Origin of the sequence: Mesorhizobium sp. B2-3-10 (assembly GCF_006442275.1) — a bacterium.
Classification (GTDB): domain Bacteria; phylum Pseudomonadota; class Alphaproteobacteria; order Rhizobiales; family Rhizobiaceae; genus Mesorhizobium; species Mesorhizobium australicum.
Window position 1 is genome coordinate 514,586 of sequence record NZ_VFVT01000005.1, and the last position, 45,859, is coordinate 560,444.

Annotated in this window: 39 protein-coding genes and 3 pseudogenes (1 of these 42 only partly in view); 29 read left to right on the plus strand and 13 right to left on the minus strand. The window is 63.4% G+C overall.

The window, feature by feature from the left end:
- Positions 1-890 carry the 3' portion of a WD40 repeat domain-containing protein gene (locus tag FJ943_RS17900; RefSeq protein ID WP_140723408.1) on the plus strand. 85 nt of this gene lie to the left of the window's left edge, so 890 of the gene's 975 nt are visible here — the last part of the coding sequence; its start codon lies off the left edge, out of view; its stop codon occupies positions 888-890.
- A gap of 13 nt (positions 891-903) precedes the next feature.
- Here FJ943_RS17900 and FJ943_RS17905 read toward each other — a convergent pair whose 3' ends face one another.
- Positions 904-1,356 (minus strand): hypothetical protein, encoded by a 453-nt coding sequence (locus FJ943_RS17905; RefSeq protein ID WP_140714361.1) that lies wholly within the window; start codon positions 1,354-1,356, stop codon positions 904-906.
- 158 nt (positions 1,357-1,514) lie between these two features.
- Here FJ943_RS17905 and FJ943_RS17910 point away from each other — a divergent pair, with 158 nt between their 5' ends.
- From FJ943_RS17910 to FJ943_RS17925, 4 genes and pseudogenes are all read left to right on the plus strand, one after another.
- Positions 1,515-2,894: an aspartate aminotransferase family protein gene (locus tag FJ943_RS17910; protein ID WP_140723411.1), complete on the plus strand. Its 1,380-nt coding sequence runs from the start codon at positions 1,515-1,517 to the stop codon at positions 2,892-2,894.
- A gap of 32 nt (positions 2,895-2,926) precedes the next feature.
- Positions 2,927-4,312 carry a glutamine synthetase family protein gene (locus FJ943_RS17915; RefSeq protein WP_140660072.1) on the plus strand — a complete coding sequence of 462 codons (1,386 nt, stop codon included), beginning with the start codon at positions 2,927-2,929 and terminating at the stop codon, positions 4,310-4,312.
- 84 nt (positions 4,313-4,396) lie between these two features.
- On the plus strand, positions 4,397-5,632 hold the full coding sequence (locus FJ943_RS17920) for a putative DNA modification/repair radical SAM protein (RefSeq protein WP_140660073.1): 1,236 nt from the start codon (positions 4,397-4,399) through the stop codon (positions 5,630-5,632).
- 2 nt (positions 5,633-5,634) lie between these two features.
- Positions 5,635-7,103, plus strand: a pseudogene (locus FJ943_RS17925) (UdgX family uracil-DNA binding protein).
- A gap of 9 nt (positions 7,104-7,112) precedes the next feature.
- Here the strand turns inward: FJ943_RS17925 and FJ943_RS17930 are convergent.
- From FJ943_RS17930 to FJ943_RS17945, 4 genes are all read right to left on the minus strand, one after another.
- A complete protein-coding gene (locus FJ943_RS17930) occupies positions 7,113-8,378 on the minus strand; it encodes a glycerate kinase (RefSeq protein ID WP_140723414.1) in 1,266 nt (421 codons plus the stop codon).
- Between the two features lie 175 nt (positions 8,379-8,553).
- Positions 8,554-9,060, minus strand: a complete 507-nt coding sequence (locus FJ943_RS17935) for a heme-degrading domain-containing protein (protein ID WP_015314309.1) — start codon at positions 9,058-9,060, stop codon at positions 8,554-8,556.
- Positions 9,061-9,136: 76 nt separating this feature from the next.
- On the minus strand, positions 9,137-10,450 hold the full coding sequence (gene guaD / locus FJ943_RS17940) for a guanine deaminase (protein ID WP_015314310.1): 1,314 nt from the start codon (positions 10,448-10,450) through the stop codon (positions 9,137-9,139).
- Positions 10,451-10,452: 2 nt separating this feature from the next.
- Positions 10,453-11,670 (minus strand): urate hydroxylase PuuD, encoded by a 1,218-nt coding sequence (locus tag FJ943_RS17945; RefSeq protein ID WP_015314311.1) that lies wholly within the window; start codon positions 11,668-11,670, stop codon positions 10,453-10,455.
- 132 nt (positions 11,671-11,802) lie between these two features.
- On the opposite strand from FJ943_RS17945, the gene FJ943_RS17950 reads away from it, so the two are divergent.
- Together FJ943_RS17950 and FJ943_RS30020 are read left to right on the plus strand one after the other, a co-directional pair.
- Entirely contained in the window at positions 11,803-12,723 is a 921-nt protein-coding gene (locus FJ943_RS17950) for a LysR family transcriptional regulator (protein ID WP_140615052.1), read from the plus strand.
- Positions 12,724-12,900: 177 nt separating this feature from the next.
- Positions 12,901-13,117: pseudogene (locus tag FJ943_RS30020) on the plus strand (nitrilotriacetate monooxygenase); the annotation flags it as partial.
- Between the two features lie 36 nt (positions 13,118-13,153).
- Here the strand turns inward: FJ943_RS30020 and xdhC are convergent.
- The 4 genes from xdhC to uraH form a co-directional block, all read right to left on the minus strand.
- A complete protein-coding gene (gene xdhC, locus FJ943_RS17960; protein ID WP_140723417.1) occupies positions 13,154-14,176 on the minus strand; it encodes a xanthine dehydrogenase accessory protein XdhC in 1,023 nt (340 codons plus the stop codon).
- 63 nt (positions 14,177-14,239) lie between these two features.
- Positions 14,240-16,603 (minus strand): xanthine dehydrogenase molybdopterin binding subunit, encoded by a 2,364-nt coding sequence (gene xdhB / locus FJ943_RS17965; RefSeq protein ID WP_140723420.1) that lies wholly within the window; start codon positions 16,601-16,603, stop codon positions 14,240-14,242.
- Positions 16,603-18,084, minus strand: a complete 1,482-nt coding sequence (xdhA, locus tag FJ943_RS17970; protein WP_140723423.1) for a xanthine dehydrogenase small subunit — start codon at positions 18,082-18,084, stop codon at positions 16,603-16,605. The genes xdhB and xdhA overlap by 1 nt, the downstream gene beginning before the upstream one ends.
- Before the next feature lie 3 nt (positions 18,085-18,087).
- Positions 18,088-18,462: a hydroxyisourate hydrolase gene (gene uraH, locus FJ943_RS17975; RefSeq protein WP_015314318.1), complete on the minus strand. Its 375-nt coding sequence runs from the start codon at positions 18,460-18,462 to the stop codon at positions 18,088-18,090.
- A gap of 204 nt (positions 18,463-18,666) precedes the next feature.
- Between uraH and puuE the strand changes: the two genes are divergently transcribed.
- The 16 genes and pseudogenes from puuE to FJ943_RS18055 all read left to right on the plus strand — a co-directional run bounded on the left by puuE (position 18,667) and on the right by FJ943_RS18055 (position 35,682).
- Positions 18,667-20,085, plus strand: coding sequence for an allantoinase PuuE (gene puuE / locus FJ943_RS17980; RefSeq protein WP_140723426.1), 1,419 nt, complete (start codon positions 18,667-18,669; stop codon positions 20,083-20,085).
- Between the two features lie 10 nt (positions 20,086-20,095).
- Entirely contained in the window at positions 20,096-20,959 is an 864-nt protein-coding gene (locus tag FJ943_RS17985) for a bifunctional allantoicase/(S)-ureidoglycine aminohydrolase (protein ID WP_140723429.1), read from the plus strand.
- Positions 20,956-21,459 carry an ureidoglycolate lyase gene (locus tag FJ943_RS17990; protein ID WP_140723432.1) on the plus strand — a complete coding sequence of 168 codons (504 nt, stop codon included), beginning with the start codon at positions 20,956-20,958 and terminating at the stop codon, positions 21,457-21,459. The genes FJ943_RS17985 and FJ943_RS17990 overlap by 4 nt, the downstream gene beginning before the upstream one ends.
- Complete coding sequence (locus tag FJ943_RS17995) at positions 21,459-22,052, plus strand: nucleoside deaminase (protein ID WP_140714386.1); 594 nt, start codon at positions 21,459-21,461, stop codon at positions 22,050-22,052. The genes FJ943_RS17990 and FJ943_RS17995 overlap by 1 nt, the downstream gene beginning before the upstream one ends.
- An 84-nt stretch (positions 22,053-22,136) precedes the next feature.
- Positions 22,137-22,415, plus strand: a pseudogene (locus tag FJ943_RS18000) (type II toxin-antitoxin system MqsR family toxin); the annotation flags it as partial.
- 65 nt (positions 22,416-22,480) lie between these two features.
- The gene (locus tag FJ943_RS18005; protein ID WP_246671898.1) at positions 22,481-22,837 is read left to right on the plus strand and encodes a type II toxin-antitoxin system MqsA family antitoxin; all 357 of its coding nucleotides are present in this window, start codon (positions 22,481-22,483) and stop codon (positions 22,835-22,837) included.
- 79 nt (positions 22,838-22,916) lie between these two features.
- Entirely contained in the window at positions 22,917-24,902 is a 1,986-nt protein-coding gene (locus FJ943_RS18010; RefSeq protein WP_140723438.1) for a CocE/NonD family hydrolase, read from the plus strand.
- 154 nt (positions 24,903-25,056) lie between these two features.
- The gene (locus tag FJ943_RS18015; protein WP_015314325.1) at positions 25,057-26,643 is read left to right on the plus strand and encodes an ABC transporter substrate-binding protein; all 1,587 of its coding nucleotides are present in this window, start codon (positions 25,057-25,059) and stop codon (positions 26,641-26,643) included.
- Positions 26,644-26,659: 16 nt separating this feature from the next.
- Positions 26,660-27,619: an ABC transporter permease gene (locus FJ943_RS18020; protein WP_015314326.1), complete on the plus strand. Its 960-nt coding sequence runs from the start codon at positions 26,660-26,662 to the stop codon at positions 27,617-27,619.
- A 10-nt stretch (positions 27,620-27,629) separates the two neighbouring features.
- Positions 27,630-28,454: an ABC transporter permease gene (locus FJ943_RS18025; protein WP_015314327.1), complete on the plus strand. Its 825-nt coding sequence runs from the start codon at positions 27,630-27,632 to the stop codon at positions 28,452-28,454.
- Positions 28,451-30,109 (plus strand): ABC transporter ATP-binding protein, encoded by a 1,659-nt coding sequence (locus tag FJ943_RS18030; RefSeq protein WP_140615074.1) that lies wholly within the window; start codon positions 28,451-28,453, stop codon positions 30,107-30,109. Before FJ943_RS18025 ends, FJ943_RS18030 begins: the two co-directional genes overlap by 4 nt.
- Before the next feature lie 223 nt (positions 30,110-30,332).
- The gene (locus FJ943_RS18035) at positions 30,333-31,919 is read left to right on the plus strand and encodes an ABC transporter substrate-binding protein (RefSeq protein WP_140660084.1); all 1,587 of its coding nucleotides are present in this window, start codon (positions 30,333-30,335) and stop codon (positions 31,917-31,919) included.
- A gap of 83 nt (positions 31,920-32,002) precedes the next feature.
- Entirely contained in the window at positions 32,003-32,842 is an 840-nt protein-coding gene (locus FJ943_RS18040) for an alkaline phosphatase family protein (RefSeq protein WP_140723440.1), read from the plus strand.
- Positions 32,843-33,021: 179 nt separating this feature from the next.
- Complete coding sequence (locus FJ943_RS18045) at positions 33,022-33,588, plus strand: sigma-70 family RNA polymerase sigma factor (protein ID WP_140723443.1); 567 nt, start codon at positions 33,022-33,024, stop codon at positions 33,586-33,588.
- Positions 33,585-34,253: an anti-sigma factor gene (locus FJ943_RS18050; RefSeq protein WP_140723446.1), complete on the plus strand. Its 669-nt coding sequence runs from the start codon at positions 33,585-33,587 to the stop codon at positions 34,251-34,253. The genes FJ943_RS18045 and FJ943_RS18050 overlap by 4 nt, the downstream gene beginning before the upstream one ends.
- Complete coding sequence (locus FJ943_RS18055) at positions 34,243-35,682, plus strand: S8 family serine peptidase (protein ID WP_140723449.1); 1,440 nt, start codon at positions 34,243-34,245, stop codon at positions 35,680-35,682. The genes FJ943_RS18050 and FJ943_RS18055 overlap by 11 nt, the downstream gene beginning before the upstream one ends.
- On the opposite strand, the gene FJ943_RS18060 is transcribed toward FJ943_RS18055, so the two are convergent.
- Complete coding sequence (locus FJ943_RS18060) at positions 35,654-36,187, minus strand: hypothetical protein (protein ID WP_140723452.1); 534 nt, start codon at positions 36,185-36,187, stop codon at positions 35,654-35,656. The genes FJ943_RS18055 and FJ943_RS18060 overlap by 29 nt on opposite strands.
- Positions 36,188-36,286: 99 nt before the next feature.
- Here FJ943_RS18060 and FJ943_RS18065 point away from each other — a divergent pair, with 99 nt between their 5' ends.
- Positions 36,287-37,195, plus strand: a complete 909-nt coding sequence (locus tag FJ943_RS18065) for a LysR family transcriptional regulator (protein ID WP_140723455.1) — start codon at positions 36,287-36,289, stop codon at positions 37,193-37,195.
- A 58-nt stretch (positions 37,196-37,253) separates the two neighbouring features.
- Here the strand turns inward: FJ943_RS18065 and FJ943_RS18070 are convergent, their stop codons facing one another.
- A complete protein-coding gene (locus tag FJ943_RS18070) occupies positions 37,254-38,276 on the minus strand; it encodes a substrate-binding domain-containing protein (RefSeq protein WP_140660091.1) in 1,023 nt (340 codons plus the stop codon).
- Positions 38,277-38,640: 364 nt separating this feature from the next.
- Between FJ943_RS18070 and FJ943_RS18075 the strand changes: the two genes are divergently transcribed.
- From FJ943_RS18075 to ugpC, 5 genes are all read left to right on the plus strand, one after another.
- Positions 38,641-39,996 (plus strand): ABC transporter substrate-binding protein, encoded by a 1,356-nt coding sequence (locus tag FJ943_RS18075; RefSeq protein ID WP_015314336.1) that lies wholly within the window; start codon positions 38,641-38,643, stop codon positions 39,994-39,996.
- 173 nt (positions 39,997-40,169) lie between these two features.
- On the plus strand, positions 40,170-41,183 hold the full coding sequence (locus FJ943_RS18080) for a sugar ABC transporter permease (RefSeq protein WP_015314337.1): 1,014 nt from the start codon (positions 40,170-40,172) through the stop codon (positions 41,181-41,183).
- A 1-nt stretch (position 41,184) separates the two neighbouring features.
- Complete coding sequence (locus tag FJ943_RS18085; protein ID WP_015314338.1) at positions 41,185-42,339, plus strand: carbohydrate ABC transporter permease; 1,155 nt, start codon at positions 41,185-41,187, stop codon at positions 42,337-42,339.
- Positions 42,340-42,343: 4 nt separating this feature from the next.
- On the plus strand, positions 42,344-44,008 hold the full coding sequence (locus FJ943_RS18090; protein ID WP_140723458.1) for an alpha-glucosidase: 1,665 nt from the start codon (positions 42,344-42,346) through the stop codon (positions 44,006-44,008).
- A 29-nt stretch (positions 44,009-44,037) separates the two neighbouring features.
- Positions 44,038-45,150: a sn-glycerol-3-phosphate ABC transporter ATP-binding protein UgpC gene (gene ugpC / locus FJ943_RS18095; protein ID WP_015314340.1), complete on the plus strand. Its 1,113-nt coding sequence runs from the start codon at positions 44,038-44,040 to the stop codon at positions 45,148-45,150.
- A gap of 73 nt (positions 45,151-45,223) precedes the next feature.
- On the opposite strand, the gene FJ943_RS18100 is transcribed toward ugpC, so the two are convergent.
- A complete protein-coding gene (locus FJ943_RS18100) occupies positions 45,224-45,472 on the minus strand; it encodes a DUF680 domain-containing protein (RefSeq protein ID WP_015314341.1) in 249 nt (82 codons plus the stop codon).
- A gap of 70 nt (positions 45,473-45,542) precedes the next feature.
- Positions 45,543-45,749: a DUF680 domain-containing protein gene (locus tag FJ943_RS18105; RefSeq protein ID WP_015314342.1), complete on the minus strand. Its 207-nt coding sequence runs from the start codon at positions 45,747-45,749 to the stop codon at positions 45,543-45,545.
- Positions 45,750-45,859 lie beyond the last annotated feature (110 nt).

The following is a 45,859-nucleotide window of genomic DNA, read 5'->3' on the forward strand; positions in this document are numbered from 1 at the left end:
ATGGTGCTGTCCATCGGCTCGACAATGGCCACAAGACGGTGCAGGCCAATGACGGGCTGCTTGCCGCCTTCCATGACGCGGCCAACGACCGGCTGATCACCGGCGGCGAGGACGGCAAGGTTTTTGCCGTGAAAGCCGGCGGCGAGACCCAGGAGGTGGCGAACGCGGGAAAAAAATGGATCACCAGCGTTGCCGCCGGGCCGCAAGGCGCCATCGCGTATGCCACGGGCAAGACCGCCTTCGTGCGCTTCGCCGATGGCAAGACCCGGGAATTTGCCCATCCGCGCTCGGTCGAGGGGCTGGCGTTCTCGCCCAAGGGCATGCGCTTCGGCGTCGCCCGTTACAATGGCGCGACGCTGCATTTCCCCGCCGCCGAGGGCAAGCCGGTGGAGCTGGAATGGGCGGGCGCGCACACCGGCATCACCTTCTCGCCGGACGGCGCCTTTCTGGTCACCACCATGCAGGAAAACGCCCTGCATGGCTGGAAGCTGGCCGACGGCAAGCACATGCGCATGAGCGGCTATCCCGGCAAGGTCAAAAGCCTGTCATGGAGCGTGAAAGGCAAGTGGCTGGCCAGTTCCGGCGCGCCGGCGGCGATCGTCTGGCCGTTTTCGGGCAAGGACGGCCCGATGGGCAAGGCGCCGCTGGAGCTCGGCACGCGCGGCAATGCCATGGTGACGGCGGTCGCCTGCCATCCGAGCCAGGACGTCGTCGCAGTCGGTTACGACGACGGCATGGTGATGGCCGTGCGCTTTTCCGACGCCAAGGAAGTGCTTTTGCGGCGACCAGGCAAGGGCGCCATCACCGCGATGATGTGGGACAGGGAAGAACGCCGCGTCGCCTTCGGCAGCGCCGCCGGCGACTGTGGCGTCATCGACATCACGGCCTAGCCGGGATGGCCGATCACTCGGCCCCGCAGGAGACCTTGCCGGTCAGATCGACGGGCTTGCCGTCGCTTTCCTTGTCGGCCGTGCTGTCATAGACAGCGAGCTTGTAATGCCCGTCATAGACGCCCTCGTCGCTGGCCCTGGTCAGGATCGTCAATTCGACCGAACTGTAGATCTTGGCGACCTGCTGCTCGTGGTAGATGTTTAGCCGCAGTTCCTTGTCGTCGAGCCAATACTGGGTGAGGTTCGCATCCTCTAACACCGTCTTGCGCAATGGATCACCCGTGGGCCTTGCCTTGATTTCGAGGTCGCCGCGGAAATTGAAAGTCGGGCCGCCCATGCCCGTGGTGACGCCGGCATCAACCTGGAATTTGACCTGTGAATCATCGACGGTGCACCAGATACCGCCGGTCGCGAACGCCGTACCGGCCGACAGGAAGAGCATGGTCACGCAGATGATCGTCCGCATTCTTTCCCCCGCTTGTCGTTGCCGACAGCATTGGCGCCGACTTCGCAAGCGGGGTCAAGCGCCCGCCGCAGGCGACTGAGCCAATGCAGAACGGACGCACGGCCAATTGCCGTTGCGGAGGTGGATTGGGTAAGTAGGAATGAGCCAGAGGGATTTTCATGCACGGCAGCGATAGTTCAAAGACCATCGGCGGGATCAGCCGCGACCGCATCGCGCAATTGCGCGAGACGGAAGGGGCAGCCTTTCGCGAGGCGCGGCCGAGATCACAAACCAAGGTCGGCAACGGCCTGCCCGGCTTCTTCGGCGGCGTGCCTATGCACTGGATGAACGATTGGCCGACACCGTTTCCGATCTTGGTCGACAGCGCCCGAGGCGCCACGATCACCGACATGGACGGCAACAAGCTCGACGATTTCTGCCTCGGCGACACCGGTTCGATGTTTGGCCACTCGCCTCCACCGGTGGCGCGCGCCATTCGCCGCCAGGCCGGGCGCGGCCTGACCTATATGCTGCCTTCCGAGGATGCGCTGGCCATCGGGCCGCTGCTGCAGCAGCGCTTCGGCCTCCCGTTCTGGCAGATCGCGACCACGGCGACCGACGCCAATCGCTTTGCGCTGCGCGTCGCCCGCGCCGTCACCTCCAGGGAGAAGATCCTGGTCTTCAACGGCTGCTATCACGGCTCGGTGGACGAGACGATGGTGCGGCTGATCGACGGCAAGCCCGTCAACCGGCCGGGACTGGCGGGCGAATTCCGCGACCTGACCCGCACGGCCAAGGTCATCGAATTCAACGATGTCGCCGCTCTCGAGGCCGCATTGAAGGACAGGGACGTTGCCTGCGTCATCGCCGAGCCGGTGCTGACCAATTCCTGCATGGTACTTGCCGACCCTGGCTACCATGATGCGCTGCGAAAATTGACGCGTGAAGCCGGCACCCTGCTCTTGATCGACGAGACGCATACGATCTCGACCGGTCCCGGTGGTTACACCAGTAAACATGGGCTGGAGCCCGACTTGTTCGTGCTGGGCAAGCCGATTGCCGGCGGCGTTCCGGCGAGCGTCTGGGGCATGAGCGAGGAGGTCGCCTCGCGCTATGCCGACTATAACAGGACGAAAGAGCCGGGATATTCCGGCATGGGCACGACGCTGTCGGCCAACCCGCTGCAGTTCGCCGCCATGCGCGCCACGCTCGAGGAGGTGATGACGCAGGAGAATTATGACCGCATGGATCATCTGGCGCGGCGGCTCGATGCCGGGCTGACCGGCGTGATCGATCGTTACAATCTGCCCTGGCATGTCTCCCGCGTCGGGGCACGCGTCGAGTTCATCTGCGCGCCCGGCCCGCTGCGCAATGGTGCCGAGGCGGAAATTGCGCATGCGCCGGAACTGGAGGCTGCGATCCATGTCGCGCTGGTCAATCGCGGCGTGCTGATCGCACCGTTCCACAACATGATGCTGATCTCGCCGGCAACGTCAGGCACCCAGGTCAACCGGCTGATCGCCGCGTTCGGCGCGGTTGCGGCAAAGCTTGCGGCGTGAGACAAGCGCCCAAGCCAAATTTGAGTGCGATCATGACCTCACCTTCGGGCTCGACGCCCACCGAGGCGCAAGCCTTCCTCGACGCCCATCCCGAGATCGAGGCCTTCGATATCGTGCTGACCGACGCCAATGGTGTGGGGCGCGGCAAGATCGTGCGCCGGCATGAGCTGAAAAGCATTTTCGAGGGCGGCCGGCACATGCCGATCTCCATTCTCGGCCTCGACATCACCGGCGAGGATGTGCACGAAACCGGGCTGATCTGGGACAGCGGCGACGGCGATCTGAGGGCCTGGCCGATTCCGGGCACGCTGGTGCCGCTTTACGGCACGAAGCCGCCGCGCGGCCAACTGCTGATGGCGATGTATTATCTCGACGGCCAGCCAATGTCGTCGGATCCGCGGCTGGCGCTTGCCCGGCAGGTCGGCATATTGGCGGCCAAGGGACTCTATCCCGCCGGTGCCTTCGAGCTCGAGTTTTTTCTGCTGGCCAATGAGCGCGACGCCGACGGCAAGGTGCAGCCGGCGCGCGCGGTGCTCGATGGCCGCGTCTCGGGCAAGACCGAAGTTTATTCAGTCGACCATCTGCACGGCATGGAGCCGTTGTTCTCCGACATCTACGCCGCCGCCAAGGCGCAAGGCATTCCGGCCGAGACGGTGATTTCCGAATATGCGCCCGGCCAGTACGAACTGACGCTGAATTACCGCAAGGACGTGATGCGGGCGGCCGACGATCTGGTCATGCTGAAGCGGCTGGTGCGGGCGCAGGCGCGCCGCCATGGTGTCACCGCCTGCTTCATGGCCAAGCCGATCGAGAAATATGCCGGCTCCGGTATGCATTTCCATGTCTCGCTGCAGGACAAGGACGGCCGAAACGTCTTTGCGGAAGCCGCCGGCGAGAGCTGGTCGCTGCCGCTGCTGCGTGGCCTCGGCGGGCTGATCCAGACCATGGCGGAATCAATGCTGGTGTTTGCGCCGCATGCCAATTCCTGGCGGCGCTTCGTCTCGCAATCCTATGCGCCGGTGGCGCCGAGCTGGGGCGTCAACAACCGCTCGGTGGCGTTGCGCGTGCCGGCCGGCGATGCAAAGAACCGGCGCATCGAGCATCGTCCATCAGGCGTCGACGCCAATCCGTATCTGATTGCCGCGACGGTGCTTGCCGGCATCGTCAAGGGCCTCGACGAAGGGCTCGATCCCGGCCCCGAAACGACCGGCAATGGCTATGAAGCGGCCGTCACCCGCACGACGATGCCGGCCGATTGGCGGGCCGCCATCGAAGCGGCCAAGGCGTCCAGCTTCCTGAAGGGCGCGCTCGGCGAGGACCTGCACCGCACCTTTGTGGCGATCAAGCAGTCCGAGTACCTGCGCGTGGCGCGCACGGTGAGCGAGCTGGACTATCATCTCTATCTGCACGAAGTCTGATGCGGGGGACCGGCGGCGATCACTTTTTCGCCGTCACCATCAAATGAGCTGGCGCATTGGCCTTCCGGAACATATCATGAACAAATGAGCGCACTCCCTGTTCGTGAGAAACTGGCAATCCTGTCCGACGCCGCCAAATACGACGCCTCCTGCGCCTCATCGGGCGCGGCGAAGAAGGATTCTTTGAAATCCGGCGGCATCGGCTCCACCGAAGGCATAGGCATCTGCCATTCCTACGCGCCGGACGGCCGCTGCATCTCGCTGCTGAAAATCCTGCTGACCAATTTCTGCATCTACGACTGCAGCTATTGCATCAACCGCTCGTCCTCGAATGTGCGGCGCGCCCGCTTCGGCATCGACGAGGTGGTGAAGCTGACCATGGATTTCTACCGGCGCAATTATGTCGAAGGGCTTTTCCTGTCCTCGGGCGTCATCCGTTCGCCTGACGAGACCATGGGCGAGATGGTCGAGGTGGCGCGGCGGCTGCGGCTGGAGGAAAAATTCTCCGGCTATATCCATCTCAAAACCATCCCCGAGAGTTCGGCGGACCTGATCGAGAAGGCCGGGCTCTATGCCGACCGCCTGTCGATCAATGTCGAATTGCCCACCGACGAGGGCGTGAAGAAGCTGGCGCCGGAAAAGAGGCCGGAGACAATCCGGCTTTCCATGGCCAATTTGCGCCGGAAGATGGAGGAAAAAGCCGAGCCGACGTTGCGGACCAAAAAACGCGAACGCTTCGCCCCGGGTGGCCAGTCGACGCAGATGATCATTGGCGCGGACAACACCTCCGACGACGGCATCCTGCACGCCAGCGCCCGGCTGTATGGCAGCTACCATTTGCGGCGCGTCTATTACTCGGCCTTCAGTCCGATCCCCGATTCCTCGTCATCGCTCCCGCTCCGGAAGCCGCCGCTGATGCGCGAACACCGGCTCTACCAGGCCGACTGGCTGATGCGCTTCTACGGATTTTCGCAGCCTGAAATCCTGGCCGGCAGCAGCGATGGCATGCTCGATCTCGCCATCGATCCGAAACTTGCCTGGGCGCTGCGCAACCGGGGACGTTTCCCCATCGACGTCAACCGCGCCGACCGCGAAGCGCTGTTGCGCGTGCCTGGCCTGGGAACCAAGGTTGTCGCCAAAATCCTCGAAACCCGCCGCTACCGGCGACTGCGGCTCGAGGATGTCGGCCGGCTCTGCCATTCGATCGCCAAGCTCAGGCCCTTCATCATCGCCGAAGGCTGGTCGCCAGGCGCGCTCACAGACAAGGCCGGACTCCGCGGCAAGATCGTGCAATCCTGCGAACAACTGGCGCTGTTTTGACGATGCCGCCAGCCGAGCTCGACCTCACCCGCCACACCGTTTGGCTTGAAAGCCAGACCGATTTCGCCGGCTGGCGCGACGCGGCTCGGCGGCTGGCGTTGAATGAGGTCAGCCCCGGGGACATCAGCTGGCATGTCGTAGCCGGTCTCGACCGGCCGCCAAGCGAATTGCCTGACGTGCCGCAGGGCGCTGAGCTCATTGTGCCACGCGATTTCATCGGTCACGCCGAGACCGCCTTCTGCCATTCCGATCCCGGACGTTTCGCCTTTCTCTACAGGCTGCTGTGGCGGCTGCGCACCGAGCCCAAATTGCTGGCGATCGCATCGGATCCCGACACCAAACGGCTTGAAACCATGGAAAGGCGGTGCGGCGCGGCAGCCACAAGATGCACGCCTTCGTCCGCTTCCGGAAGATCGGTGACGGCGAGGATGAACACTATGTCGCCTGGTTCGAACCCGACCATTTCATCGTCGAGCGCAATGCGGATTTCTTCATCAGGCGTTTTACCGGCATGCGCTGGACGATCCTGACGCCTTACGCGTCCGCCGATTGGGATGGCGAGAGGCTGGCGATCGGGCCGGGCGCGGCCAAGGGCGATGCGCCAGACAAGGACGACACCGAGACGCTGTGGAGGACTTATTTCGAGCACATCTTCAATCCGGCACGCCTCAAGGTGAAGGCCATGCAAAAGGAGATGCCGAAGAAATATTGGCGGAACCTTCCCGAGGCCTCGCTCATTCCTGACTTGATCGCAGGAGCGGACGAGGCCGCCAGGGATATGATTGCGAAGATGCCGACAACGCCCGCGCCGCACCACGCCAAGGTGCAGGCGAGGCACTGGCCTAAGCATGAGCCTACCGAAGCGCCTGATGACCCCGACGCGCACACGGTTTCCGAATTGCGCGAGGCCGCCAAGGGATGCCGCCGCTGTCCGCTTTGGCGCGATGCGACGCAGACCGTATTCGGCGAGGGGCCTGACAACGCCAAGGTGATTTTCGTCGGCGAACAGCCGGGCGACCAGGAAGACCTCGCCGGCCAGCCGTTCGTCGGCCCGGCGGGCAAGGTTTTCGATGCCATATTGGACGATGCCGGGGTCGACCGGCTGAAGGTCTACGTCACCAACGCGGTCAAGCACTTCAAATTCGAACCGCGCGGAAAACGCCGCATCCACTCCAAGCCGAATGTCGGCGAGGTTCAAGCCTGCCGCTGGTGGCTAGACCACGAGTTTGACCTGATCAAGCCGAATCTCGCCGTGGCGCTCGGCGCCACGGCGGCGCTATCCCTGCTTGGCAAGGCGGTCCCGGTGACCAAGATGCGGGGCCAGGTGATCGAACGCGAGGATGGCTTGCGTGTCTTCCTCACCATCCATCCGTCTTTCATCCTGCGCATTCGGGATCACGCCGACAAAGAAGCCGAACGCGAGCGGTTTTTGCAGGATATGAGGCAGGTGAAGAAGCTGATGGCAGCTTGATCTGCCGGTTTAGCGAACGAGAATTGCCCTGAGATCATTCACGTTCGTGCCGGTCGGGCCGGGCACGAAGAGATCGCCAACGGCATTGAAGGCCGTCCAGGCATTGTTTCCGGCCAGCATCGCCTTGGCATCCACACCCGCCGCGCGCATCCGCGAAACGGTCGAGCCGTCGGCGAAGGCGCCGGCATTGTCTTCCGAGCCGTCGATGCCGTCGGTATCTGCGGCAAGAGCGTGAATGCCTTCGATGCCATTGATGCCGATGGCGAAGGCAAGCAGGAATTCCGAGTTGCGGCCACCCTTGCCTTTGGCCCGCAACGTGACGGTGGTCTCCCCGCCCGACAGGATCAGAACCGGCTTTTGGAAGGGCCGGTTGCGCGTTGCCACTTCGCGGGCGATTGCCGCGTGGACGCCGCCGACCTCGCGTGCTTCGCCTTCGATGGCATCGGAGAGGATGACGGCTTCGATGCCTTGCCGCCTCGCTTCCACCGCTGCCGCTTCCAGCGACACGCCGGCCGATGCGATCAGATGCACCTCGTTGCGCGCAAAGCGCTGATCGCCGGGATCTGGTGCGTCGGCCGCCGGCGACTGGAGATGCGCCATCACCGCGTCCGGTAGTTTCATGCCATAGGCTGATATCGAAGCCAGGGCATTCTCACGGCTGCCGACATCGGGAACGGTTGGGCCGGACGCGACAAGGGCCGGATTGTCGCCGGGGATGTCGGAAACCACCAGCGACACCACCTTGGCCGGCCAGGCCGCGGCAGCCAGCCGGCCGCCTTTGATGGTGGAGAGGTGTTTGCGGATGGTATTCATCGCCGCGATCGGCGCGCCGGAGGCAAGCAGCGCCTCGTTGACGGCGATCTCGTCGGCCAGCGTCAGGCCGGCGGCCGGAGACGGCAGCAGCGCCGAACCGCCGCCGGAAATCAGCGCCACGACCAGATCGTCCGCTGTCAGCCCTTGCACCTTCTCCAGCAGGCGCCGCGAGGCCTCGAGCCCGGCGGCGTCCGGCACCGGGTGTGCGGCCTCGATAATCTTGATGCGCTCGCATTTGGCGCCATAGCCGTAGCGGGTAACGACCAGGCCCTCGATCGTCCCATCCCAAACCTTCTCGAAGGCCGCCGCCATCTGCGCCGAGCCCTTGCCGGCACCGATGACGATGGTGCGGCCCTTCGGCTTTGCCGGCAAATGATCGCGAATGGTCTTTTCCGGATCGGCGGCCGCGACGGCGGCGTCGAAGATGGAGATGAGGAAGGATTCGGGATCGAGCACGGTCATCCTTGGCTGCCATTGGCGATTTGCGAATAGCCGCAAGGCTGGCCCCGCCCCTCATCCGCCTCCCCGCACCTTCTCCCCGTATAGTGACGGGGAGAAGGGAAGCGCTCCAGCGTTGGTGCCCCCTTCTCCCCGTCTCTATACGGGGAGAGGGTGAGGGGGAGGGTCAGCGCTGACGTCACGATTTTTCTTCCGGCGGCAGAGCAAGCTGGCCTGCATCGATGGCCAGGTAATCGCACAGCGCATCGACCACCACGCCATGATCCTGGCGCTCAGGCAGGCCAGAGACCGCGATCACGCCGATGACACCGACGCCCTTGACCGCAACCGGAAAGCCGCCGCCGGCCAACACATAGTCAGCAATATCGAGCCCCTCGCCGATCTTGAAGGTGCGGTCGGGGCGCTGCTGCTCCAGCACCAGCCGGTAAGTGCTTCTGAGATAGCGCTTCACGACATTGATTTTGCGCCGCGCCCAGTCGGGATTGGAAGCGTTCGAGCCCGGCATCGCGGCATAGAACAGCGGCCGGTCGAAGGTCCTGATGTCGACGATGATGGGCAAGTCTTCCCGGAGCGCCCGGTCGCGGATGGCCGAACCGATCTCGAAGGCGACAGCCTCGTCGAAGGCCGTGAAGACAAGCGTCTCTTCCTGTCTCTTGATCAGAGCGATGTCGTCAGCAACGGCCATGTCGTTCCCCTGTCAACTTCGCCGCACGCTTTGACCGATGGCTGCCGCCGGGTCAAGCGGGGAACACGCCGCAGTGCTAAATTGCGATGTCGCTCTTGGCAGGCCGCCCCGCGACATAGACCTCGCGCACCGCGCGGTCGTCTCCCAGCGTCTGCAGCAGGAACAGTTCCTGCGCCAGCGTCTCGACCGTTTCCATCCTGAGCCGCATCGCCGGCGTCGCCCTGGCATCGAGCACGACGATATCGGCGTCGGTGCCATCCTCCAGCGTGCCGATCCTGTCCGCCACCGACAGCGCCTCGGCGTTGCCACGCGTGATCTGCCAGAATGACTGGAACGGGTTGAGCTTCTCACCATTGAGCGCGATTACCTTGTAGCCCTCTTCCATGGTACGCAGCATCGAATAGTTGGTGCCGCCGCCGACATCGGTGGCGGTCGCGATGCGCAATGGCTTGTCGCGGCAGCGAAAGCGCTGATAGTCGAACAGGCCGGAGCCGAGGAACAGGTTGGAGGTCGGGCAGAATACCGCCACCGAACCGCTGTCCGACAGCGCGTCCGCCTCACGCTCCGACAAATGAATGCAATGACCGAACAGGCTCTTTTTGCCAAGCAGCCCGTAATGTTCGTACACATCGGTGTAGTCGCGCGACCAGGGGTAGAGCTGTTGCGTGAAGGCGATCTCGGCGTGGTTTTCCGACAGATGCGTCTGCATGTGCAGGTCGGGATGTTCGCGGCACAGCGCGCCGGCCATCTCCATCTGCTCCGGTGAGGAGGTGATGGCGAAGCGTGGCGTGATGGCATAAAGCTGGCGGCCCTTGCCGTGCCACTCGGCGATCAGCGCCTTGGTGTCGTCATAGCCGGATTGCGGTGTGTCGAGCACGCCTTCGGGCGCGTTGCGGTCCATCATCACCTTGCCGGCGATGTTGAGCATGTCGCGCGCGTGCGACTCGGCGAAGAAGGCTTCCGCCGACGCCTTGTGCACCGAACAGTAAGCGGCGACCGTCGTCGTGCCATGGCGCACCGTCTCATCAAGGAACAGGCGCGCGATGCGGCGGCCATGCTGCGCGTTGGCGAATTTTGTTTCCTCTGGAAAGGTGTAGGTGTTCAGCCAGTCGAGCAGTTCGGCCCCATAGGAAGCGATGATCTGCATCTGCGGGAAATGCACATGGGCATCGATGAAGCCCGGCAGCAACAGATGCGGCCGGTGATCGATTTTTTTTGTCCCCTCGCCCGCCTGTTTCTCGACATCGGCGTAGGCGCCCGATGCAACGATCCTGCCGCCGCTTATCAGCAGGCCACCATCTTCCTCGTAGCGCCAGGCGGAGTGGTCGTCGATGGCTAGCGGCCAGCGCACGAAGGACAGCGTGCGGCCGCGCAGAAGTGTCGAGGTCATGCTTATTTCCCCGCGCCTTCGAACCAGGCGACCAGCAGCGCCCGCTCCTTGTCGGTGATCTCTGTGACATTGGCGGGCGGCATGGCGTGGCTGCGGCCTGCCTGCAGGTAAATCTCGCGGGCATGATCAGCAATGCCCGCGTCCGTATCCAGCATCACCCCCTTGGGCGCGTGGTAGATGCCCTCGTAGACCGGCTCCGCGGCATGGCACATCGAGCAGCGGCCAAGCACGGTGTCGCGCACCGCCGGGAAATGCGCCGAAGCGATATAGACTTGCGCCGAGGCGGAAACCTTGGGTTCACCGGTCAGCACCTTCGGCACGGTCGACAGCCAGATGATGATGAGGAACAGGACAAGGGCGCCCAGCCAGGTCCAGTGCGGGTTGCCGGCACGTTTGTGCACGCTGTTGAAATAGTGGCGGATCAAGACACCGATGATGAACACCAGCGAGGCGATGACCCAGTTGAACTGCGTCCCGAACGCCAGCGGATAGTGGTTCGACAGCATCAGGAACAGCACGGGGAGCGTCAGATAGTTGTTGTGGAGCGAACGCTGCTTGGCGATCTTGCCGTACTTCGGATCCGGCTTGCGTCCTGCGATGAGGTCGGCGACGACGATCTTCTGGTTCGGAATGATGACCATGAAGACATTGGCCGACATGATCGTCGCGGTGATGGCGCCAAGATGCAGGAAGGCGGCGCGGCCGGTGAACAGATGCGTCAGTCCCCAGGCGATGAACACCAGCACGCAATAGAGAACCAGCATCAGGCCGGTGTCGCTTTTGCCGAGCGGCGAGCGGCACAGGAGATCATAGACCACCCAGCCGACGCCGATCGTCGCCATCGACAGCAGGATGCCTATTGGCACCGACATCGGCAGCACATTGGGATCGATCAGGAACAGGTCCGCTCCGGCGTAATAAACCACGCACAGCATGGCGAAACCGGACAGCCAGGTGGCGTAGGATTCCCACTTGAACCAGGTCAGATGCTCGGGCATCTCGGCCGGCGCCACCAGATATTTCTGGATGTGGTAGAAGCCACCGCCATGCACCTGCCATTCCTCGCCGAAGGCGCCGACGGGCATGCCTGGTCGCTGGCGCAGGCCCAGATCGAGCGCGACGAAATAGAAAGACGAGCCGATCCAGGCGATGCCGGTGACGACGTGCAGCCAGCGCACGGCGAAGCTCAGCCAGTCCCAGAAAATCGCGAAATCCATCATTGAAGTCGTCCCTGCCGATGACGCGACTTTACGGTGTGGCGCGTAAACGGAAAGAGGCGAGGTGTGCGATGACTTTCAAAAAAAATTGGAAAATACTAGGTTGATCCCTGCAAACCGGCGAAGGTGCTCCGCATGGCCTATCTCGACAACATCGCCGTCTTCGTCCGCGTCGTCGAGCTCGGCAATCTGTCGGCGGCCGGGCGCGACATGCGCATTTCGCCGGCGGTCGCCTCGAACCGTATCAAGGAACTGGAGAAGCATCTCGGCGTCCGGCTGTTCAACCGCACGACACGGCAGTTGATGCCGACCGAACACGGCACCGTGTTCTACTCGGGCGCGAAGCAGGTTCTGGAGGCGATCACTGAAGCGGAGGCGGCCGTCTCGGCGCTGTCGGGCCAGCCGCGCGGCACCATCAAGGTGACGGCGCCGCTTGGGCTCGGCCGACGGCTGGTGGCCTCGGGCATTCCCGATTTTCACGACAAATACCCTGATATCGAGGTGCGGCTCAGGCTCTCGGACCACAATGTCGACATCATGAAAGAGGGCATCGACGTCGCCTTCCGGCTCGGCATCATCGAGGACTCCAGCCTTCGGATGCGCGGTATCATGGAATGCGAACGTGTGCTGGTCGCCGCACCCAAATATCTTGAGGCACGCGGCGAGCCCATGGATCCGCAGGAATTGATCGGCAGGAGACATGACTGCCTGATGCTGCGCTATTCCGGCGCACGCGAATATGTCTGGACCTTGCAAACGCCGGCCGGCCAGCAAAAATTCGAAGTGCACGGGCCCTACGACACCGATGACGGCGACGTGCTGACCGGTTGGGCTCTGTCGGGACGCGGTATCATCAACAAGCCGCGCTTCGAGGTCGAGCCGTTCATCCGCGACCGGCGGCTGAAGGTCATTCTCGCCAGCACCCCGCCTACGCCGGTGCAGTTCGCTGCCGTATATCCGCACAAGAAGCTGCAGGATCCCAAGGTGCGCCTGCTGCTCGACTTCATGGCGGAGCGCTGCCAGCGGCTGATCAAGGACATCCTGGCTGGGCGGTAGAACAGGCCGGCAAGTGACCGCCGGCTGGTCCATTCGCCGGGCTTGTCTTGCTGCAGGACGAGCTTAGTTTCGTCCTGCGCGGTTTTGACCGGGCAATCCGCACCTTGGTCGAGGTACGAGCAAAGCCGATGGGTCATCGTTGCCGATCCGAGGCGCCTCGACCCTCGCGCATCAGCCTATAATCTGGCGCGTCGCTTCGCGGCCCTCGACATCACCAGCCACGGCACTGCCGGCTGGAACGCATCGCTGACCCAACCCGCGCGAGGCCACCAACTTCAGCAGGCCCGAAGGATTTTCGGACACGGTTTTTCGACGCCGCGCGGAGGAATTCACAGGCATCGTGCAGGGCCTGTGGCAGGACGCGGATGCTCTACTGTTCGACAAGAGCGGCGGTCACGCTGCCTGAACATCTCGGCTTGAAACGGCCGGCTTAGCCGCGGCGCAAGTCTAAACTCGCCATCACCCTGTCATGGGGACGGTCGGAACTTGAGGCCGCCCCGTGCACGACTAGAGCCGTCATGATCTCGGCGGCCGCCAGTGCGGCGATCACCTGCGGGCGCTTGTCCTTGACGGCGTCGCCACCGATCGGCGAGACGAGCCGGCCAAATTCAGCCTCCGTGCCGTCCGCCGATTTCAGGAACCAGTTTCTGAATGTCGCCTTCTTGGTCTTCGAACCGATCATGCCGACATAGGCAGCGTCGCCGCGTCTCAGCGCCTCTGCGACGATCAGGAAATCGAGCGCGTGGTCATGGGTTAGGATGGCGAAGGCGGTGCCGGCCGGGGCGGCGCGAACCTCGGCTTCCGGCATCGGCGTCAGCCGCGTCTCGACGGTTTCCGGCATGCCTTCCAGCGCCTCGGCCCGCGTCTCGATGACGACACCGTGCACGGGAAGAAGCGCTACCGTAGACGCGAGCGCCTGGCCGACATGGCCGCCGCCGAAGATGTAGACGTGCGGCAGATGGGCTTCCTCGGCTTCCGCCGCCGCAACCAGTTCGGCGGCCAGCGCTGCATCGACCAGCCGGATCAGCACCTCGACCCGTCCACCACAGCACTGGCCAATTTCGGGGCCGAGCGGGACGTCAAGCGAGGCGCAGATTTCGTCGGCCTCGATGCGGGTTCCCCTCCCCCTCGAGGGGAGGGTGGCGGCGAAGCCGCCGGGTGGGGTCGTTGCGGCAGTGCTCGACCCCCTTGCGGTGCCTCCTGCGAGGCCCCCCTCTGGCCGCTTCGCGGCCATCTCCCCCTCGAGGGGGGAGATGAGCATCTGCCGCGCCTTGTCGATGGCCATGTATTCGAGCTGACCACCGCCGATCGTGCCAAAGATCGCCGCCGACGAAACAAGCATGAAGGCGCCCTTCTCGCGCGGCGTCGAGCCCTTGGTACCGGCCACTTCGACCAGGGCAAGTCGCGCGGCGCTGCCGAGAAAGGTTTTCAGGCTTTGCACGTTCGAGTTCATGGTTCACGGTTCCCGAATGCAAAATATAGGCTTTTTCGGCTGGAATTGCACGTTTGCCGGCCTTCAGGCGCCAGCCTTGACCTCTTTCTTCAACCGCTCGATCGCCATCAGCACGCGTTCGGGGGTCGCCGGCGCGTCGAGACGCGGGCAGATCTTGTGGTCGGCGACGCTGGCCACGGCATCCGACAGCGCGTGCAGCACTGCCATGCCGTGCGGCAGCGGTGGCTCGCCGACCGCCTTGGAGCGATGGATGGTCGGCTCATAGGCCTGCGACCAGTCGGTCAGCGCGACGTTGAAGATCTTTGGCCGATCCGAGGCCAGCGGGATCTTGTAAGTCGAGGGCGCATGGGTGCGCAGCCGGCCCTTGTCGTCCCACCACAGTTCCTCGGTGGTCAGCCAGCCCATGCCCTGAATGAAGCCGCCCTCGACCTGGCCGAGGTCGATGGCCCGGTTCAGCGAACGGCCGCAGTCGTGCAGGATATCGGCGCGCTCGACGACATACTCGCCGGTCAGCGTGTCGACCGACACTTCGGCGCAGGCCGCGCCATAGGCATAGTAGTAGAAGGCGTGGCCCTGGCCCTTGCCGCGGTCCCAGTGAATCTTCGGCGTCTTGTAGAAGCCGGCGGCCGAGAGCTGCACACGCGCGATGTAGGCCTGCTTGACCAAATCGTTGAAGCTGACTTCCTGGTTGCCGACGCGCACCCGGTTGGGCAGGAACACCACCTGGTCGACAGGTATCTGATATCTCTCGGCGGCGAAGTCGGTCAGCCGCTGGCGGATCTGGCGCGCCGCGTTCTGCGCCGCCATGCCGTTCAGGTCGGCGCCCGAGGACGCCGCCGTCGGCGCGGTGTTGGGCACCTTGGCGGTTGTGGTGGCGGTGATCTTCACGCGGTCGAGGTCGATCTGGAACTCCTCGGCCACGACCTGCGCCACCTTGAGGTGCAGGCCCTGCCCCATTTCGGTGCCGCCATGGTTCATGTGCACCGAACCATCGGCATAGACATGGACCAGCGCCCCGGCCTGATTGGACTCGGTCTTGGTGAAGGAGATGCCAAACTTGACCGGCGTCAGCGCCAGGCCGCGCTTGACGAAGCGGCTGTTGGCGTTGAACGCGGAAATCTCGCGGCGGCGGCGTGCATAGCTGGCGCTCTCTTCCAGTTCCGCCACGATGCGCTGGATGATGCAGTCCTCGACCTTCTGGTGATAGGGCGTGACGCAGCGCGCGCCGATCGCCTCCATCGGGTCATAGAAATTCAGCTTGCGGATTTCGAGCGAATCCTTGCCGACCGCGAAGGCGACCTCGTCGATGACCCGCTCGGCGCCGATCATGCCTTGCGGGCCGCCGAAGCCGCGGAAGGCGGTGTTGGAGACGGTGTTGGTGTAGAGCGGCGCCGACTTGGCCAACACCGCGGGATAGAAATACGCGTTGTCGCAGTGGAACAGCGCGCGGTCGCCGACCGGGCCGGACAGGTCGGCGGAAAAGCCGCAGCGCAAGGCATAGGTGAAGTCGACGCCGAGGATGTTGCCCTCGTCGTCGAAGCCGACTTCATAGTCGATGGCGAAATCGTGCCGCTTGCCGGTGGCGGTCATGTCCTCGTCGCGGTCGAGCCGGACCTTGACCGCCCGCTTCAGCTTCTTGGCGGCGATGGCGGCGATCGCGGCGCACTGGTTGGCCTGCGTTTCCTTGCCGCCGAAGCCGCCGCCCATGCGGCGCACCTCCACCGTCACCGCGTTGCTCGGCACGCCGAGCGTGTGGGCGACCAGATGCTGCGTCTCGCTTGGCCCTTGCGTCGAACAGTAGACGGTCACCTCGTCGTCCTCGCCGGGGATGGCGAGCGACACCTGGCCTTCGAGGTAGAAATGGTCCTGGCCGCCAAGCCACATGCGGTTCTTGACGCGGCGGGGAGCGGCCTGGATTGCGGCGGCCGCGTCGCCACGCTTCAGGATCAGCGGCGTGGTGACCTGCTTGTCCTTGGTCGGATCGAGGTCCCATATGTCGACGACGGCGGGAAGCTCGTCATACTCGATCCCAGCCAGGCGCACGGCGCGACGCGCCGCCTCGCGGGTCTCGGCAATGACCGCGAAGATCGGCTGGCCGAAGAACTGCACCTTGCCTTCCGCCAGCACCGGATCGTCATGCATGTTGCTGGGCGAGACATCGTTCTCGCCCGGCACGTCGGCATAGGTCAGCACGTCGACGACGCCAGGGGCCGCGCGCACCGCCGAGAGATCGACGCTCTTCAGGACGCCATGCGCCACCTTGGACAGGCCAAGACCGACATGCAGCGTGCCGGCCGGCTCCGGCATGTCGTCGATGTAGACCGCGCCGCCGCTGACATGCTTGTGGGCGGAATCGTGCCGCTGGTCGGTGGCGACGCCGCCGACGATCTTCTCGGCCTTGAGGTTTGATGGTGCGTGCTTGTTCATCAGGCCGCCTCGCTGCGTGATACCTGGAACGGCGCCTTGGTGCCGGTGGTTTCCACGTAAAAGCGCAACAGAAGGTTCTTCGCCGCCAAAGCTCGGTATTCGGCGGTTGCGCGCATATCGGTCAGCGGGGTGAAATCGCTGGCATAGCAGGCCATAGCCGCTTCCACCGTCACTTCGGTCCAGGCCTTGCCGAGCAGCGCCTTTTCGACAGAGGACGCCCGCTTCGGCGTTGCCGCCATGCCGCCATAGGCGATGCGGATATCGGCTACCGTGCCGTCCTTGGCCAAGGCCAGATAAAAGGCGCCAAGGGTCGCGGTGATGTCCTCGTCGCGGCGTTTGGTGACCTTGTAGACGGCGAACTTTGTCCCCTTTACCGGCACCGGCACATGCACGGCCTCGACGAACTCGCCTGGCTGGCGGTCCTGCTTGCCATAGGCGATGAAGAAATCCTGCAACGGGATCGTGCGCCGTGTCTTGCCCCTGCGCAATGTCAGCCGTGCACCGAGCGCGATCAACGGTGGCGGCGTGTCGCCGATCGGCGAGCCGTTGGCGACGTTGCCGCCGATCGTGCCCATGTTGCGGACCTGTTCCCCGCCGATGCGGTCGAACAACGGCCCCAATGCCGGGATGCGTTTCGACAGTGTCGAAAAGGCTTCGGTGTAGGTGACGCCCGCGCCAATCGATATGACACCATTGTCTTCCGTGATGGTGCAAAGCCCCGGCAGATTGCCGATGAAGATCGCCGGCGAGATGTCGCGCATCTGCTTGGTCACCCACAGGCCAACGTCGGTCGAACCGGCTACGACGGTGGCGGTCGGCTCTTTTTCGAAGACAGCCGCGAAATCGTCGGCATCGGCCGGCACTACCAGCCGCGTCCCGCCGGCGCCGATCTCGACCCTGGCGCCATCCTGCAACGCCTGCAGCCGTGTGGTGACGTCCCGGCGCTCCACCGCCAGCACGTCTTTTGCCGCCTTGCCGTAACTCGATATGGCGTGCGCGGCGCGCATGATCGCCTCATAGCCGGTGCAGCGGCAGAGATTGCCTTGCAAGGCTTTTTCGATGGCCGCGTCCGAAGGGTCCGGTGACTTCATCCACAAGCCGTAGAGCGACATGACGAAACCCGGCGTGCAGAAGCCGCATTGCGAGCCATGGAAATCAACCATAGCCTGCTGGACCGGATGCAACTGGCCAGCTTCGCCGCGCAGGTGCTCGACCGTCACGACATGGGTGCCGTCGAGCGAGCCCAGAAAGCGAATGCAGGCATTGACGCTTTCATAGACCAGTCCGGTGGCCGAAAGTCTGCCGATCAGCACCGTGCAGGCGCCGCAATCGCCCTCGGCGCAGCCTTCCTTGGTGCCGCGCAGCGAACGGTCGAGCCGCAGCCAGTCGAGCAGGGTCGCGTCAGGCGCCACGGATGACAGCGCGACATCCCTGCCATTCAGAATGAAGCGGATTTCGTTGCGGATATTGACTTTGGCCATGCCTCAGCTCCCCCTGTAGGTGGAATAGCCGTATGGCGAGATCAGCAATGGTACATGATAGTGCAGCGCCTGCGCCATGCCGAAGCGGATCGGCACGCTGTCGAGGAAGGCCGGCTCGGGCAGCTTCGTTCCTTGGCCACGCAGATAGTCGCCGGCCGCGAACACCAGTTCGTATTCGCCGATGCGGAAGTCGGCACCGGCCAGCAGCGGCGCATCGCAGCGGCCGTCAGCATTGGTGACGACCGTCTTCAGAAGCGTGCGGGCCAAACCCTCGAGACGGTAGAGCGCGATGGACAATCCCGCCGCCGGCCTGCCGGTCGCGGTATCCAGGACATGGGTCGTCAGACGCCCGCCATCGGCTTTCGATGTCTCTGCCATTGGCCGCCTCCCATTTTCCAACACGAACAAATTGGCCGGTACAATCGAGCACTACTGATGAATTGTGCGCCAATTAAAGGCGATGCATAAGTCCCGGTCGAGCGGAGTGCGACAAAAACACTTTCAAAAATTTTGAGGGGAATGCGAGAAGCACCCTTTCGATATCCTGATCATACTTCCGGTGATGCCGGGCGCGGAGGGACGATGCGTTACACCAGGGACATGCGTGGCTACGGAGCCAATCCGCCGGATCCGAAATGGCCTGGCGGCGCGCATGTCGCCGTGCAGTTCGTCGTCAACTATGAAGAGGGCGGCGAGAACTGCGTGCTCCACGGCGACAAGGCTTCTGAAGCCTTCCTGTCCGAGATCGTCGGCGCGGCGCCCTGGGTGGGCCAGCGCCACTGGAACATGGAATCGATCTACGAGTATGGGGCGCGGGCCGGCTTCTGGCGGCTGCTGCGCCTGTTCAGCGAAGAGCAAGTGCCCGTCACCTGCTATGGCGTCGCCACGGCGCTCGCGCGCTCGCCCGACCAGGTCACGGCGATGCAGGAAGCCGGCTGGGAAATCGCCTCGCACGGGTTGAGATGGATCGACTACCGCGACCACGACGCCGAGGACGAGCGCCGCGACATCGAAGCGGCGATCAAGCTGCACTACGAGGTGACCGGCCAGCGCCCGACCGGCTGGTATACGGGCCGCACATCGATCAACACGGTGCGGCTGGTGGCAGAGGAAGGCGGCTTCGACTACGTCTCGGACACCTATGACGACGAACTGCCCTACTGGTTCGAGCATGAGGACGGCACGCAGCTCATCATCCCCTATACGCTCGACGCCAACGACATGCGCTTTGCCACACCGCAAGGCTTCAACTCGGGCGACCAGTTCTTTGCGTATTTGAAGGACAGTTTCGATACGCTCTATGCCGAGGGCAAGGCCGGCCGGCCGCGCATGATGAACATCGGCCTGCATTGCCGCCTGGTCGGGCGGCCGGGCCGGGTGGCGGCGCTGAAACGCTTCGTCGATTATGTCAAATCGCACGACAAGGTCTGGCTGGCGCGGCGTATCGACATCGCCAAGCACTGGCAGGAAAACCACCCCTATCAGCCGGCCGCGCTACGCCCCTCGAAGATGGAATTCGAGACGTTCGTTCACAGCTTCGGCGGCGTTTTCGAACATTCGCCCTGGATCGCCGAGCGGGCCTACGAGCTGGAGCTCGGCCCGGCGCACGACACGGCGGGCGGCCTCCACAATGCGCTTTGCCGCATCTTCCGTTCCGCCAGTGAGACCGAACGGCTCGGCGTGCTCAACGCCCATCCCGACCTCGCCGGCAAGCTGGCCAAGGCCAGGCGACTGACGGCGGAATCGACCAGGGAACAGGCTTCCGCCGGTCTCGACGCGCTGACAGACAAGGAACGCGAACTGTTCTCCAAGCTCAACGCCGCCTACGTCACCACCTTCGGCTTTCCCTTCATCATCGCGGTGAAAGGCAAGACAAAGGAGGAAATCCTCGCCGAATTCGAAGCCCGCATCGGCAACGGCCGCGGCGTCGAATTCGAAACCGCCTGCAAACAGGTCGAGCGCATCGCGCTGCTGCGCCTCAAGGACATGCTTCCACAATAGGTTTGAACCCATGGATACGATCAGGATGCCCGAGCGAACCTATTATGCCCCAAAGGGCGGCCATTCCGGCCAGAGCGAACTTCTGACCGGCCGCGCCGTCTTTACCGAGGCCTATGCGGTCATCCCCAAGGGCGTGATGCAGGACATCGTCACCAGCGCCCTGCCGTTCTGGGACAAGACCCGTGTCTGGATCCTGTCGCGGCCGCTGTCCGGCTTCGCCGAGACGTTTTCGCAATACATCGTCGAGGTCGCGCCAGGCGGCGGCAGCGAGCGGCCGGAGCCCGATGCCGGCGCCGAAGGCGCCCTGTTCGTGGTCGAGGGCGAACTGACGGTTCTGCTCGACGGCATGAAACATGTGTTGCGCCCCGGCGGTTTTGCCTTCCTGCCGCCGGCCAGCGGCTGGACAGTCCGCAACGAAGGCAAGGCGGCTGTCCGCTTCCACTGGATACGCAAGGCTTATGAAGTCGTCGATGGCCTCGAGATTCCCGAGGCCTTCTTCACCAACGAACAGGAGATCGCGCCGACGCCGATGCCCGGCACCGAGGGCCGCTGGGCAACGACGCGGTTCGTCGATCCCGCCGATCTGCGCCATGACATGCACATGACCATCGTCACGCTCGAGCCCGGCGCGGTCATTCCCTTCGCCGAGACGCATGTCATGGAACACGGGCTCTATGTGCTCGAAGGCAAGGCTGTCTATCGGCTCAACCAGGACTGGGTCGAGGTCGAGGCCGGCGACTATATGTGGCTGCGCGCCTTCTGCCCGCAGGCCTGCTATGCCGGCGGCCCCGGCAAATTCCGCTATCTGCTCTACAAGGACGTCAACCGGCACGCCAAGCTCGGCGGGGCCGGCATCGCGAAGCGGACGTCATGAGCCGCATTGTCGCGCGGCCGCTGACCCGTGAGGCCTTTGCCGAATTCGGCGATGTCATCGACATGGGCGGCGACAACCACTATCCGATCAATGGCGGCAAGGCCGAGCGCTACCATGACCTCGCCACCGCGCAAGCCACGGGGCCGAATGCGCGCGTGCTGATCTCGATGGTGCGCGGCACGCCCTATGACATGCCGCTGAAGCTGACCATGGTGGAGCGCCACCCCTTGGGCAGCCAGGCCTTCATACCGCTGTCGCCGCGTCCGTTCCTGGTCGTCGTCTGCCCTGACGGCAAGGACGGGCCTGGCGAGCCTCATGCCTTCGTCACCGCACCGGGGCAAGGCATCAACTACTTCCGCAATCTCTGGCACGGCGTGCTGACGCCGCTCGGAGAGCCTCAGGACTTTTTGATCGTCGACCGTGGCGGCGACGGCTCCAACCTCGAGGAATTCCACTTCTCGCACGCCTACGAAATCCACCTCCCCGACGAGAGCTTGTGATGACCGACATCTCGCTGATCGACCGCCTGCTCGACGTCATCGAGCACGATATCGTGCCGAAGACGGCAGAAGGCGTCGCCCACGGCAACAAGCTGTTCGGCGCGGCGATCCTGCGCAAGGACAACTATTCGCTGGTACTGGCCGAGACCAACAACGAGATGGAAAACCCGCTCTGGCATGGCGAGGTGCATTGCCTGAAGCGCTTTTACGAGATGCCCAGGGCCGAGCGCGTCGACACCAAGGACGCCATCTTTCTCGCCACACACGAGCCCTGCTCGCTCTGCCTGTCGGCGATCACCTGGGCCGGCTTTGACAACTTCTACTATTTGTTCAGCCACGAGGATTCGCGTGACAGTTTTGCCATCCCGCATGATCTCAAAATTCTGAAAGAGGTCTTCACCCTCGACCCCGGCGGCTACAATGCCGAGAACGCCTATTGGAAAAGTTTTTCGATCCGCAGGTTGGTGAGGGCGCTGGCCGGGGCCGAACGCCAGCGGCTGGAGGAGCGGATCGGGAAAATCTCGGCGCGCTACGACGAATTGTCGGGCGACTACCAGGCGAGCAAGGCTGAGAACGACATTCCGCTGAACTGAGCTTCCGTCTCAACAATCGCCGCTTGTGTTACCCCCTTTATGGGGGCATACTGGATTATGGATAAACGCTGACCCACTTACGATCTTGATGCAATCAAGACGACATTTGGGTCTGTCGACACGCTGGCGATCACAACGTCCGCACTGCGGGATGCTGTTGGGCTGGGCTTCGATCGCGCCGGTTTGATCGAGGTGATCGACAGCACGACGCGGAAGATGTTTGTAAAGTCGATGACGACTTTCGCGGATCATCGAGTGTGGCAGGATGTCTATCACGTGCCAGCGCGTGACATGCTTCTCTATGTGAAATTCCAGGCGGATGTCGTGACCGAATTCACGATCATGTCATTCAAGGAGACATGACCATGGCGATAAGGGAGAGCAGTGAAACGAATAGGATGGTCTCCCCCGAAACCGGAGAAACGTTGATGCGCGGAGTCCGTCCATTCACCGTGACCTATAAGGGCGAGAGCATGATCGTCGACCTGCCCGGCTACTATCCTCTATCGGATGGCGAGGGTGTGCATGTCGGCGACGACATGGCCGCCGTTGATGCCGGGTTGCGCGCGCTCAAGGAGAAGATCGACGGCGTGCCGGCCCCGTCAACCATCCGCCGCATGCGCACGAAGCTCAAGCTGTCGCAGCGCGAGGCCGGATCCTTGTTCAAGGTCGGCGAGAACGCCTTCGACAAGTATGAAAGAGGCTTGATCGAACCGAGTGGCCCGACCATTCAATTGATGACATTGCTGGAGAAACATCCCGAACTGCTCGACGAATTGCGGTAGCGGCACAGGTCGCATATTTCGCTGCTCCAGTCGCGAATGGCGATTGAAAGTTCTCGTGCCGCGGAGCGTTATGCCTGCCATGAAAATCATCACCGAATTTCCCCGCAAGGTCGTCGAATTTCCCGATATGGGCATCGTCATGCCCGATGGCTGCCGGCTGTCGGCTCGGGTGTGGATGCCGGAGGACGCGGGCGACGATCCGGTGCCTGCCATCCTCGAACACCTGCCCTACCGCAAGCGCGACGGCACGATCTTTCGCGATCAGCTTACCCATCCCTATTTCGCCGGCCACGGCTATGCCTCGATCCGCGTCGACATGCGCGGCAATGGCGATTCCGAAGGGCTGATGGACGACGAATATTCCGAGCAGGAACTGCAGGACGCCTGCGATGTCATCGCCTGGGCGGCGGCCCAGCCCTGGTGCAATGGCAATGTCGGCATGATGGGTATTTCCTGGGGCGGCTTCAACTGCCTGCAGGTGGCGGCCAAACAGCCGCCGGCGCTCAAGGCGGTGATCAGCCTGTGCTCGACCGTCGACCGCTATGCCGACGACATCCACTACAAGGGCGGCTGCCTTTTGAACGAAAATTTCGGCTGGGCCTCGACCATGCTCTCCTATTCGTCGCGGCCGCCGGATCCGCTGATTGCCGGCGATAACAGATGGCGCGACCTCTGGATGACCCGGCTGGAGAACCTGGCCTTCATGGCGCCGCTGTGGCTCAGCCACCAGCATCGCGACGCCTATTGGAAGCGCGGTTCGATTTGCGAGGATTTTTCGGCCGTCAAGGCGGCTGTGCTGTCGATCGGCGGCTGGCACGACGGCTACCGCAACACGATCTCGCACCTCGTCACCAACATCGAGGCACCGGTCAAGGGCATCGTCGGACCGTGGATCCACAAATACCCGCACTATGCCGGCCCCAAGCCAGCCATCGGCTTCCTCCAGGAAGCGCTGCGCTGGTGGGACCGCTGGCTGAAGGGCGCCGAGACCGGCGTCGAGGCCGATCCCGACTACCGCGCCTATGTGATGGACAGCGTGCGTCCCGCGCGCTGGCATCCGGAGCGGCCCGGCCGCTGGATAGCCGAGCAGGAATGGCCATCGTCCAACATAACGATTGAAGCGCTCGAGCTCATGGCTCCGGGTGCAGGGCCTTCAACCGTCGCTTCGCCGCAAACCTGTGGGCTTGCCGGCGGCGAATACTTTCCGTTCACCTTCGGACCGGAACTGCCGGGCGATCAGCGTCCTGATGATGGGCTGTCGGCCTGTTTCGACCAGCCTGAGCTCACCAAACCGATCGAGATCGTCGGCGCGCCGGAGCTTGAGGTCCAGCTTGCCTCGGATCGGCCCCAGGCCAACATCGCTGTCCGGCTCTGCGACGTGCATCCCGATGGCGCCTCGGAACTGATCTCCTATGGCGTGCTCAATCTGACGCACCGCAGCTCGCATGAATTCCCCGAGGCGCTGGTCCCCGGGGAGACGGTTTCGGTCCGTGTCGTGCTCGATCAATGCGCCTACCGCGTGCCGGCCGGCCATCGTCTGCGCGTCGCCGTTTCGACCGCCTACTGGCCCGCTATCTGGCCCTCGCCCGAGCCGGTACGACTGACCGTGTCGGCGGCCACGCTATCGGTGCCGTTGCGCCTGCTGGCAACAGGCGACGAAGCCGTTTTCGCCGAGCCGGAAGGTGCTACGCCGTGGGCGACCGAGACGGTTCGGCCCGCCAATTCCGAACGCCATGTCGACCGCGACGAAAAGACCGGGATTGTCACGCTGTCGATAACGGACGACTTCGGCGAAGTGCGCGATCTCGACCACGGACTGGTCAACGGCAGCATTGCCCGCGAAACCTGGACCATCCAACCTGACGATCCCCTGTCAGCCTCGGGAAAGACACACTGGACGCAGACCCTGTCGCGAAATGGATGGTCGGTCCGTACCGAGACATGGGCGCAGATGCTGTCGGACACGCAAAACTTCATTGTCAGCGCCCGAATCGAAGCCTATGAGGGCGAAAAACTCGTCTTCGAGCGCGATTTCGACGAAAAGGTCCCGCGTGCGCTTGTTTGAGCGCAGAAATCATTGATCCAAATGCGACGTGCGATTTACGCCACGGCATGTCGCATTCGGTCTTGCTTACCGCTTTCCCTTGCGGTCATTATTCCCCTTAACAAGAAGCAAGAAAATCGACCGCAGAGTCGAACCAACAGAGTGAGGAACTCAAATGTCAAACGAACTGGAATTCCTTAGCCGGCGCGTTGCGTCCGGCAAACTGAGCCGTCGTGATTTTCTCGGTCGGGCGGCAGCGCTCGGCATCGCCGCGCCCTTCGCCAACGCGCTGCTTTCGAGCGCGGCGCGGGCGGCCGGTCCGGTCAAGGGCGGTACGCTGAAGGCCGGCCTGGTCGGCGGTGAATCCACCAACAGCCTGGACCCGGCGCTGATGATGACGCAGGTGCCGTTCGCCTTCGGCAAGTGCTGGGGCGAAATGATCGTCGAGCTGTCGCCGGAAGGCAAGCTCGAGAACCGCATCGCTGAAGACATCGGCTCGTCCAAGGACGCCAAGACCTGGACGCTGAAGATCCGCGACGGCGTCGAATTCCACAACGGCAAGACCGTGACCGCGGAGGACGTGGCCGCCACGCTGGAGCGCCATTCGGACGAGAAGTCGAAATCCGGCGCGCTCGGCTACATGAAGGGCATCGACACCATCAAGGCCAGCGGCAAGGAAGTGGTGCTGACGCTGAAGGAGGCCAATGCCGACCTTCCCTATTTGCTCAGCGACTATCACCTGATCGTCCAGCCCAATGGCGGCAAGGACAAGCCCGATGCCGGCATCTCGGCAGGGCCATACGTGGTCAAGACCAACGAGCCTGGCGTGCGCCATGGCGGCGAGCGCTTCGCCAATTACTGGCAGGGCGACAAGATGGGCCATGCCGACCAGATCGAGGTCATCGTCATCAATGACGCGACCGCCCGCACGGCAGCGCTGCAGGGCGGCCAGGTCAACATGATCAACCGCGTCGAGCCGAAGATCGTCGACCTGATCAAGCGCGTGCCGGGCGTGACCATCCGCAACCACGCCGGTCCCGGCCACTACGTGTTCATCATGCATTGCAACACGGCGCCGTTCGACAACAACGACCTCAGGATGGCGCTGAAGCTGGCGATCGACCGCGAGGAGATGCTGACCAAGGTGCTGCGCGGCTACGGCTCGCTCGGCAACGACTTCCCGATCAACGCGTCCTATCCGCTGTTCAGCGAGATCGAGCAGCGCAAGTACGATCCCGACAAGGCCAAGTTCCACTACAAGAAATCAGGCCATGACGGCACCGTGCTGCTCAGGACCTCGGACGTGGCTTTCCCCGGCGCCGTGGATGCGTCCCAGCTGTTCCAGCAGAGCGCGGCCAAGGCCGGCATCAAGATCGAGCTCAAGCGAGAGCCCGGCGACGGCTACTGGAACGAGGTCTGGAACAAGCAGCCCTTCTGCGCCTCCTATTGGGGCGGCCGCTCGACGCAGGACCAGATGTATTCGACCGCCTATCTGTCGACGGCAGACTGGAACGACACGCGTTTCAAGCGCCCGGATTTCGACAAGATGGTGCTGGCGGCGCGCGCCGAACTCGACGAGGCCAAGCGCAAGCAGATGTACCATGACATGGCTGTCATGGTCCGCGACGACGGCGGCCTGATCCTGCCGATGTTCAACCAGTTCATCGACGCCACCGGCGCCAAGGTCGATGGCTGGGTGGATGATCCGCACCAGGAACTGATGAACGGCTACGCCCTGGCGAAGTGCTGGCTGCAGGCCTGAGTCCGGCTTTGCAGAGATGTCTTCACCCATCCTGAAACTCATTGCCCAGCGCATTGCGCTGGGCATCCTCCTTCTGTTGGCCATCTCGGTCCTGATCTTCGCCGGCACGCAGATTCTGCCAGGCGATGTCGCGCAAGCCATTCTGGGACAATCCGCGACGCCGGAATCGCTCGCCAATCTGCGTGAGCAGCTCGGGCTGAACGACCCCGCCTATGTCAGGTATTTCCACTGGCTCGGCGGCGTTTTGACCGGCGACCTCGGCACGGCGATGTCGAGCGGGCAGGATATCGCGACCTCGATCAAGTCGCGCCTGTGGAACACACTGTTCCTCGCCTTCTGGGCGGCGATCGTGGCCGTACCGCTGGCCATCATCCTGGGCCTGATCGCGGTGCGCTACCGCAATGGCTGGGTCGACAAGCTGATCTCCGGGCTGGCACTGGCCTCGACCTCCTTCCCCGAATTCTTCATCGGCTATGTGCTGGTCTATTTCTTCGCCGTGAAGTGGCAGATCTTTCCCGGCATCTCGACCGTCTACGAAGGCATGCCCTTCGGTGAGCGGATGCAGGCGATCGCGCTGCCGGCGACGGCGCTGACACTGGTGGTGCTCGCCCACATGATGCGCATGACGCGAGCGGCGATCCTCAATGTCATGCAGTCGGCCTATGTCGAGACGGCTGAACTGAAAGGCCTGTCGGCGTTCAACGTCATCCGCAAGCACGCCTTCCCCAATGCCATCGCGCCGATCATCAACGTCGTCATGCTCAACCTCGCCTATCTCATTGTCGGCGTCGTCGTGGTCGAGGTGATTTTCGTCTATCCCGGCATGGGGCAATATCTCGTCGATCACGTCACCAAGCGTGATGTGCCAGTGGTACAGGCCGTCGGCCTGATCTTCGCCGCCGTCTACATCAGTCTCAACATCATCGCGGACATAGCGGCGATCGTCGCCAATCCGCGTCTCCGCCATCCGAAATAGGGGGGCTGATATGCTCGATATCAAACGCATCCCCATCCCCGCGCTGATCGGCATTGTCCTGACGGCACTGTTCGTGCTGGCGGCGATCTTCGCGCCCTGGATCTCACCCCATGACAACGCCGAAATTGTCGGCGATGTCTGGGAGCCGATATCGGCGGCGCATTGGCTGGGCACCGACAATCTCGGCCGCGATTTGCTGTCCCGGATGATCTATGGCGCCCGCATCACCTTGTTTATCGCCGTGCTGGCCACCGCGCTGTCGTTCTCGCTCGGCGCCATACTTGGCTTTTCGGCGGCCGTGTTCGGCGGCTGGTTCGATACGATCCTGTCGCGCCTCGTCGATCTCCTGATGTCGATCCCGACATTGATCATGGGCCTGGTGGTGCTCTCGGTGCTGCCAACCAACCTGGTGACGCTGATCCTGGTGATGGGCATTCTCGACTCGACGCGCGTCTATCGCCTGTCGCGCGCGGTCGCCGTCGATATCAACGTCATGGACTATGTCGAGGCCGCCAAGCTGCGCGGCGAAGGCAGCGCCTGGATCATCTTCCGCGAAATCCTGCCCAACGCGCTGTCGCCGCTGATCTCCGAGCTCGGCCTGCGCTTCATCTATGCGGTGCTGTTCCTGTCGACGTTGTCCTTTCTCGGCCTCGGCGTGCAGCCGCCGGACGCCGACTGGGGCGGCATGGTGAAGGAGAACAAGGACGGCATCGTGTTCGGCATAGGCGCCGCGCTCATTCCCGCGGCCGCGATCGCAGCACTGGCGATCTCGGTCAATCTTGTGGCCGACTGGGTGCTGAACCGCACGACAAGCCTGAAGGGAGGACGCGGATGACGGCCGACGTGAAGGCAAAGTCCACCCCTCTGCTCGATATCCGCAATTTGCGCATCGAGGCGACGGTCTATCCGCCAGGTGAGGCGCCGAAGAATATCGTGCTCGTGCACGACGTCTCGCTGACGCTGGAGAAGGGCAAGGTGCTCGGCCTGATCGGCGAATCCGGAGCCGGCAAGTCGACCATCGGCCTGTCGTCCATGGGCTATGGCCGTGGCGGCGTGCGCATCACCGGTGGCGAGGTGCTGCTCAACGGCCGCGACATCCTGAAGGGCGGCAAGGAAGGTTTCCGCAAGCTGCGTGGCCGCGAGGTCTGCTATGTCGCGCAGTCGGCGGCGGCCGCTTTCAACCCGGCGCACAGGCTGATGGACCAGGTGGTGGAAGCCACGCTGCTGCACGGGACGGCGACACGGGCGGAGGCCGAGAAACGCGCGATCGCGCTGTTCAAGAAGCTCAGCCTGCCGAACCCGGAAGCCATCGGCGAACGCTTTCCGCACCAGGTGTCGGGCGGCCAGCTGCAGCGCGTCATGACGGCGATGGCGCTGTGCTCGGAGCCTGACCTGATCGTCTTCGATGAACCGACCACGGCGCTCGACGTGACAACCCAGATCGACGTGCTGGCGGCGATCAAGGATGCCATCCGCGACACCCATGTGGCGGCGCTCTATATCACGCACGATTTGGCCGTCGTTGCCCAGGTCTCGGACGAGATCATGGTGCTGCGCCATGGCCGGCTGGTCGAATGGGGCGGCACCCGCCAGATCATCAAGGAACCGCGCCAGGAATACACCAACGCCCTGGTTTCGGTGCACGAGATCGAACATGCCGAGCAGAACCCCGGCACCACGCCGTTCCTGTCGGTCAAGAACGTCACCGCTGCCTATGGCGGCGGCCAGGTCAAGGTGCTGAAGAACGTCTCGGTCGATATTTACCCCGGCCAGACATTGGCCGTGGTTGGCGAATCCGGCTCCGGAAAATCGACGCTGGCGCGCGCCATAACCGGACTTTTGCCACCCGAGCAGGGCACCGTCACGTTCGACGGACGCCCGTTGGCCAACCGGCTTGCCGACCGGCCGAAGGAGGATTTGCGCCAGCTGCAGATGATCTATCAGATGGCCGACGTGGCGATGAACCCGCGCCAGACCGTCGGCACCATCATCGGCCGGCCGCTCGAATTCTATTTCGGCATGCGCGGCAAACAGCGCGATGCCCGCGTCGCCGAACTGCTCGACAAGATCGAAATGGGCAAGGGCTTCGTCGACCGTTACCCGGCCGAGCTTTCCGGCGGCCAGAAACAGCGTGTCTGCATCGCCCGCTCGCTCGCGGCAAAACCCAAGCTGATCATCTGCGACGAGGTGACCTCGGCGCTTGACCCCTTGGTGGCGCACGGCATCCTGAAGCTTCTGCTTGAACTGCAGAAAGAGGAGAACGTCGCCTATCTGTTCATCACCCACGATCTGGCGACGGTGAAGTCGATCGCCGATTCGATCGCTGTGATGTATCGCGGCGAGGTGGTGCGCTATGGTTCGAAAAGCAAGGTGCTGACGCCCCCCTTCGACGACTACACCGACCTTCTCTTGTCATCGGTCCCGGAGATGGAGATCGGCTGGCTGGAAAAGGCGATCAAGGGGCGGCGCATGGCCAGCGCCGGGAACTAGCGCAGTTCACGGTTTCACGGGAACGGTGAACTGCTCTATCTCTTTGTTTTTATGCAATTCCGGATGGAAAAACCGTTCACACTTTTCCTGGAATTGCTCTAGGCACCCAGCGATCCGCCAACCAGGGGAGATGGCGGCCGTCATCCGCATGCAACACTAGGGCGCCACACGTCCTTTGGACGGGCGCCACTGGTGCCGCGTTGTTTTCAACAAGGGGTAGGACATGAAGACTGAACTCGATCATCTCGCCGATCTCGCTGGCCAGGGCCGTATATCGCGTCGCGATTTTCTTGGCCGCACCGCGGCGCTCGGCGTGTCCGCCGCGCTGGCAACGACGCTGGCCGGGAGGGCCTTCGCGCAGAGCCCGGTCAAGGGCGGCATCATCAAGGCCGGCCTGCAGGGCGGTGAATCGACCAACAGCCTCGACCCTGCCCTGAACCTCAGCCAGGTCACCTACAGTTTCAGCAAGCAGTGGGGCGAGTATCTTGCCCGGCTAAGCCCAGACAACAAGCTGGTAAACCTGATCGCCGAAGACATCGGCGCTTCCAAGGACGCCAAGACGTGGACGATCAAGGTCCGTGACGGCATCGAATTCCACAATGGCAAGACGGTAAACGCCGAAGACGTTGCCGCCACCATCGAGCGCCATGCCGACGAGAAGTCGAAGTCGGGCGCGCTCGGTATCCTCAAGAACATCAAGGGCGTCAAGGCGAGCGGCAAGGAAGTGATCGTCACGCTCGGCGATGCAGACGCCGACTTCCCCTATCTGATGGCCGACTACCATCTCGTCATCCAGCCGAATGGCGGCAAGGACAACCCGAATGCCGGCATCAGCGCCGGTCCCTACAAGGTCACCGTCAACCAGCCGGGCGTGCGCCATGGCGGCGAACGCTTTGCCAACTACTGGCAGGGCGACAAGGCCGGCCATGCCGACCAGGTCGAGATCGTCGTCATCAACGACGCGACGGCGCGTCTCGCTGCCCTCCAGGGCGGTCAGGTCCACATGATCAACCGCGTCGAACCGAAGGTTGTCGATCTGGTCAAGCGCATTGCCGGCGTAAGCATAGAGAACGTGTCTGGCAAGGGCTACTACCCGTTCAACATGTTCTGCGACACCGCACCCTTCGACAGCAACGATCTGCGTATGGCGCTCAAGCTCGCCATGGACCGCGAGGAAATGCTGGAGAAGATCCTGCGCGGCTACGGCTCGGTGGGCAACGACTTCCCGATCAACGAAGCCTACCCGCTGTTTACCGCCATCGAGCAGCGCAAATTCGATCCGGAAAAAGCCGCCGCCCTCTACAAGAAGTCGGGCCATAGCGGCTCGGTCCTGCTGCGTACCTCCGATGTCGCCTTCCCCGGCGCCGTCGACGCCGCCCAGCTCTATCAGCAGAGTGCGGCCAAAGCCGGGATCAAGATCGAGATCAAGCGCGAGCCCGGCGATGGCTACTGGTCCGAGGTGTGGAACAAGAAGCCCTTCTCGCTCTCCTATTGGGGCGGCCGCGCCACGCAGGATCAGATGTATTCCACCGGTTACGTCTCGACAGCCGACTGGAACGACACGCGCTTCAAGCGGCCGGAATTCGACAAGATGCTGTTCACCGCGCGCGGCGAGCTCGACCAGGACAAGCGTAAGGCGATCTACCACGACATGGCGGTCATGATGCGCGACGAAGGGGGCCTGATCGTGCCCTTCTTCAACCAGTTCATCGACGCGGCCGCCACCAACAAGATCAGCGGCTGGGTCAAGAACCCGATCGGCGAAATGATGGATGGGTACGCGCTGGGAGAATGCTGGCTGAACGCCTGACATCTGTCTCATATTGAAAAGCGCCGCGTGTCCCAACGACACGCGGCGCACTCGTTTCAACAGACAATCGCGTGGAGTAACCGGTGGCGATCCAATCCAAGCTTCTGCTGATCATCCTCGATGGCGTTCCCTACCGCAACTGGCGCCGGCTGATGGGCAATCTCGAGGGTTGGGTGCAATCGGGCGAGGCGCGGGTGTGGAAGATGCGCTCGGTGCTGCCGTCGACCTCGGCCTGCTGCTATGCCTCGATCCACACCGGCGTTTCGCCGCAGGTGCACGGGATCCTGTCCAACGAAAACCGGTTTCGCGTCGGACAGCCCGATATCTTCTCGGAAGTCAGCAAGGCCGGCGGCAGGACCGGCGCGGTTACCCATTCCTACTGGTCTGAATTCTTCCGTTCCTATCCCTTCGACCTCGTCGAGGACATGGAATATGACGAGCCCGGCGGACCGATCACGCATGGCCGCTTCCACACCATGACCGGCTACAATATCAAGAACCAGATGACGCCGAGCGATGTCGACCTGTTCGCGACGCTGACCATGCTCACCCAGCGCCACGGCATCGACTACGGCATCCTGCACACCTGCACGCTGGACTCGATGGGCCATCGCTTCGGTCACGACTGCCACGAGATGGACCATGCCTGCTACGCCATGGACGGCATGCTGGCGGCCTTCCTGCCGGGCTGGATCGAAGCCGGCTATGAGGTCATGGTCACCGCCGACCATGGCCAGACCGACCGCGGTCACCATGGCGGCCATGACGACGAGATGCAGGATTTCGCGCTGTATTATTTCGGACAAGGCAAAGGGCCGGAAGCCGACACGCTGCTCGACCAGTTGCAACTGGCGCCAACGGTGTTGAGCCGGCTGGGCGTGCCGGTGCCGGCGACGATGAAGGCGAAGGCTTTTCTCACCTGATCGGGCGGCTGGCGCCTCCCTCATCCACCTGCTGGCACCTTCTCCCCGTAAACGGGGCGAAGGGATGCTCTGGCAACCGCCCCGCTCTTCGGTTAGCCTCCCAAATTCCTTGGCGGAGGATGAACCTTTTTGGACCGATCGGCGACAGAGCAAACAGGAGCCAGGCGGCTCGACCGGCCATGACAGCGGCGACGGAGACCGATCGCGCGCTTGTCGACCGGGTCGCGAAGGGCGACCGGGCCGCCGTGCGGCTCCTGTTCATGCGTCACCACGCGCGGATCTACCGCTTCGTGGCGCGCCAGACGGGATCGGAAATGATGGCTGACGATATCGCCAACGAGGTGTTTCTCGAACTGTGGCGCCAGGCGCCGGGTTTCGAAGGGCGCTCCGAACTCTCGACATGGCTGCTCGGCATCGCCCGCTTCAAGGCGCTGTCGCTGCTGCGCAAGAAGAAGGAAGACTGGATCGACGACGAGGCCGCCGCCGCGGTGCCCGACAGGGCCGACACGCCTGAGATCGTCACCATGAAGGAGGATAAGGCCGCCGCCTTGCGCCGCCTGATTGATGCCTTGCCCGAGGAGCACCGCACGGTGATCGATCTCGCCTATTATCAAGGCCAATCGGTGATCGAGATCGCCGAGGTGCTCGACATTCCGGTCGCGACCGTCAAGACCCGTATGTTCTACGCCCGCAAGAAACTCGGCGAAGCCCTGAAGGCCGCCGGTTACGACAGGGGGTGGCCATGAGCGCCGCTGAAAAGATGTCGCGCCGCGACGAAATGGAAACGCTGCTGCCGTTCTACCTGAACGGCTCGCTCGAAGGTTCGGATCTGGAAGCCGTCGAGGAATGGCTGGCCAACGATCCCTCGGCACTTGCCGCGCTTGGCGAGGCGGAAGCCGAATTCTCCGGCACGGCGGCGGCCAATGAGGCGATCCGCCCGCCGGCCGATGCGCTCAGCCGCTTCGCCAAGGCGCTGGACGCGGAGGCCGGGCCTGCACGCAGGCCGGCCGGATCGTCCTGGCTGGCGCAGGCGTGGGGCCGTTTCATGGCGGTGCCGGTCGGCGTCGCCTGGGCGGCGGCCGCGGTTCTGCTGGCCTTGATCGCCGTGCAGTCGCTGGTGCAGCCCGGCGGCAAGGGCGGCAATTTCGAGATCGCCGGCGCACAAGACGATCTGGTCAAATTGCCGTTTGCGCTGGTCAAGTTCAAGCCGGACGCCAGGATGGCCGACATTGCCGTCTTCCTCGACGCCAACAAGCTCAAGATCATCGGCGGACCGACCGCCGATGGCGTCTTCAGGCTCGCCATTCCGGCGACGACAGCCACCGACTACGAGAAGGCGCGCAGCCTTGTTGCCGCGCAGCCTTTCGCCGAGACCGTGATCGAGGGAAGGAAACCTGTTGATGGCGGCTGAGGCGGTCATTCGATTTGCGGCTGTCCTTGCGGCGGCGATGACAATCGCCGCCGTGCCTGCGTCGGCGCAGACCAACGAGGCTAATCCCGAGCGGGCCAAAATCGATTGCAGCAACGAGGCCAATGCAACGGCGGCCGACTGCGTCAAGGACGGCGGCGCCACCAAAAGCGGGTCGGGTGCGGCCCAGGCCAGCGCCGTTTTTCTGCCCGCCTTGATCGTCGACCTTTTCCCCAATCCGGCCGCCCCTCCTGCACCGGTGCCGGCACCACGGCCGGAGCCCGCGACTTCCCCCGGGGGCAACCAGGCCGGCCCACCAGCCAGTGGACCGATCGTCTCGCCGACCGATCTCATCACCGTCCAGTCGCGGCGCGCCGTGACCGGGGAGTTCGTGCCGGACGAGGTGCTGGTGACGGTCGATGGCGATGCCGGTGCCGTGCAGCAGATCGCCGCTTCCTTCGGCCTAGAAGTACGCTCGCAGCGCCAGTCCCGGCTGCTTGGCGCCACTTTGGTGCGTTTCGGCATTCCCGATGGCCGCCCTGTCGGCGTGGTGCTGGCGCAGCTTGCCGCCGACGGCCGCACGCGGCGCCGCGAGCCCAACCACATCTACTCGCTGCAGCAGGCGGCCGGCATCGTCAACTATGCCTTCGACCGCATCGCGCTCGACGCCAAACAGGCCAGCGGCGAGAACGTGCGCGTCGCCGTCATCGATACCGGCATCGACGACAGCAATCCGGCGCTTGCCGGCGTCATCGCCGCGCAGTTCGACGCCATGCCGGACGTGCCGATCGAAAAGCGCGACCACGGCACTTCGATCGACGGTCTGATTGCCGGCGTCGGCCCGCTGGAAGGCATGGCGCCGGGCGCCAGGATCTACCATGCGCGCGCCTTCGAGGGCGGCAAGTCGACCATGGACGTCATCCTGTCGGCGCTCGACTGGGCGGCGGACCAGAATGTCAGCATCGTCAATATGAGCTTCGTCGGACCGAAAAACGACCTGCTCGGCACCGCCTGCCGCAATGCACGGGCGCTTGGCATGGTGCTGGTGGCGGCGGCCGGCAATAACGGGCCGAAGGCGCCCTACGGTTATCCGGCCGCCTTTGACGGCGTCATCGCCGTGACGGCCACCGACGCCAAGGATGCACTGATGCCGCAGGCCAATCGCGGCGCCTATGTGTTCATCTCGGCGCCGGGCGTCGACATGGTGGCGCCGAGCGGCGCCGGCTCGGACGTCGTCACGGGCACCTCGTTTGCCGCGGCAATCGTCAGTGGCGCCATCGCCAACCTCATCCATGCCACACCCGACCGCTCGGCCGACGACATCGAGAAGGCGCTTGCGGCGACCGCGAAGGATCTCGGGCTTAAGGGGCGCGACAATGATTTCGGCTACGGCCTGCTGGACATCAAGGCTGCAGGGACGGCGAAGGAATAGCCAACGACGGCTCAGGCCGCGCTTTGCCGGGACGAAGCAGGAACCAGAACGCGGCGATGTGCGTGATCATCAGCAGCGGCACGTAGATGATGGGAATCGCATAGGTGGCTCCCAACTGCTCCGCATGCTCGGGAAGGTCTGTCTGGATGGCGTGGTAATAGTCGACGACAAGGTCGGCCATTCCGACAACATTGAAGGCGACGACGAATGCCCAGAAGAGCAGGCGAACTCTGACCGTCAGCAATGCCAGCATGGCCAGCACCCCGGTGGCGAAGTCGCCATAGGCGGCGAACATAGCGAAGCCGGCAGGCAGATTGGGGCCGACCACGCCCGGAAGCAGGAACACGAGACCGAAGAAGCGGAAACTGTGCAGCGTGGCAATGGCGCGTTGCGCCGCCATCCGGTCCATCGAGTCCAGCCATGGCAGGCCATATGCACCGAAGCAAAGCAGCCATGCGACATAGCCCAGGACGAGTTGGATCTGGAACAGCATCGGCGTTGACATGGGTTTCCTCGCAACAGGGGGTCATGCGGTCCCGCGCACTTCGACCGTTAGCTAAGACTGCTTTCATAGTTCGGCCATCCGCTGTAATCAGAACAGCCTATGAAGCAGAGATACACAATCCGGCACGGCGCGTTGGACGGGGTCGAGGTGTTCCTGGCCGTCGCGCGGCATCGTAACTTCCGCCGTGCCGCGGCCGAACTGGCGGTGACGCCGTCCGCGGTGAGCCAGGCGGTGCGCGCGCTGGAAGCCCGCATCGGTGCGGCCCTGTTTGCCCGCACGACCCGAAGCGTCGGCCTGACCGAGGCTGGCCAGCGGTTCCTCGACCGCGCCGGACCTGCCTTCGAAGAGATCATGGCCGCGGGCGAGGTCGCCCGCGATGTCGGCCAGCGGCCGACCGGGCTTTTGCGACTGTCCGTGCCCCGCGCGGTTGTGCCGCTGATCCTGGAGCCTATGATCGCGTCGTTCTGCCGGGCCTATCCCGAGATCGAACTGGAGATCGCCGCCAGCGACGAGATGGTCGATCTCGCCGCCGGCGGATTCGATGCCGGCATCCGGCTGGGCCAGTTCATCGCGCCCGACATGATCGCGGTGCGGCTGACGCCGCCCTTCTCCTTCGTGGTCGTCGGCAGCCCGGACTATCTCGAGCGCCACGGCCAGCCAGAACAGATCACCGATCTGCGCCGCCACGCCTGCCTGCGCCTGCGCCGCGCGAACGGCGCCGTCGCACCCTGGTCCTTCGCCGACGGCAACGGGGCGATCGAGGCGGTCGTCTCGGGCCCGCTGATCGCGCATGATTATCCAACCTTGCTGGGGGCCGCGATCCGAGGCGTCGGCCTGGCGCAGACGCCTCGGCCTGTCGCCGACGGCGCAATAGAACAGGGAAAACTCAAACCGGTGCTGGAGGACTTTGCCGGCGCGACACCGGGCGTCTTCCTCTATCATCCAGGCAAGCGCCAGGTCCTGCCGAAGCTGCGCGCCTTCATCGATCATCTTAAATCCGCAGGCTGAGACAACGGGCAGAGGCAGCGCAGAAGTCGTTCCAGCAATTGACCCCGCTGGCGAGCGGTCAGGCCGGCGCGCCGGCGACCGATCCCCTGACCACCAGGTCGACCGGCCAGACCTCGCCGCGCGCGCCCTCCTCCAGTCCCGATATCCGCGCCGCCAGCCGCTCGGCGATGCGTGCGCCGGCCAGCCGGATCGACGAGCGCGTCGTGGACAGCGGCACGGAAAAATTCTCCGGCTTCAGCCAGGGAAAAACGTCGTCATGGGCAATCAGCGAGACGTCGCCGGGAATGCTGAGGCCAAGGTCGCGCACCGCGCGCACGACGCCGAGCGCCATGATCAGGCTGGAACAGGCGATTGCCGTCGGCGCGTCGTCCTGTTCGAGCAGGCGCCGGGCGGCGCGATAGCCGTTCTCCTCGGTCATGACGAGCGAGCAGACATGGCGATCGTCCAATGCCAGGCCACTCGCGGCCAGCGCCCGGCGCAGGCCGCGCTCGCGGTGGATGGCAAAGGTCTCGCGGTCGTCGCCGTTGATCAGCGCCAGCCGCCGGTGGCCAAGCTGGACGAGCAGCCGCGCGGCTTCGTGGAAGGCGCCTTCATTGTCGATGTCGAGAAAGGGATAGTCGAAATTCAGGCCCTCGCTGCGGCCATGGACGATGAAAGGAATGCCGAGCGTGTTGACCAGCGCCACGCGCCTGTCCTGCGGCCTCGGCGAAGAGATGTAGACGGCATCGACCTGCCGGTTGGCGACGATGCGGCGGTAGGTCGTTTCCTGGTCATCGGCATCGGTCGGTGACAGGACAAGGTCGAGCTCGTGCGAGCGGGCATAGTCGCCAAGACCGGACAGGAATTCGACGAAATGGGGATCGATGTCGACGGCTGCACCCGTCGGCAGGACATAGCCGATCATTCCGGACTTACCCGTGGCCAGCCGGCGCGCACTCGGATTGGGGCGATAGCCGTGGCGCTTGGCTGCGTCCACGACACGCCTGCGGGTTTCCTCGTTGACTTCGGGATAGCCGTTCAGCGCCCGGCTTACCGTGGTCTGGGAAAGCGCCAGCATATGCGCGAGTTGCTTGAGGTTCACGAGAGGCCTCCCTGCCTCAAAGCGCTTTTAAATTGAATCGACCCAAACGCCACAAGGGCGTGGCCAACTCCACATGGACCATAAGCGTGCCGGGGCCCGGTTTGAAACGAAAATTGCTGCTGCAGTGCCGAAAAAGCATGTTGCGGTGCAAATTTTTGGACCCTGGCAGACGGCGACTAAATCGATTAGTTCCTGCTCCCCCTTGACACCCGCCCGATTCAGTGGCGAGATCAACAAAGCCAAAGCGCTTTGGAAGACTGTTCGAAAGGTTGCGGTTCCCTTGCGACTGAGTCACAGTCCTGCGGCGTCGGCGGGCGGAATGGAGGTTCCGTCCGGTGTGTATGACCCACTGGGAGGAATACCGATGAAGAAAATGCTTTTGCTGGGTGTTGCGTCTGCCGCATTCGCCCTGAGCGCGCCCGCGCATGCCGAACTGAAGTTCAAGCCGGGCGAGGACAAGCGCTTCAACTGGGCGAATTACGAGGATCTCAAGAAAGTCGACCTCAAGGGCGAGACCCTGACCATCTTCGGACCGTGGCGTGGCGAGGACGAGACGCTTGTCCGGTCAGTACTCGATTATTTCTCCGAAGCCACCGGCGCAGAGGTCAAATATTCCTCGTCCGAGAATTACGAGCAGCAGATCGTCATCGACACCCAGGCCGGCAGCCCGCCCAACATCGCCGTCCTGCCGCAGCCGGGCCTCATCCAGGACCTCGCTTCCAAGGGCGTGCTGACCCCGCTCGGCGACGACGTCGCAGCCTGGGTCAAGGAGAATTACGCCGCCGGCGACTCCTGGGCCAAGCTCGGCACTTACAACGGCAAGGACGGCAAGCCAGGCTTCTATGCCTTTCCCTACAAGATCGACGTGAAGGGGCTGGTCTGGTACTCGCCCGACAATTTCGAGGAAGCCGGCTACAAGGTGCCGAAGACGCAGGAAGAACTTGCCGAACTCGAGAAGAAGATCATCGCCGATGGCGGCAAGCCGTGGTGCATCGGGCTTGGTTCGGGCGGCGCGACGGGCTGGCCGGCGACCGACTGGGTCGAGGACATCATGCTGCGCACGCAGACTCCCGAAGTCTACGACAAGTGGGTGAAGAACGAGATTCCGTTCAACGACCCGGCCGTGGTCAACGCCATCGACATCTTCGGCAAGATCGCCACCGACGACAAGATGGTCGACGGCGGCGCCAAGGCGGTCGCGGCGACCGACTTCCGCGACAGCCCGAAGGGCCTCTTTACCGTACCGCCGAAGTGCTACATGCACCATCAGGCATCGTTCATCCCCTCCTTCTTCCCGGAGGGCGTGAAGCTTGGCCAGGATGCGGACTTCTTCCCCTACCCGCCCTACGCCGCCAAGCCGGAACTCGGGACGCCGCTGGAAGTCGCCGGAACGCTGGTGATGATCACCAAGGATTCCAAGGCATCGCGCGAATTCATCAAGTTCCTGCAGATGCCGCTCGCGCATGAATTGTGGATGGCACAGAAGAGCTTCGTCACACCCTTCAAGGGGGCCAACAAGGACGCCTATGGCAGCGATGCGCTGAAGAAGCAGGGCGAGATCCTGGTCGGCGCCACGACGGTGCGCTTCGACGGCTCCGACCTGATGCCCGGCAAGGTCGGCGCCGGCTCGTTCTGGACTGGCATGATCGACCTGGTCGGCGGCAAGTCAGCCCAGGACGTCGCCACCGACATCCAGAAGAGCTGGGACGCCATCAAATAGGCCGCTCCGGCGCGACCTGATCTTTCCTCATCTTGCTACTGGATCCGGGCTACGGCCCGGATCCGACCGGCGGGGCACGCCGGAAGCTTCGCGTTTCGATTGTTCCGAATAACTGAAAGTCGGCGCATTGGTCGCCAGCATCGCTGGCCGGTCACGCGCAGGGAGAGGGACCCATGGCGGCTCAGATTTTCTCGGCAATATTCGTCATCATCATCGGCGTCGGCGGCTGCGTCGCCTATTTCTGGGGCGCCAACAAACTGCTTGACCTGATCTTCCCCGCGCGCGGGGTGTCCGGAACGGCCGCCGTCAACAATCTGCGCCGGCAGGGATTGGTGCGGCCCTGGTTGTTCGTGGGTCCGGCGCTGATCATCCTGACCATCTACCTGGTCTATCCGGTGATCGCGACGCTGTGGCTGTCCTTCTTCGATCGCGGCGGCACGAGTTTCGTGGGATTCGCCAACTATGAATGGGCGCTGCGCGATCCGGATCTGCGAAACGCCATCCGCAACAACATATTGTGGCTGGCGGTGGTGCCGGCGGCCTGCACCTTCCTCGGCCTGATCATCGCCGTGCTCACCGACAAAATATGGTGGGGAACGATCGCCAAGAGCCTGATCTTCCTGCCGCTGGCCATCTCCTTCGTCGGCGCCAGCGTGATCTGGAAGTTCATCTACGAGTATCGTGGCCAGGGCCAGATCCAGATCGGCCTGCTCAACGCCATCATCCAGTATTTCGGCGGCCAGCCGCAGGTCTGGATATCGCTGCCGTTCTGGAACAACTTCTTCCTGATGGTCATCCTGATCTGGATCCAGACCGGCTTCGCCATGGTCATCCTGTCCTCGGCGCTGCGCGGCATCCCCGAAGAAACACTGGAAGCCGCGGTCATAGACGGCGCCAATCCGTTCCAGATCTTCTGGAAGATCATGGTGCCACAGATCTGGGGCACCATCGCGGTGGTATGGACCACCATCACCATCCTGGTGCTGAAAGTGTTCGACATCGTCCTGACCATGACCAACGGTCAATGGAACAGCCAGGTGCTGGCCAATCTGATGTTCGACTGGATGTTCCGCGGCGGCGGCGATTTCGGCCGCGGCGCGACCATAGCCATCATCATCATGATTGCCGTCATTCCGATCATGGTCTGGAACATCCGCCAGGCCAACAAAGAGACGGGAGGGCACTGAGATGGCCGTCGCGACCGGAAATTCCTTCGCCAGCCGTTTCGGCGTCCATATCGCAGTGCTCGTCTTCGTGGTGATCTGGACCATCCCGACGCTCGGCATCCTCGTCTCGTCGCTGCGCGACAAGGACCAGATCATTGCCTCGGGTTGGTGGAATTCCTTCGCCAGTTCCAGCCAGACGGAAGCCGGGCGACTGCCGGCCGCCTCCACACAGGTAGAAAAGGACGGCAAGTTCGTTCTCCAGGGCAACATCTTCGGCGACGGGGCCAAGCGCGCGATAAGCGCCTTCGGCGTCAAGGCGGCGGCACCGACGCAGTATCCTGCCGGCACATCAGCCGATCTCGGTGACGGCGTGACCCTCCAGATCAACGCCGACGGCAGCTTCGTCATGGCCTCGCCAAAGGCGTTCGAGGGCGACAGGGGCCAGCGCGTCTACTACGCTTCGTCGGCGCCGCCGAAATTCACCACCGACAATTATCAGACCGTGCTGTTTTCCGAAGGCATCGGCCGCTCCTTCATGAATTCGCTAACGGTCACCATCCCGGCGACCGTCATCCCGATCCTGATCGCGGCCTTTGCGGCTTACGCACTGGCCTGGATGCGCTTTCCAGGCCGCGCGCTCCTGATCGCCGTCGTCATCGGCTTGCTGGTGGTGCCGCTGCAGATGTCGCTCATTCCACTGCTGAAGCTCTACAATGGCGTCGGCACGTTCTTCGGCGTGCCGTCCAAGACCTACCTCGGCATCTGGCTGGCGCATACCGGCTTCGGACTGCCCTTTGCCATCTACCTCTTGCGAAGCTATATTGCCGGCCTGCCGCGCGAGATCATGGAATCGGCGCGCATCGACGGCGCGAGCGATTTCGAGATCTTCGTCAAGATCGTGCTGCCGCTGTCCTTCCCGGTGCTTGCCTCCTTCGCCATCTTCCAATTCCTGTGGGTATGGAACGATCTCCTGGTGGCAATGGTTTTCCTCGGAACGGCGCCCGATCAGATCGTGCTGACGGCCAAGCTCAATGCGCTGCTTGGCTCGCGTGGCGGCAACTGGGAGATCCTGACGACATCGGCCTTCATCACCATCATCGTGCCGCTGATCGTCTTCTTCTCGCTGCAGCGTTATTTCGTCCGCGGGCTGCTGGCCGGCTCGGTGAAAGGAGGTTGAGACCATGCAATCGGCTTTGAAGGCGACTTCGAAACCAGACCCCGCCATCGACCGCGACTGGTGGCGGGGCGCGGTGATCTACCAGATCTATCCGCGCAGCTATCAGGATTCCAATGGCGACGGCATCGGCGACCTCAAGGGCATCATCGGCAGGCTGCCCTACATTGCCGCCCTTGGCGCGGACGCCATCTGGATCTCGCCTTTCTTCAAATCGCCAATGAAGGATTTCGGCTATGACGTCTCGGATTATTGTGACGTCGACCCGATGTTCGGTACGCTGGCGGATTTCGATGCGCTGACGGCGGAGGCGCACCGACTGGGCCTCAAGGTGATGATCGACGAGGTGCTGTCGCATACCGCCGACATCCACCCCTGGTTCAAGGAAAGCCGCTCGAGCCGCACCAATCCCAAGGCCGACTGGTATGTCTGGGCGGATGCAAGACCCGATGGCACGCCGCCCAACAACTGGCTGTCGATCTTTGGCGGCTCGGCCTGGCAATGGGACACCAGCCGCCAGCAATACTACCTGCACAATTTCCTGGCCGAGCAGCCCGACCTCAATTTCCACAACCGCGAAGTCCAGGACGCGCTGCTCGACGTCACCCGCTTCTGGCTGGAACGCGGCGTCGACGGCTTTCGCCTCGACACCATCAATTTTTACTTCCACAGCCAGGGGCTGGAAAACAACCCGCCGCTGCCGCCGGAACAGCGCAACGACCAGACCGCGCCGGCGGTCAATCCCTACAACTACCAGGACCATATCTACGACAAAAGCCGACCGGAGAACCTCGCCTTCCTCGAGCGCTTCCGGGCGCTGCTCGACGAGTACCCGGCGACCGCCGCGGTCGGCGAAGTCGGCGATTCGCAACGCGGGCTGGACGTGGTCGCCGCCTATACCGCCGGCGGCAAGCGCGTGCATATGTGCTATTCCTTCGACTTCCTGGCGCCGGAAAAGATCAGCGCCGCCAAGGTCCGCTCGGTGCTGGAAGCTTTTGGCCGGGTGGCCAGCGACGGCTGGTCGTGCTGGGCGTTTTCCAACCATGACGTGATGCGACCGGCCTCGCGCTGGGCCGCCGACGAGGCGGACCCGTCGGCCTATCTCAAGGTCATCTCGGCATTGCTGATGTCGCTGCGCGGTTCGGTCTGCATCTACCAGGGCGAAGAACTCGGCCTCGGCGAGGCCGACCTGCGCTTCGAGGATCTGCAGGATCCCTACGGCATCCGTTTCTGGCCTGAATTCAAGGGCCGCGACGGCTGCCGCACGCCCATGGTGTGGGATGGCAATGCAAGGAATGGCGGCTTCTCCCAGGCAAAACCCTGGTTGCCGGTACCGGCCGAGCATCTGCCGCAGGCGGTCAACGTGCAGCAAGGCGACAAAACCTCCCTGCTTGAGCATTACCGGCGCTTTCTTTCTTTCCGCCGCGCCCATCCGGCGCTGGCCAAGGGGGACATCGCCTTCATCGAAAGCCAGGGCGACACCGTCGCCTTCACCCGCCGGTCGGGCAATGAGGAGATCGTCTGCGTCTTCAATCTGGGCGCAAGGCCGGCGAAGGTTGACCTCGGCAACCGAACCCTGCAACCTTTGCCGGGACACGGGCTCTCCGGGCAGGCGAGCACCGGGTCGGTCGAGCTCGGCGGCTATGGCGCCTGGTTCGGACGCATAGGCTGAAACATCCGAGGAATCACTGGAGGAAACCAATGGCCGATGTCAATTTGAGACAAGTGAAGAAGTCCTATGGCAATCTTAACATTCTCCACGGCATCGACCTCGACATCAAATCGGGCGAGTTCATAGTCTTCGTCGGCCCGTCGGGCTGCGGCAAGTCGACCTTGCTGCGCTCGATCGCCGGGCTCGAGGAAATCACGTCGGGTGAACTCAAGATCGACGGCCACGTGGTCAACGACGTGCCACCCTCGAAGCGCGGCATCGCCATGGTGTTCCAGTCCTATGCCCTCTACCCGCACATGACCGTCTACGACAACATGGCCTTCTCGATGAAGATCGGTGGGGAAAGCAAGGCCGAGATCGACAAAAGGGTTCGGCAAGCCGCCGAGATCCTGCAGCTGACCAAATATCTCGACCGTCTGCCCAAGGCGATGTCGGGCGGCCAGCGGCAGCGCGTCGCCATCGGCCGCGCCATCGTGCGCAATCCGAAGGTGTTCCTGTTCGACGAACCGCTGTCGAACCTTGACGCCGCATTGCGCGTCGCGACGCGCATCGAGATCGCCAAGCTCAAGGAATCGATGCCCAACACGACCATGATCTACGTCACGCACGACCAGGTCGAGGCGATGACGCTGGCCGACCGCATCGTCGTGCTGAAGGACGGGCACATCGAGCAGGTCGGCACGCCCATGGAACTCTACAAGAACCCCGGCAACCTCTTCGTCGCCCAGTTCATCGGCTCGCCGGCCATGAACATCCTGCCGGCGACGGTCGACAAGACGGGCAATCCGACCATCGTCAGCCATGTCGGCGGCCGCAAGGCGACGGTGCCGATCGCGACACCTGCTTCGGCAAAGGGAGCGGCGGTCAGCTTCGGCGTACGGCCGGAAGATCTCGCGATCGCCAGCGGTGCGGATTATCTGTTCGAGGGGACCGTCGATTATCTCGAACAGCTTGGCGAGGTCCAGCTGGTCTATGTCGATATCGGCCGGGCCGACCTGCCGCTGGTGACCAAGCTGCCGGGCAATGTCGAGGTCAAGCGCGGCTCGACGCTGCGGCTGACCGCCAATGCCGGCGATCTCCATATCTTCGATGCGGATGGTCGCTCCTTTGCCCTCCACGAAGCGGAAGCAAAGGCGGCCTGAAGACGGCCGTCCGGTAATGAAAGAACAAGAGCGGCGGGCCTGGCCCGCCGCTCTTCTTGTCTGCACAGGCTGGTTAGTTGTTGCCGAAGAGATTGCGATCGGCACCCTGATGGGCCGGCTTCTGCACGTCGCCGGACGAGTTGAGCAGCTTGTAGACAGGCGAATCGCTGTTGCGGATCGCACCTGTATGCGACGTATCGACATTGACAGTCGACGAAGCAGTGGGCTGGTTGACGCCGTTGGAGCCATAATTGTCGCTGCCGGCGAAGGCGCTGCCGGAGACGGCCAGAACGGCGGCGGCGGCAATGAGGATCTTGTTCATTTTAGGTACTCCTGAATTTTGGAAGTCCCGCGGACCGGCGGGCCAGAGCCCACCGGCCGTGGGATGGCCGTTAATGGCCGAAGAGGTTGCGGTCGCTGCCCTGCTGGACAGGCGCCGAGGTGGCCGGAGCCGACTTGCCGATCGACGCGGTATTCGAATTGTCGGTCGAAGCGGCAGCAGCCTGATTGGCGCCGTTGGAGCCATAGTTGTCGCTGCCGGCGAAGGCGCTGCCAGAAAGGGCCAGAACGGCGGCGGCAGCAATAAGGATCTTGTTCATGTTAGGTACTCCTGAATTTTGGAAGTCCGGCTGCCGGCGGGCCAGAGCCCACCGGCCGTGGGATGGCCGTTAATGGCCGAAGAGGTTGCGGTCGCTGCCCTGCTGGACAG

Excerpts from the sequence above, each read along its gene's own strand:
- FJ943_RS17905 (WP_140714361.1), bottom strand. The coding sequence starts at position 1,356 with ATGCGGACGATCATCTGCGTGACCATGCTCTTCCTGTCGGCCGGTACG.
- FJ943_RS17910 (WP_140723411.1), top strand. The coding sequence starts at position 1,515 with ATGCACGGCAGCGATAGTTCAAAGACCATCGGCGGGATCAGCCGCGAC.
- FJ943_RS17915 (WP_140660072.1), top strand. The coding sequence starts at position 2,927 with ATGACCTCACCTTCGGGCTCGACGCCCACCGAGGCGCAAGCCTTCCTC.
- FJ943_RS17920 (WP_140660073.1), top strand. The coding sequence starts at position 4,397 with ATGAGCGCACTCCCTGTTCGTGAGAAACTGGCAATCCTGTCCGACGCC.
- FJ943_RS17930 (WP_140723414.1), bottom strand. The coding sequence starts at position 8,378 with ATGACCGTGCTCGATCCCGAATCCTTCCTCATCTCCATCTTCGACGCC.
- FJ943_RS17935 (WP_015314309.1), bottom strand. The coding sequence starts at position 9,060 with ATGGCCGTTGCTGACGACATCGCTCTGATCAAGAGACAGGAAGAGACG.
- guaD (WP_015314310.1), bottom strand. The coding sequence starts at position 10,450 with ATGACCTCGACACTTCTGCGCGGCCGCACGCTGTCCTTCGTGCGCTGG.
- FJ943_RS17945 (WP_015314311.1), bottom strand. The coding sequence starts at position 11,670 with ATGATGGATTTCGCGATTTTCTGGGACTGGCTGAGCTTCGCCGTGCGC.
- FJ943_RS17950 (WP_140615052.1), top strand. The coding sequence starts at position 11,803 with ATGGCCTATCTCGACAACATCGCCGTCTTCGTCCGCGTCGTCGAGCTC.
- xdhC (WP_140723417.1), bottom strand. The coding sequence starts at position 14,176 with ATGAACTCGAACGTGCAAAGCCTGAAAACCTTTCTCGGCAGCGCCGCG.
- xdhB (WP_140723420.1), bottom strand. The coding sequence starts at position 16,603 with ATGAACAAGCACGCACCATCAAACCTCAAGGCCGAGAAGATCGTCGGC.
- xdhA (WP_140723423.1), bottom strand. The coding sequence starts at position 18,084 with ATGGCCAAAGTCAATATCCGCAACGAAATCCGCTTCATTCTGAATGGC.
- uraH (WP_015314318.1), bottom strand. The coding sequence starts at position 18,462 with ATGGCAGAGACATCGAAAGCCGATGGCGGGCGTCTGACGACCCATGTC.
- puuE (WP_140723426.1), top strand. The coding sequence starts at position 18,667 with ATGCGTTACACCAGGGACATGCGTGGCTACGGAGCCAATCCGCCGGAT.
- FJ943_RS17985 (WP_140723429.1), top strand. The coding sequence starts at position 20,096 with ATGGATACGATCAGGATGCCCGAGCGAACCTATTATGCCCCAAAGGGC.
- FJ943_RS17990 (WP_140723432.1), top strand. The coding sequence starts at position 20,956 with ATGAGCCGCATTGTCGCGCGGCCGCTGACCCGTGAGGCCTTTGCCGAA.
- FJ943_RS17995 (WP_140714386.1), top strand. The coding sequence starts at position 21,459 with ATGACCGACATCTCGCTGATCGACCGCCTGCTCGACGTCATCGAGCAC.
- FJ943_RS18005 (WP_246671898.1), top strand. The coding sequence starts at position 22,481 with ATGCGCGGAGTCCGTCCATTCACCGTGACCTATAAGGGCGAGAGCATG.
- FJ943_RS18010 (WP_140723438.1), top strand. The coding sequence starts at position 22,917 with ATGAAAATCATCACCGAATTTCCCCGCAAGGTCGTCGAATTTCCCGAT.
- FJ943_RS18015 (WP_015314325.1), top strand. The coding sequence starts at position 25,057 with ATGTCAAACGAACTGGAATTCCTTAGCCGGCGCGTTGCGTCCGGCAAA.
- FJ943_RS18020 (WP_015314326.1), top strand. The coding sequence starts at position 26,660 with ATGTCTTCACCCATCCTGAAACTCATTGCCCAGCGCATTGCGCTGGGC.
- FJ943_RS18025 (WP_015314327.1), top strand. The coding sequence starts at position 27,630 with ATGCTCGATATCAAACGCATCCCCATCCCCGCGCTGATCGGCATTGTC.
- FJ943_RS18030 (WP_140615074.1), top strand. The coding sequence starts at position 28,451 with ATGACGGCCGACGTGAAGGCAAAGTCCACCCCTCTGCTCGATATCCGC.
- FJ943_RS18035 (WP_140660084.1), top strand. The coding sequence starts at position 30,333 with ATGAAGACTGAACTCGATCATCTCGCCGATCTCGCTGGCCAGGGCCGT.
- FJ943_RS18045 (WP_140723443.1), top strand. The coding sequence starts at position 33,022 with ATGACAGCGGCGACGGAGACCGATCGCGCGCTTGTCGACCGGGTCGCG.
- FJ943_RS18050 (WP_140723446.1), top strand. The coding sequence starts at position 33,585 with ATGAGCGCCGCTGAAAAGATGTCGCGCCGCGACGAAATGGAAACGCTG.
- FJ943_RS18055 (WP_140723449.1), top strand. The coding sequence starts at position 34,243 with ATGGCGGCTGAGGCGGTCATTCGATTTGCGGCTGTCCTTGCGGCGGCG.
- FJ943_RS18060 (WP_140723452.1), bottom strand. The coding sequence starts at position 36,187 with ATGTCAACGCCGATGCTGTTCCAGATCCAACTCGTCCTGGGCTATGTC.
- FJ943_RS18065 (WP_140723455.1), top strand. The coding sequence starts at position 36,287 with ATGAAGCAGAGATACACAATCCGGCACGGCGCGTTGGACGGGGTCGAG.
- FJ943_RS18075 (WP_015314336.1), top strand. The coding sequence starts at position 38,641 with ATGAAGAAAATGCTTTTGCTGGGTGTTGCGTCTGCCGCATTCGCCCTG.
- FJ943_RS18080 (WP_015314337.1), top strand. The coding sequence starts at position 40,170 with ATGGCGGCTCAGATTTTCTCGGCAATATTCGTCATCATCATCGGCGTC.
- FJ943_RS18085 (WP_015314338.1), top strand. The coding sequence starts at position 41,185 with ATGGCCGTCGCGACCGGAAATTCCTTCGCCAGCCGTTTCGGCGTCCAT.
- FJ943_RS18090 (WP_140723458.1), top strand. The coding sequence starts at position 42,344 with ATGCAATCGGCTTTGAAGGCGACTTCGAAACCAGACCCCGCCATCGAC.
- ugpC (WP_015314340.1), top strand. The coding sequence starts at position 44,038 with ATGGCCGATGTCAATTTGAGACAAGTGAAGAAGTCCTATGGCAATCTT.
- FJ943_RS18100 (WP_015314341.1), bottom strand. The coding sequence starts at position 45,472 with ATGAACAAGATCCTCATTGCCGCCGCCGCCGTTCTGGCCGTCTCCGGC.
- FJ943_RS18105 (WP_015314342.1), bottom strand. The coding sequence starts at position 45,749 with ATGAACAAGATCCTTATTGCTGCCGCCGCCGTTCTGGCCCTTTCTGGC.